At 52.1% G+C, this 57,671-nt stretch carries 41 protein-coding genes (2 of these 41 cut by a window edge); 20 read left to right on the top strand and 21 right to left on the bottom strand.

Features of this window, described 5'->3' with window-relative positions; all coding sequences use genetic code 11:
• A protein-coding gene (gene panC, locus ACTJIK_RS24275) for a pantoate--beta-alanine ligase (protein WP_440650140.1) crosses the window boundary here: on the bottom strand, window positions 1-657 show its 5' portion. It extends 192 nt beyond the left edge of the window; the window shows 657 of its 849 coding nt (coding positions 1-657); its start codon is at window positions 655-657; its stop codon lies beyond the left edge, outside the window.
• A 110-nt stretch (window positions 658-767) separates the two neighbouring features.
• Between panC and ACTJIK_RS24270 the strand changes: the two genes are divergently transcribed.
• The 5 genes from ACTJIK_RS24270 to ACTJIK_RS24250 all read left to right on the top strand — a co-directional run bounded on the left by ACTJIK_RS24270 (window position 768) and on the right by ACTJIK_RS24250 (window position 11,324).
• Window positions 768-1,589, top strand: a complete 822-nt coding sequence (locus ACTJIK_RS24270; protein ID WP_440650139.1) for a glycogen/starch synthase — start codon at window positions 768-770, stop codon at window positions 1,587-1,589.
• 114 nt (window positions 1,590-1,703) lie between these two features.
• Entirely contained in the window at window positions 1,704-3,080 is a 1,377-nt protein-coding gene (locus ACTJIK_RS24265) for a DUF4270 domain-containing protein (RefSeq protein WP_440650138.1), read from the top strand.
• A gap of 19 nt (window positions 3,081-3,099) precedes the next feature.
• Window positions 3,100-4,353: a methionine adenosyltransferase gene (metK, locus tag ACTJIK_RS24260; RefSeq protein WP_440650137.1), complete on the top strand. Its 1,254-nt coding sequence runs from the start codon at window positions 3,100-3,102 to the stop codon at window positions 4,351-4,353.
• 102 nt (window positions 4,354-4,455) lie between these two features.
• Window positions 4,456-5,475: a polysaccharide deacetylase family protein gene (locus ACTJIK_RS24255; RefSeq protein ID WP_440650136.1), complete on the top strand. Its 1,020-nt coding sequence runs from the start codon at window positions 4,456-4,458 to the stop codon at window positions 5,473-5,475.
• A gap of 236 nt (window positions 5,476-5,711) precedes the next feature.
• The gene (locus ACTJIK_RS24250) at window positions 5,712-11,324 is read left to right on the top strand and encodes a PKD domain-containing protein (RefSeq protein ID WP_440650135.1); all 5,613 of its coding nucleotides are present in this window, start codon (window positions 5,712-5,714) and stop codon (window positions 11,322-11,324) included.
• 82 nt (window positions 11,325-11,406) lie between these two features.
• Here ACTJIK_RS24250 and ACTJIK_RS24245 read toward each other — a convergent pair whose 3' ends face one another.
• The 11 genes from ACTJIK_RS24245 to ACTJIK_RS24195 form a co-directional block, all read right to left on the bottom strand.
• The gene (locus tag ACTJIK_RS24245; protein WP_440650134.1) at window positions 11,407-12,567 is read right to left on the bottom strand and encodes an acyltransferase family protein; all 1,161 of its coding nucleotides are present in this window, start codon (window positions 12,565-12,567) and stop codon (window positions 11,407-11,409) included.
• A gap of 11 nt (window positions 12,568-12,578) precedes the next feature.
• Entirely contained in the window at window positions 12,579-13,373 is a 795-nt protein-coding gene (locus ACTJIK_RS24240; RefSeq protein WP_440650133.1) for an alpha/beta hydrolase-fold protein, read from the bottom strand.
• Window positions 13,374-13,383: 10 nt separating this feature from the next.
• Window positions 13,384-14,076, bottom strand: coding sequence for a TolC family protein (locus ACTJIK_RS24235; RefSeq protein WP_440650132.1), 693 nt, complete (start codon window positions 14,074-14,076; stop codon window positions 13,384-13,386).
• Window positions 14,066-15,559: an O-antigen ligase family protein gene (locus ACTJIK_RS24230; protein ID WP_440650131.1), complete on the bottom strand. Its 1,494-nt coding sequence runs from the start codon at window positions 15,557-15,559 to the stop codon at window positions 14,066-14,068. Before ACTJIK_RS24230 ends, ACTJIK_RS24235 begins: the two co-directional genes overlap by 11 nt.
• Window positions 15,560-15,683: 124 nt before the next feature.
• A complete protein-coding gene (locus ACTJIK_RS24225) occupies window positions 15,684-16,889 on the bottom strand; it encodes a glycosyltransferase (protein WP_440650130.1) in 1,206 nt (401 codons plus the stop codon).
• Complete coding sequence (locus ACTJIK_RS24220) at window positions 16,886-18,235, bottom strand: flippase (protein WP_440650129.1); 1,350 nt, start codon at window positions 18,233-18,235, stop codon at window positions 16,886-16,888. The genes ACTJIK_RS24225 and ACTJIK_RS24220 overlap by 4 nt, the downstream gene beginning before the upstream one ends.
• Before the next feature lie 28 nt (window positions 18,236-18,263).
• The gene (locus tag ACTJIK_RS24215) at window positions 18,264-19,355 is read right to left on the bottom strand and encodes an acyltransferase family protein (protein ID WP_440650128.1); all 1,092 of its coding nucleotides are present in this window, start codon (window positions 19,353-19,355) and stop codon (window positions 18,264-18,266) included.
• Complete coding sequence (locus ACTJIK_RS24210) at window positions 19,355-21,538, bottom strand: GumC family protein (RefSeq protein WP_440650127.1); 2,184 nt, start codon at window positions 21,536-21,538, stop codon at window positions 19,355-19,357. Before ACTJIK_RS24210 ends, ACTJIK_RS24215 begins: the two co-directional genes overlap by 1 nt.
• Before the next feature lie 111 nt (window positions 21,539-21,649).
• Window positions 21,650-28,402, bottom strand: coding sequence for a fibronectin type III domain-containing protein (locus tag ACTJIK_RS24205; protein ID WP_440650126.1), 6,753 nt, complete (start codon window positions 28,400-28,402; stop codon window positions 21,650-21,652).
• A gap of 234 nt (window positions 28,403-28,636) precedes the next feature.
• Complete coding sequence (locus ACTJIK_RS24200) at window positions 28,637-29,824, bottom strand: acyltransferase family protein (protein WP_440650125.1); 1,188 nt, start codon at window positions 29,822-29,824, stop codon at window positions 28,637-28,639.
• Window positions 29,821-31,008 carry a glycosyltransferase family 2 protein gene (locus tag ACTJIK_RS24195; RefSeq protein WP_440650124.1) on the bottom strand — a complete coding sequence of 396 codons (1,188 nt, stop codon included), beginning with the start codon at window positions 31,006-31,008 and terminating at the stop codon, window positions 29,821-29,823. Before ACTJIK_RS24195 ends, ACTJIK_RS24200 begins: the two co-directional genes overlap by 4 nt.
• A 535-nt stretch (window positions 31,009-31,543) precedes the next feature.
• Between ACTJIK_RS24195 and ACTJIK_RS24190 the strand changes: the two genes are divergently transcribed.
• The 9 genes from ACTJIK_RS24190 to ACTJIK_RS24150 are packed head-to-tail and all read left to right on the top strand — an operon-like array spanning window position 31,544 to window position 40,134.
• On the top strand, window positions 31,544-31,927 hold the full coding sequence (locus tag ACTJIK_RS24190) for a response regulator (protein ID WP_440650123.1): 384 nt from the start codon (window positions 31,544-31,546) through the stop codon (window positions 31,925-31,927).
• A 45-nt stretch (window positions 31,928-31,972) separates the two neighbouring features.
• Window positions 31,973-33,100 (top strand): sugar transferase, encoded by a 1,128-nt coding sequence (locus ACTJIK_RS24185; RefSeq protein ID WP_440650122.1) that lies wholly within the window; start codon window positions 31,973-31,975, stop codon window positions 33,098-33,100.
• Between the two features lie 55 nt (window positions 33,101-33,155).
• Entirely contained in the window at window positions 33,156-34,076 is a 921-nt protein-coding gene (locus tag ACTJIK_RS24180) for a glycosyltransferase family 2 protein (RefSeq protein WP_440650121.1), read from the top strand.
• A gap of 19 nt (window positions 34,077-34,095) precedes the next feature.
• Window positions 34,096-35,127 (top strand): NAD-dependent epimerase/dehydratase family protein, encoded by a 1,032-nt coding sequence (locus ACTJIK_RS24175; protein WP_440650120.1) that lies wholly within the window; start codon window positions 34,096-34,098, stop codon window positions 35,125-35,127.
• Entirely contained in the window at window positions 35,127-36,290 is a 1,164-nt protein-coding gene (locus ACTJIK_RS24170; protein WP_440650119.1) for a glycosyltransferase family 4 protein, read from the top strand. Before ACTJIK_RS24175 ends, ACTJIK_RS24170 begins: the two co-directional genes overlap by 1 nt.
• Window positions 36,271-37,032, top strand: coding sequence for a class I SAM-dependent methyltransferase (locus ACTJIK_RS24165; protein WP_440650118.1), 762 nt, complete (start codon window positions 36,271-36,273; stop codon window positions 37,030-37,032). Before ACTJIK_RS24170 ends, ACTJIK_RS24165 begins: the two co-directional genes overlap by 20 nt.
• Before the next feature lie 3 nt (window positions 37,033-37,035).
• Window positions 37,036-38,256 (top strand): glycosyltransferase, encoded by a 1,221-nt coding sequence (locus ACTJIK_RS24160; protein WP_440650117.1) that lies wholly within the window; start codon window positions 37,036-37,038, stop codon window positions 38,254-38,256.
• A 51-nt stretch (window positions 38,257-38,307) separates the two neighbouring features.
• A complete protein-coding gene (locus ACTJIK_RS24155; protein ID WP_440650116.1) occupies window positions 38,308-39,831 on the top strand; it encodes a GNAT family N-acetyltransferase in 1,524 nt (507 codons plus the stop codon).
• Between the two features lie 3 nt (window positions 39,832-39,834).
• A complete protein-coding gene (locus tag ACTJIK_RS24150; RefSeq protein WP_440650115.1) occupies window positions 39,835-40,134 on the top strand; it encodes a thiamine-binding protein in 300 nt (99 codons plus the stop codon).
• A gap of 75 nt (window positions 40,135-40,209) precedes the next feature.
• Here the strand turns inward: ACTJIK_RS24150 and ACTJIK_RS24145 are convergent, their stop codons facing one another.
• Both ACTJIK_RS24145 and ACTJIK_RS24140 read right to left on the bottom strand, forming a co-directional pair.
• The gene (locus tag ACTJIK_RS24145; RefSeq protein ID WP_440650114.1) at window positions 40,210-41,466 is read right to left on the bottom strand and encodes a YeiH family protein; all 1,257 of its coding nucleotides are present in this window, start codon (window positions 41,464-41,466) and stop codon (window positions 40,210-40,212) included.
• Window positions 41,467-41,478: 12 nt separating this feature from the next.
• On the bottom strand, window positions 41,479-42,717 hold the full coding sequence (locus ACTJIK_RS24140; protein ID WP_440650113.1) for a nucleoside recognition domain-containing protein: 1,239 nt from the start codon (window positions 42,715-42,717) through the stop codon (window positions 41,479-41,481).
• Between the two features lie 150 nt (window positions 42,718-42,867).
• Here ACTJIK_RS24140 and ychF point away from each other — a divergent pair, with 150 nt between their 5' ends.
• Window positions 42,868-43,971, top strand: a complete 1,104-nt coding sequence (ychF, locus tag ACTJIK_RS24135; RefSeq protein WP_440650112.1) for a redox-regulated ATPase YchF — start codon at window positions 42,868-42,870, stop codon at window positions 43,969-43,971.
• A gap of 101 nt (window positions 43,972-44,072) precedes the next feature.
• On the opposite strand, the gene ACTJIK_RS24130 is transcribed toward ychF, so the two are convergent.
• Together ACTJIK_RS24130 and ACTJIK_RS24125 are read right to left on the bottom strand one after the other, a co-directional pair.
• Window positions 44,073-46,913 (bottom strand): TonB-dependent receptor, encoded by a 2,841-nt coding sequence (locus ACTJIK_RS24130; protein ID WP_440650111.1) that lies wholly within the window; start codon window positions 46,911-46,913, stop codon window positions 44,073-44,075.
• 253 nt (window positions 46,914-47,166) lie between these two features.
• Complete coding sequence (locus tag ACTJIK_RS24125) at window positions 47,167-48,276, bottom strand: homoserine O-acetyltransferase family protein (protein ID WP_440650110.1); 1,110 nt, start codon at window positions 48,274-48,276, stop codon at window positions 47,167-47,169.
• 162 nt (window positions 48,277-48,438) lie between these two features.
• On the opposite strand from ACTJIK_RS24125, the gene ACTJIK_RS24120 reads away from it, so the two are divergent.
• From ACTJIK_RS24120 to ACTJIK_RS24105, 4 genes are all read left to right on the top strand, one after another.
• The gene (locus ACTJIK_RS24120) at window positions 48,439-48,858 is read left to right on the top strand and encodes an OsmC family protein (RefSeq protein WP_440650109.1); all 420 of its coding nucleotides are present in this window, start codon (window positions 48,439-48,441) and stop codon (window positions 48,856-48,858) included.
• A 26-nt stretch (window positions 48,859-48,884) separates the two neighbouring features.
• The gene (locus ACTJIK_RS24115; RefSeq protein ID WP_440650108.1) at window positions 48,885-50,078 is read left to right on the top strand and encodes a trans-sulfuration enzyme family protein; all 1,194 of its coding nucleotides are present in this window, start codon (window positions 48,885-48,887) and stop codon (window positions 50,076-50,078) included.
• A gap of 128 nt (window positions 50,079-50,206) precedes the next feature.
• Window positions 50,207-50,560: a hypothetical protein gene (locus ACTJIK_RS24110; RefSeq protein WP_440650107.1), complete on the top strand. Its 354-nt coding sequence runs from the start codon at window positions 50,207-50,209 to the stop codon at window positions 50,558-50,560.
• A 74-nt stretch (window positions 50,561-50,634) separates the two neighbouring features.
• A complete protein-coding gene (locus tag ACTJIK_RS24105; protein WP_440650106.1) occupies window positions 50,635-53,130 on the top strand; it encodes a DUF5686 and carboxypeptidase regulatory-like domain-containing protein in 2,496 nt (831 codons plus the stop codon).
• A 70-nt stretch (window positions 53,131-53,200) separates the two neighbouring features.
• Here ACTJIK_RS24105 and trhO read toward each other — a convergent pair whose 3' ends face one another.
• On the bottom strand, window positions 53,201-54,235 hold the full coding sequence (trhO, locus tag ACTJIK_RS24100) for an oxygen-dependent tRNA uridine(34) hydroxylase TrhO (protein WP_440650105.1): 1,035 nt from the start codon (window positions 54,233-54,235) through the stop codon (window positions 53,201-53,203).
• A gap of 276 nt (window positions 54,236-54,511) precedes the next feature.
• Here trhO and ACTJIK_RS24095 point away from each other — a divergent pair, with 276 nt between their 5' ends.
• The gene (locus ACTJIK_RS24095) at window positions 54,512-54,655 is read left to right on the top strand and encodes a hypothetical protein (RefSeq protein WP_440650104.1); all 144 of its coding nucleotides are present in this window, start codon (window positions 54,512-54,514) and stop codon (window positions 54,653-54,655) included.
• A 67-nt stretch (window positions 54,656-54,722) separates the two neighbouring features.
• Here ACTJIK_RS24095 and ACTJIK_RS24090 read toward each other — a convergent pair whose 3' ends face one another.
• From ACTJIK_RS24090 to ACTJIK_RS24075, 4 genes are all read right to left on the bottom strand, one after another.
• A complete protein-coding gene (locus tag ACTJIK_RS24090) occupies window positions 54,723-55,415 on the bottom strand; it encodes a LytR/AlgR family response regulator transcription factor (RefSeq protein ID WP_440650103.1) in 693 nt (230 codons plus the stop codon).
• Between the two features lie 17 nt (window positions 55,416-55,432).
• Window positions 55,433-56,458 carry a sensor histidine kinase gene (locus ACTJIK_RS24085; RefSeq protein WP_440650102.1) on the bottom strand — a complete coding sequence of 342 codons (1,026 nt, stop codon included), beginning with the start codon at window positions 56,456-56,458 and terminating at the stop codon, window positions 55,433-55,435.
• A 152-nt stretch (window positions 56,459-56,610) separates the two neighbouring features.
• On the bottom strand, window positions 56,611-57,033 hold the full coding sequence (locus tag ACTJIK_RS24080) for a hypothetical protein (protein ID WP_440650101.1): 423 nt from the start codon (window positions 57,031-57,033) through the stop codon (window positions 56,611-56,613).
• 112 nt (window positions 57,034-57,145) lie between these two features.
• Window positions 57,146-57,671 carry the 3' portion of a response regulator gene (locus ACTJIK_RS24075; RefSeq protein WP_440650100.1) on the bottom strand. Its footprint extends 113 nt past the window's final position, so only the last 526 of its 639 coding nucleotides appear in the window; its start codon lies off the right edge, out of view; the stop codon is at window positions 57,146-57,148.

The following is a 57,671-nucleotide window of genomic DNA, read 5'->3' as shown; positions in this document are numbered from 1 at the left end:
GAGCTGTTTGATATTTTCCTTCATATAAAGAAGGGTGCGGCTGACCTGGACGGCTGTTTGCCTTTCTGAGGGGGACAGGCGCATATTTCGGCTGCTCATGGCCAAACCGTCTGTTTCGCGCAGGGTAGGGATTATGTGTAATTTTGCCGGAATTCCGGTTATTTCCAATAACCTCTTGATTATCATGCATTGCTGGAAATCTTTCTGCCCCATGAACAGGTCGTCCGGCTCTACGGCCTCCAGCAGCTTGTGAACGATGATGCCGACCCCCTGGAAATGGTTGGGGCGGTAGGCGCCCTCCAGCACAGTTTCGAGGTAACCGAAGCCATAGTGGCGATGTTCACCGTTAACACCGCCGGGGTACATCTCTTCCACGGATGGAAGAAAAAGTATATCTGTTCCCGCCGCGGTGAGGGCGAGGATGTCTTCTTTGATGGTGACGGGATACTTCTCGAAATCTTTCGGGTCATTGAATTGCGTAGGATTCACAAAAATGCTGCTGATCACAATGTCACACTGCGTTTTAGCCGCGTTGACGAGGGAAATGTGACCCTGGTGCAGGGCGCCCATAGTGGGTGCGAAACCGATCCTCTTTCCTGCCTTTTTTTCCTGCCTGAGCGCCTCCCTGAGATCCGCTACCCGTTTGAATAGATACATAAACCTTTGCTTAAAAGGATGTTAAAAGTGACAAATTGGCCCTTTTTACCTAAATTTTTCGTAGTTTTGCAAGCCAAATTAAAAATAACTGCATTAATAATCAGCAATAAATGTCCACAAAGAAAAGAATTCTTTTTATTGCCCAGGAAATGTCGCCCTATCTGGATCTGAGTGAATATGCGGCAATGGTCAATAAGATGGCGATCAAGTCTAATGAGGCCGGTCTTGAGGTGAGGGTTATCATGCCGAGGTTTGGGAACATTAATGAACGCAGGCACCGGCTGCATGAAGTGGTCAGGCTGTCCGGCATCAATATCGTGATCGACGGGGATGACTATCCTCTTATCATCAAGGTGGCGTCTCTGCCCAATGCAAGGCTCCAGGTCTACTTCCTGGATAACGAGGATTATTTCAAGCGGAAAGCTGTGTTTAATGACGACGACGGCACGTTTTACGACGATAACGCCGCCAGGATGGTATTTTTCTGCAAAGGAGCGCTGGAGACCGTTAAGAAATTCGGCTGGCCTCCGGACATTATTCATTGCAGCGGCTGGATGACCTCCCTCATCCCCGTTTACCTGAAAACCGCCTATAAAAAGGAACCGGTTTTCGCCCACTCCAAAACGGTGTTTTCCATGGAGCCCAACTCTTTCAAGGAGAAACTGGGCGCCACCTTCCTGAAAAAGGCCGTGATCAGCAACCAGATCAAGGAAAAAGACCTGGACCTTTACAAAGATGGAACCAACGCCGCCCTTAATAAAGGGGCTGCCAAATATGCCGATGCGGTAGTGCTTACCAGCGATAAAACAGATAAGAAGATCGTGGAAGAGCTGAAAGCTGAAAAAGGCAAGATCATTCTTCCTTATAAAAAGGATAATGAAGACCTGGCGGATTACATCCAGCTTTATCACCAGCTGTTAGGCGCAAAATAAGACTGAGAATCAAAAAATGAAAAGTTAAAACTGTAACGTGTATACCGTTTCCTGCGTTTAACTTTTTATTTTTAGTTTTTCTATTTAAGTCAACAAACCGTTCAATTCAATTACGTGAAGATCAATTTCAGGAACCTGGGCTTTGCCGCTGCTTTTTTGACCGCACTTTATGCTTTTTCCGGTTGTAATGAAGCCACTGTACTCGGTAAGGACCTCATACCCGGCGCTGACAAGGTGGTGGTAAAAGATACAACCATCAACAGCCTGATCACCCATAATATTGCCAACGTCGATTCCAGCATCTTCACCGGGCAGGATAATTTTGTAGGCGCGCTGGGCAGCTTCAGCGACCCGCTTTTCGGTAAAAGTCATGGCTTCCTGTACACCCAGGTGGGCCTTCCCAAAGCGGAATTCACTTTCGAAGGCACCGGCTGGACGCTCGATTCCGTGGTGCTTTACATCGGCTGCGATACCGCCTGGTATGGCGAGAACGCCCCGCAGACCATGCGTGTTTTCAGGATGAACGAGCCCAACTTCAAGATCGATTCCAACTACCGCTACAACCGTCCGCTTTCTTACGATCCGGGCAAGCAGCTGGCCAGCCAGCAGGTGTACCCGGTATACCCGAAAGACTCCATCAACATTTACGGCACCAAACAGGGGCCACAGCTGCGTATTAAGCTGAACAACTCCTTTGGTACCGAGCTGTTCCAGCAGCGGGCAGACGGTGCTTTCAAGTCAGACTCCGCTTTCAACAAATGGCTGGGAGGCCTGGCCATCGTGCCGGATACCGTGAATGGCAAAACCATGCTGTTCCCCAACCTGAACACCGGTGAAACACGCATCGCGGTATATTATAAGAACTCCGAAAAAGATTCCATCATTGCCAACTTCCCCTTCGTTCCCAACCCGGGCGTAGGCGGCAGCGCGCATGCGAACTACTTCGCCCGCAACTACACCGGCGCTGAAGTTGCGCAGCATATCAATACCAACAGGCCCGGCGGCGACAACCTGCTGTACCTCCAGGAAGCTCCCGGCATTTATGCCCAGCTCCAGCTGCCTGAGATCGAGAACATCCCGAAAGCCGTGATCAATAAAGCTGAGCTGGTGATCACCGAGATCAACAGCGGCAACACCGGCAGGGACGACCTGTTCTCCGAGCCGGACCGCCTCTTCCTGATGCGTTATATCACCCACGACAGCCTCGGGTTCATTATCGACTACGGCAACCCCCAGCAGCCCGATCTGACCTACTTCGGCGGTAATAAAACTGTCATTAGTGACCTCGGGCCCTTTAAAGTTGTTCAATATAAGTTTAATATTGCACGGCATTTACAGTTCATCCTGGACAACAAACTGGAGAACTCGGTGCTGAAACTGGAAGCTTTATCAAGCCGTTACCCGATGGACATGAGGAGATTGAAGGCAGGCGGTGGCAATGCAACACCTCCGGCTAATGTGAAGCTCAGGATCATATATACTCAACTATAATCATAGAATCCAAACTTTTATGCCTTATTTATTTACCTCAGAATCCGTATCTGAAGGGCATCCGGACAAGGTGGCCGACCAGATTTCAGACGCGCTTATCGATAATTTCCTTGCCTACGATCTTACTTCAAAAGTTGCCTGCGAAACGCTGGTAACCACCGGCCAGGTAGTGTTGGCAGGCGAAGTGAAATCTGACGCATACCTCGACGTACAGGATATTGCCCGTGATGTGATCCGCCGCATTGGTTACACCAAGAGCGAATACATGTTCGAAGCGAATTCCTGCGGCATCTTCTCCGCGATCCACGAACAGTCGCCCGACATCAACCAGGGCGTTGAACGTAAAAGCCCCGAAGAGCAGGGCGCCGGCGACCAGGGTATGATGTTCGGCTATGCCACCAAAGAAACAGACAACTATATGCCGCTCGCGCTGGACCTGGCTCACAAGCTCCTGATCGAGCTGGCTGCCCTCCGCCGCGAGAATAAAGACATAAAATATCTGCGCCCCGACGCCAAGTCGCAGGTGACCATCGAGTATTCAGACGACAACCAGCCGATCCGCATCGATACCATCGTGATCTCTACCCAGCACGACGATTTCGACGGCGAAGAAGCTATGCTGGCCAAGATCAAGAAAGACATGATCGAGATCCTGGTTCCCCGCGTAAAAGCAGGCCTGAAACCCGAATTACAGAAACTTTTCACCGACAAGATCACTTATCATATCAACCCGACCGGCAAGTTCGTGATCGGCGGCCCGCACGGCGATACAGGCCTCACCGGCCGCAAGATCATCGTGGACACCTACGGTGGTAAAGGCGCGCACGGCGGTGGCGCATTCTCCGGCAAAGATCCTTCCAAAGTAGACCGCTCAGCAGCATACGCTACCCGTCACATCGCCAAGAACCTGGTGGCTGCCGGCGTTGCGGATGAAGTGCTGGTGCAGGTTTCCTACGCCATCGGCGTGGCCAGGCCCTGCGGCGTGTTCGTAGACACTTACGGCACCGGCAAGGTAGGCCTGAAAGACGGTGAGATCGCCCGTAAAGTGGAAGAGATCTTCGATCTCCGCCCGTACGCTATCGAGCAGCGCCTGAAACTGCGCAACCCGATGTACGGTGAAACCGCCGCCTACGGCCACATGGGCCGCGAGAGCAAAACGGTGACCAAAGTATTCAACGCAGGTAAAAAGAACGAAAAGAAAGTGGACGTTGAGCTGTTTACCTGGGAGAAACTTGACTACGTTGATAAAGTAAAGCAGGCGTTCGGACTGTAATCCGCGCTGCGAAACCATATGTAAAGGGAGGCCTGCACAGGCCTCTCTTTTTTTATGCGAATAGATCCGTTTGATTAATTTTACCGGTATCAATCCCCCTTCATGCAATTAAAAAAGAAGATCTTTTATACCGTTTCCAACGCGTGCCCCATCAACCTGCTCCAGAAAGCGCCGGCGTCGAGACTGCTCCTGCCATACCATCACCTGGTGAGCGACAGGGAAGTTCCGCATATCCGTCATTTATATCCCTATAAAGGCACTAAAGCATTCGAGGCCGATCTCGATTACCTGTTGAAACATTTCAGGCCTGTGAGCCTGCCGGAAGTGATCCATGCGGTGAAAGAAAACAGGCCGTTAAGCGGCAATTCCTTTTTGCTGACGTTCGACGACGGTTTGCGTGAAGTAACAGAGGTGATTGCGCCGTTGCTGCAGCGTAAAGGCGTGCCCGGCGTATTTTTTCTGAATAATGCATTTCTTGATAACCGCTCGTTGTTCTACAAATTCAAGGTAAGCCTTGCAATAAACGCATTGCGCAGTCAGCCGCCGGGCACGGCCGTATCGGGTGAGCTGGCCCGGGCGTTGCAGGCGCTGCCGGGGGAAGACGCTGAAGCCGCGTTGCGGCGCATCACCTGGCGTAACCGGGAACTGGCGGACAGCGCGGGAGAGTTGCTGGGGCTCGACTTTGACGCTTATCTCCGGAACGAAAGGCCTTTTATGACGCTGGACGAAGTAGGAGGGCTGGTAAAGCAGGGGTTTTCGATCGGCGGGCATAGCATAGACCATCCATATTACAGGGAACTAAGCCTGGAACAGCAGCTGGAGCAAACCTTCGGGTCAGTGGATTTTTTGGTGGAACAGTTCGGCATTGATTACCGCGTGTTCGCTTTTCCGCATACCGATGCAGGCGTAAGCAGGGCGTTCTTTGAAACAGCATTAGGAGGCGAAAAACGGCTCGATCTCGTGTTTGGCACCGGCAACCAGCAGCGCGACATGCTGCCGGGCATATTGCACCGTTTTAACTGTGAACGTCCGCAAATCCCGATTGATGAGAGCGTAAAAGGGATCTTATTGCTGAATGGTTTGAAGACTTTTATGGGGCGCGACCGGATCAAAAGAGGGTAAGATTGATTAAGTAATTGTGAAGTCTAACTCATTTAAGGAGAGTTGACTATAAAAATGTTTGCTATTTAGCTGTTAATGTATTATATTTAATTATGAATTATAGGATTATTTATATTTGTTTTTAGGATGCCCTGAATGATTAATTATTATTTTTGCAAAGACGAATTTTGGAACAGTAGATAGAACAGTAGATAGATATTATGTTTTTTTGCTAATAGTGTCAAATTTTAACCGACTTGAAGAACCTGAACCTAAGTGCTGTATTGAAAAATGCAGTCATTGCTGTTATATCTATCCTTTTTCCCTATGCCACTGTGCTTGCACAGGGTAGCCAGGAGAAGATCACCGTAAACATCGCGCCGGGAAATACAACCGGAGCATGGCTGCATCTGCCGGGCGATTACGGGCAAACGTCAACCAAGTATCCTTTGCTGATCTTTCTTCATGGTGTTGGAGAGGGCGGTACAGATGTGAACAGGGTATTAACGCATGGAGTACCGAAAGAGATTGCCCAGGGCGCCAACATGGAATTTACAGTTGGCGGAAAACTTTTCAAATTTATCGTGGTATCACCCCAGATCCCCAATGGATGGGCCAGCGCCGGTATGGTGCAAAGCGTGCTGGACGACATTAAGAGCAGGTACCGCGTGGATGAGTCGCGCATATACCTCACCGGCCTGAGCGCGGGAGGTTATGGTGTGCTGAATTATGTGGCTTCAGGAAAAACCTACTCCGATAATCTTGCCGCTATCGTTCCCGTATCTACCGCTGCAATCGATGCCGCTAAGGTGGCCGGCCTGTGTAATGTTGCTGCCAGCAACGTGCCTGTGTGGATGTTGTGCGGTACTTCAGACGGATTCCTTTCCAACCAGGAAAAATATATCGCGGAAATTAACAGCTGCAACCCCGCGGTGAAAGCCAAAGGCACTACTTTCGCCGGCGGTCACGACGGCACATTCTGGTCTAAAGCATATAACTCGGCGCATACTTACCAGCCACAGAATATCTATGAATGGATGCTGCAATACCAGCGCGGAGCGGTCAATCCGGACCCAGACCCCGAGCCGGTACCTCCCGTGGTTACTTTCAGTTCATCAAACCTCTCGATCAAATTACCCGTTAACACCGCGTTGGGAGACGGATCGGGATCCACCGCCCCTGGAAGCACCATCAGCAGCTATGCCTGGGCGCAGGTATCCGGGCCCACCACTGCCGCTATTGAAAGTCCCGCGTCTTCCAAAACCAATTTCAAAAACCTTTCCGAGGGCACTTATAAATTTTCGCTGACCGTAAAAGGCGCCAATGGTCTCAGCACCAAAAGCGAGCTCACCGTTACCGTTCAGGCAGCCACACTGCCGCCTCCAGGCGGCGGTTCTGTAGCCTGTGCCAGCTGCAAGCTGGTGATAGAGCCGGGAGGGGACGGTGGCGCGTATATCAACGGCGAAGGCCGCAATATCGGGCCTGGCGATACCGTATGTATCAAAGCCGGCGAATTCACCTACATCCAGTTCTTCAACTTTACCGGCTCCGCCGATAAACCGATCGTATTCATCAACTGCGGCGGCCAGGTGAGAGCAGGCAACGGCGGCAACTACGGGATCATCTTCAACAACGTAAAATATTTCAAGCTGACCGGTTCCGGCAGCGGCGATAAATATGGGTTTCGTGTAGACGGTGTAAGCAAAAAGATCAATACCGGCGTTGCAGTAGGTAAAGGCTGTACGGATTACGAAATAGAAAGGGTTGAGATCACCGGCTCGGAAGCGGGCCTGATGGCCAAGGTGAACCCGGACTGTGACCCGGCTAACCAGTATCCGAACTTTTCCATCCGCAACGTTAAGCTGCATGACCTTTACATCCACGATGTGATAGGCGAGGGCATGTACGTTGGCAACACGGCACCCAACGGAACGCCTACCGATTGTAACGGCACGACCGTGGATCTGCTTCCCCCGCGCATCTACAACCTGAAGATCTATAACGTGATCACCGAGAATACGGGCTGGGACGGCATCCAGGTGGCTTCCGCACCCGAAAACGTGGAGATCTACAATAACAGCGTATATAACTACGGCACGGTCAATAAAGGCAGCCAGCAGGCCGGCATTATCCTGGGCGGTGAATCCAACGGCCGGGTATATAACAATAAAGTGGTCAAAGGTACCGGCAACGCGATAGAAGTATTCGGTGTGGGCCTTTGTTATGTGTACAACAATATCATCTCAGACGGAGGCTTTGACGGCACAACTGAAGGGCAGGATGCGTTTTTTGTGGATGACAGGCCTACCAAATACAACAACAAACCGCTGCAGGTCTATATCTTCAATAATACAGTGGTGAACTCCAAGAGAGATGCTATCCGCATTCTCAATTCCTTCGGCACCATCGGCACCGGCAACCTCCTGTATAATAACCTTGTGATAAACGCAGGTTCCGTAGCTAAATATGGAGACAGGGGATATATCAACATACAATCCGGCATCAGCTATACTTCCGCAAATAATATCACCGGCGCCAACATCAATGGTTATGGATTTGTGAATCCAACGTCCAAAGATTTCCACCTGGGCACAGGTTCTTCCGCCATCGATAAAGGCCGGGACCTCAGCGCTTATTTTACCGGGGATTATGATGGTGAGCCGAGGCCGCAGGGCACAACCTACGATGTGGGTGCAGACGAATTTACAGCAGGCGCGCCGGTGAATAAAATACCGGTAGCCAGCGCAGGCAACGACGTTACGATCACACTGCCCGCATCCACCACTACACTCGATGGGAGCGCTTCCCGGGATCCGGACGGCACGATCACTTCCTACGCCTGGACCCAGGTTTCAGGCCCTAAAACCGCAACGATTACCAACGGTACAACCAATAAGCCCGCTATTTCCAACCTGGACATGGCAGGGAGCTACGTGTTTAAACTCACTGTAAAAGACGATAAGAATGCCACGGCTTCGGACGAAGTGACCGTTACTGTAAGGGCGGCCGCCGCACCTCCAACCGCCAATGCAGGGCAGGATGCGGCGATCACACTGCCGGCCAGCACCGCCACACTAACGGGCACGGCTACTCCAGCATCCGGCAGCACGATCGATTCTTATGCCTGGACGCAGACCGCCGGGCCGGTTACCGCTACGATCGCCGCTCCCGGCAGTGCCAGCACCTCCGTGAGCGGCCTTACACAGGCCGGTACCTATACTTTCCGGCTGACGGTTACAGACGATAAGGGACTGACCGATACGGACGACAAAGTGGTGACCGTAAATGCCGCACCGAGTCAGCCGCCGGTAGCGAACGCAGGTAATAATATCACCGTCACCCTCCCCGCTACGCAGGCTACGCTTTCGGGCAGCGCCACGCCCGCAGCCGGCAGCACGATCGATTCTTATGCCTGGACGCAGACTGCGGGCCCGGTTACGGGCACTATCGCCGCCGCGGGCAGCGCAAGCACGTCCATCAGCGGTTTGACCCAGGCCGGCACATACACCTTTCGGCTAACAGTTAAAGACGATAAAGGCCTGACCGATACAGACGATGTGACCGTAACGGTGAATGCCGCTCCCAGCCAACCCCCGGTGGCGAGCGCGGGAAATAACATTACGATCACCCTGCCCGCAACCCAGGCCACGCTTACCGGCAGCGGCACCCCCGCATCCGGCAGCACGATCGATGCTTATGCCTGGACGCAGACTGCAGGCCCGGTTACAGGTACTATCGCCGCCGCGGGCAGCGCACGCACTTCCATCAGCGGTCTTACGCAGGCCGGCACTTATACTTTCAGACTAACGGTTACAGACGATAAAGGATTGACGGATACGGACGATGTGACCGTGACCGTGAATGCTGCACCCAACCAGCCGCCTGTGGCAAGCGCCGGGAATAACATTACCATCACCCTGCCCGCAACCCAGGCCACGCTTACCGGCAGCGGTACTCCCGCATCCGGCAGTACGATCGATGCTTATGCCTGGACGCAGACCAGCGGCCCCGTAACCGCTACGATCGCCACTCCCGGCAGCGCCGGTACCTCCGTAAGCGGTCTTACGCAGGCCGGCACTTATACTTTCAGACTAACGGTTACAGACGATAAAGGATTGACGGATACGGACGATATGGCCGTGACCGTTACAGCCGCCCCCATTCAGCCGCCAGTGGCGAACGCCGGGAATAATATTTCCATCACCCTGCCCGCAACCCAGGCCACGCTCTCCGGCAGCGGTACGCCCGCCTCCGGCAGCACGATCGAATCTTACGCATGGACGCAGACCAGCGGACCTGTAACTACTACGATCGCCGCTCCCGGCAGCGCCGCTACTTCTGTAAGCGGTCTTACGCAGGCAGGCACTTATATTTTCCGGATAACTGTCAAGGCCGATAACGGGCTGACAGATACGGACGATATGGTAGTGACCGTTAATGCCGCACCCAGCCAGCCGCCAGTGGCGAATGCAGGGAATAATATTTCCATCACCCTGCCCGCAACGCAGGCAACGCTCTCCGGCAGTGGCACGCCCGCATCCGGCAGTACGATAGAATCCTACGCATGGACTCAGACCAGCGGCCCGGTAACTACTACGATCGCCGCTCCCGGCAGCGCCAGTACCTCTGTAAGCGGTCTTACGCAGGCCGGCACTTATATTTTCCGGATAACAGTCAAGGCCGATAACGGGCTGACAGACACGGACGATATGGTAGTGACCGTTAATGCCGCACCGAGCCAGCCGCCGGTGGCGAACGCAGGGAATAACGTCACCGTTACCCTGCCCGCAACGCAGGCTACGCTTTCCGGCAGCGGCACGCCCGCGCAGGGAAGCACGATCGTGCGTTATGCATGGTCGCAGCTGAACGGTCCTGCTACGGCCAATATCCTCGACGCCGCGAAAGCGTCTACCGGTATCAGCCAGCTGACTGCAGCCGGTACCTACACTTTCAGGCTTACTGTTACAGACGATAAAGGATTGTCCGCTACCGACGATGTCGCGATCAATGTGCAGGCTGCTCCAAACCAGGCGCCTGAAGCAAATGCGGGCAGCGACAGGGAAGTGGTATTACCGGCTACCGTTGCCTCGCTGGACGGTTCGGCCTCGCGCGATACCGACGGTACTATTGCAACCTACCGATGGGCGCAGGTTTCCGGGCCTCTCAACGCTACAATAGTGAACGGCCAGGGTGTTACAACAAACATACAGGGGCTTACCGCCACCGGTACTTATATTTTTGAGCTGACGGTAACAGACAACGATGGAACCGCATCTTCAGACAGGGTATCGGTAGTCGTAAAACCAGCGTTGCCGGTGTATGTTACCGCCAATGCGGGTGCAGACAAAGTGCTGGTGCTTCCTGATTCAAGGATCACGCTGGATGGTTCCGGTTCTACCGCCACTAATACTACTATTACCAGCTACACCTGGACCCTGGTGGACGGGAACGCGAATGGTTACCTCATCACAGGCGCCGGCAATGCAAAGCCCTTGCTGACGTTTACCAGGCGCGGCAGGTATATTTTCAGGCTTACCGTGAAAGATGCCGAAGGCAGGGAATCGAGCGATGATGTGATCGTAGATGTGACCGATAACAGCAGCGATGATCACTCAGAAGTGATGCTGAATGTTTATCCGAACCCGGTAGTAAGTAAGCTGCGGGTGGAGATCAACCTGCCGTCGTCCACTTTTGTGACCATCCAGGTATTCAGCCTCAGCGGCCGCAAAGAAATGGAACTTTCGCTAGGCAATATACAGAACCACCAGCAGTTCATTGATGTGAGCAGCCTGGCAGACGGAATGTATATTATGTATGTAACAGATAATAAACTCCTGAAGGAATCGAGGAAATTTGTGAAAGCAAATTAACGATCCGGTTCCGGGAACAAAGAATACGGCCATGCAAGATTGCATGGCCGTATTCTTTATATAAACATACCCGCTTTAAAGCCTACAGGCGGGTTTGCACTACGGCAAACCTGGATTTGATCTTCAGGAAATGTTTTTCGAACAGCTCATATGACACATAAGCGATTGCGCAGGTAAGAACCAGGCAGGTAAGCGGGTATATGATCTCGTACAACAGGATGTTCGGGCTGCGCCCGAAGAATTTCATGAAGGCGATGAGCGCCAGCTGGCATACAGGCGTATGGAACAGGTATATGCCATACGACACCTTGCCGAGGGTTTTGAACAACGGCTGCTCCAGCCGGAGTATGCTGTTCGGGGATACGGCCATCAGCATCAGGTAGCCGAACAGGAAGGCGTGAATAAAATGGTCATAATAATTGTCACTGAGCGCCGGGATCCTGATCACTGAGAAAACAAACAGGAAGGTAAGCACCAGCATCACCACCTGTATTCCCTTATTCATTAATATTCCCAGCAGTTTTTCATAAGTTTCCTTGTGAAAAAGTATATACGCGGCAAACATGCCGGTGCCGAACAGTTCGAGCTTGTCGAACAGCAGCAGGTAGTTGATGCCGAAAAGCTCACGCGTGTTGAGCGCCGGGAAAAAATAAGGCAATACGATACAAAGTGTTTTGCTGAGAAATCCTATTCCAATCATCAGTATAAACAACGTTTTGAGCCTGTTCCTGAATGCGATCATGAGCAGGGGCCATACGAGGTAGAACTGTTCTTCGATACAGACAGACCACGAGATTTCCACGATGCCTTTGTTGTAGGGGAAAAATGCAAGCTGGATATTCACAGCAAACAGCAGCAGGAATATGAGGTTGGTTGCTACTGTAGAGCCATCGTACTCGGGGGCTGCATTGAAGAGGTGCAAAACATAGGGGGCAAGGAACACCATGGCAATACCGAAGGCCAGGTATAGCGGCCAGATCCTGAGTATCCTGCGGATATAAAAATTCCGGAGGCTTAGTTCACCTGTATCCTGGCGTTCTTTCATTAAAAGATAGCTGATCAGGAACCCGCTGAGCACAAAAAAGAGGTTCACACCCATGCGGCCGGTATCGGCCATGGCCGGGTTGAGGAATTTCCAGGTATCCAGCCCGTTCTCCTCCTTAAAGTACTGCGCATGATGCAATACAACCAGGAAGGCGGCTATAAACCGTATGGCGTCCAGGTTTTTGAAATATACTCTCATCGGTCTTTATCTTAGTCCCTTTGATATTGTAGCATCCATTCATAAATATTATGAACGCCGTCTGGTTTGGTTCTCGGATCGTACAGCGTTCTCCAGGAATGATGGGCGAAGCCGTCTATGATAGTCATTTTTGCGAGGTTGGGTTTATAGCGGTTGGTGCTGTCCGCATAACGCCTGGCATCTTCCATGAAACGGGCTTCCCTGGACCCTGCAATGTACCAGCAATGTGTATTGCTCCTGGCAACGTTGCCGAACTGGCCCAGGTTTTTCTTGTCTATTGCTGAAGGGGACATCGGCACGGCGGCGGCGATCCGCCCGGCAATGGCGGCTGATTCCGTTAAGGCCATCACCACGGCCCAGCCCCCGGCGCTATATCCGGTCAGGTAAATCCTGCTGCGGTCTACCCGGTAACGTTTCTCCAGGTCGTTAAGCACCGTTTCCACCTCGCTTGGTTTTAAGCCCCAGCTGGGCGCCTGCGGAGCTACTACTATAAACTTGTACATCTTCCCGTCAGCCGGGTTGCGGGCCTGTATCTTCAGCCCATTGTTTATCCAGTAGGGAATACCATCTATCAGCAGCCTTTGCAGATCGTTGCCGGATTTACTTTTCCCGTGCAAACAAACGATCAGCGGATATTTTTTTCCTGACTGCTGATAGTCGTCCGGCAGGTAGACCAGCGCTCCCAGTTTTGTACGCTGCGTGAGCGGGATCCGGATACTGTCCAAATGACGCTGGCCGGTTGCAAAAAGCGGCGCCAGCATGCTGCTCATAAAAAATATAAGCAGGATATTCTTTGATGTATTCATATAAGAATTACTACTTAATGTTAGTGACGTCTTCCAGTTTCACACCGATGATCTCTTCCACTTCCAGCTTGGAGACGGCGATATCTCTTTCCAGCGTAATGATCCTGGCCTGGCCCTCTTTATATCTTTTTGACGCAATATTGTATTCGTCGTAAGTGATACTGCTGGCGGAATATTTGGCTTCAGCCTGCTCAAACGCAGCCTGGTCTTCGTCGGTCGATTCCCGCTGTAATTCCAGCAGCGCTTTGTTTTTCGTGTAATCCCTGTATTTGGCGAGAACCATTGCCGTGATCTGGCGGCGTGCCATTTCCTGTTGTGCAGTGGCTATGTCCAGGTTCCGGCGTGCTATTTTCACATCGGCTCCTTTGCCTACGAGGGAGCCCAGGGGAACGTTGATGCCGACATTCCACAGCGGGTAATACAGCTGGGTGCCGAGCGCGTTCTGATCCACAAGCTTCAGGGTAACGGAGTTCAGGTTCGCGCTGGCCGTCACGTAATTCAGCCAGGAAGCGCCGGCTTTATTCAGTTCAGACACGGTCTTTGCCCTTTCATAATCCCTTACTTTTATGGCGGGGTTGGCCAATGCCAGCTCTATCAGCCGGGCTTCAATGGACGGAGTGCCTGCCGGCCCGGGAGCCTGGGTTTGTGCGAAAATAGGCAGGGAACATAACAAGAATGCAAGTACGATAATGCTATTTTTCATGAGTTGCTGTTTTTTCTGGTTGTAGTATGTATTGTTTGGTTTCAAAATTTCTCATGTTGATAATAATGGCCATGGCACTGTAGAAGAACAGGCTTCCGGGCATCTGCCCGATGGCTACCTGGGCATAGTTCGCCACTATATACGAATACAGGCTGGCCACAATGCCCAGGTAAAGCAGCCTGTAGTTATTGTTCGTGCTCCGGTAATAGTTCCTGACGCCCATAAACAATACTATAAAGTAGATCAGGCAGGTCAGCGCCAGTCCGGTATAGCCGGTTTCCACGGCCGTGCGCAGGTAACCGCTGTCCGGCGGAAAACCGGCCAGCGGATGGCCCGGGTTGTACTCAAGTCCAAGTACCCCGCTGGTGCATACGCCGCCCCCGATAGGATGGTCCAGGATGTAAGGTTGTATCCTTGCGCGGTTCTCATCCCGCACATTCAACGATTCGTCGTTTGAGAATTCGAATGTAGACCTGATCCTGTTGATGGTGCCGTTACCGTAAAAAGGCCCGAATATGAGGGTGCAGAACAGCATCAGGAAGGTTATGGCAAACAGCATCGTCCTTTTGTTGGTAATGGTCATCAGGACGTAAACCGATAAGCCGGAGGGGATCATAAAAAATGCTGTACGGGTTCCTGAATACGCCATGCCGAGGCTCATAAGGAGAACCCCGATGCCGAGCATCACGCGGTACCGTTTATTAGTTGTATTGAGCAGCAGGATAACACAGAACACAACGCCGTTGGCCATAAGAATGCCGTAGGCGGTGGGGTCGGAGAGGAAAGAGAATTTCCTGAAATCGCCGCCCTGGAAGTACAGCTTATACCTGATCGGATCCGACATTACCCAGTCACGTTCAAAGCCCAGCAAACCGTGCCATTGCTGGAAGCAGCCATATGCGCCTGCCAGCACCGATAATATCACCCAGAGCTTTATATAATCCAATATATCCTCTCTCGTTTTGAAAATATGGAGGCCGATAAAATAGATCATCAGGAAGTTGAAGAACTTGCGCATGGTAAAAATCCATCCCTGTACCGAATCCATGGAAGGGTTGAAGAGCTGTACGAGGAGAAACCCGACATACACCAGGTAAATGTATGTAATGGCGTTGCCGGAGTATAACCAAAGGCGTTCTTTGTAAACGGATTTTTTCAGGTAAATGCCGAGAAAAGTTACCCCGATCAGCACATCCACCGCAATGCCCATCGGTATTGCGTCGTTTGTGATCCTTTTAATGTAAAAAACAAAAAAGCCGATAACGGTGGTAAGGAAAAAACCGAGCTTGGTATTGAACAGGCAGATGCAGGCGGCCGTTAAGCCCAGCAGGCCGCCGATGATCCCGAAACCGATCAATTCATTGATGTTCACAAGAAACCCGATGGCACACGCGCTGATGATCATCAGCAGGAATATTACGGACCTGTTGAGGAATTTCGCGCCGGTGAAGGCATTGTCGTTAATGATTGTCAATCTGGCCATTTGTCGGAATTCAGAAGAATATTGTTTTAAGGAACAGGAAGATCATGGTGAACGCCAGGAAGACGGTCACCATGGCCGCCATGATCTTGTCATCTGAAAATTTATCGTTCTGTTTCATACGTTGTCAGTTTAATTTATTCAAAGCGGTGAATTTTTCCCCGAGTGCTGCGATGCAGTTTTCCCAGGTATGGGACAATGCGAATTGTTTTCTTTGCTCCGGCAGGCCGTTCGCGTCATTCTTTTCGCCCAGCGCTGCGTCGATCGCTTCTTCGTATGATCCCGGCCCGTTGCAGAGGTATACATAATCCCCGAACATGCGCATTGCCTCCGTATCAGTCGCCACCACCGGTTTGCCAAAGAAAAGGTATTCGTCGATCTTCCGCGGATAATTCCCGATGGTCATTTCATTGACGGCCTGGGGATTGAGGCATACATCAAACTGGCTGATGTAATCTCCGAGCATGCTTGCAGGTTTGCTGCCCAGGAAATGGACGTTCGGCAGCTGGTGGAGCCTGCTTGCGCTGAATGTTCCGTCTTCCGGGCCAACGAGCACAAAACTGTATGCGGGTTTGGCCAGCGCAATATGCTCGATCAGGCCAACATCCAGCCTGCTGGAGATCAAAGCGCCTACATAGCCGATCAGCGGGCGGGGGATCTGCCGGAGATCTTCCGGCAGTGCGGGCGGAGCGGCCGGAACAGTTCCAAATTCGCAGCCCTGGCCGATATCATATGAATGAACGTTGTATTCCCTGCCATACCTGGCAAGGTAGGCCGAGTTTGCAGCCACCATGGTCGCCTTAGCCATCAGCCGCCTTTCAAGCCTTGCTCCATGCCGCTTGAAATAAGGCTGGCTGGTGAGATTGTCCCTGATATAATAGATCGTTCCGTTAACGCCGTTCAATAATTCCGGCAGGTAAAAGGCCCTGAAAAAATCATTATCAATGAAAAGAAGCGGATCCTTAAAGCCAAGCCTGGCCGCTGCATTGTTGATCTCGCGCGCCAGCCGTTTGTTGTTCACGCGGTTCAGCAGGTCGAACAGGAAAGGAAAGGGTACCTTATTGATGGATTCCAGCACGGTCCGGGGGTCCAGCGTATACAGCGAGCCGTTTATCTCCTGGAGGTCTGTTGTTTCGCCTTTCAGGCTGCTTTTCCTTCTTTGCGTTTTCGCGTCGTTCCCTGCGCGCAGCGCGGTGATCCGGTCCAACGCCCTGTTCACATACAAGACCTTATTATGACGCGAAAGCTCCAGCGCCATGTTCTTGCAATTGCTGCCGATCTCGATATCCCATGGCTGCAGGCCGACAATAATTATATGACGGTCCCTGATCATTTTGCGTCGAGTTTAAGGGTTAAACGTTGTTTCACAATGAGGAACATCTCGGGATAGAACCGGAACATATATTTAAAGGAGTTCAGCGGGTTTATCTTCAATTTGCGGATCATTATCACCTGGGTGATAATGAGGCAGACGCCGTAAGACAGCATGCTGCCGTATGCTGCGCCCATTACACCGGTAAGGCGTGTGAGGGTAATGCAGCTTATGATATTAAAGGCCGCCGTAAAGGTGATCACGAAAAAGTTCACCCTGGGCATGCCGATAGAATCCATGATAGTGCCGAATTGTTTAATGAAGGGGAGGAAGAGGCCGTAAAAGATCGTGACCTGCAGGATGGCCGCGGCCTCCTGGTATCCTTTTCCCGCAATGATGGTGAGCATGAGCCTGGGAAGCAGCATGATCACGAGGCTGGCGGGCACAGCCATTGCCAGGATAACGCCCACCGCTTTTTCATAATAATATTTAATGCCTTCCAGGTTACCAGACTCCATCATCCTCGCGCTTTTGGGAAAAAGGATATCGCCCAGCACCTGGGAAGGCACATCCACCAGGTTGGAAATGCGTATGCAAACGCCATACAGCGCCACGGCGGAGGTAGAGACCATGGAGGCCACCACGATCTGGTCGGTGTTCCTGAAAATGCTGGAACTGATATTGGTGCCGAATACGTATTTGCCAAAATGCCAGAGTTTTTTTACCCAGGCCTTCGAAATATTGATACCGGCCTGAAGGAATTTGCGTGCAAAACCAAATGACAATATCGTTCCTCCGGCAATGCCTGCGTTATAATACCATACGAGGTTGATGAGGCTGATCTCGCGGGCAGCCAGCAGGTGCAGCACGATCAGTGAAAAAGATAAGCCCTGGCGAAGGCTGTATGCCCAGAAGATGCCCCTGAAATCCGCATGGGCATTTTGCAGCCATTCAAAATGGGAGAAGGGTATAAGCAGCAGCAGGCCTGGTAAAAAGATGTAAATGATCTGAGACAGCTCCGGTGCATTCAGCAAAGCGCTTACAGGATAAATGAACGCGGCCAGCAGCAGGGCGATTATGAGGGTGACGGCGATATTCAGGGCAAGAGCGGCAGACTGGATGCCGGCGTGTTCCGTGTGGTCGTGACTGTTGATGTATTTGATCACCGCGTTTTTGATCAGTGATTGCCTGATAATTTCGATGATCCCGGCAAACAGCAGGAAAAGATTCCAGACGCCCATTTCGGATTTGGTAAGGGTACGGGTGAGCACCAAAACGCTGCCGATGCCGAAAAGCAATACGGCCGCTTTCTGCAAGCCGCTGTAAACGCCGGATTTCAGCCAGTAGGTGTATTTTGGTTCACTCATTTTATTCGTTTCCATCTAAAATTTAAAATCAATTCGTTGCGGCTTTTACGTCGGGCCTTTCAAGGCTGTAAAGCCACCACAACCCTGCCCGCATAGCCAGCTGGTACATCAGCACCGGCACCGTTACGGCAAACAGCAGGCATACGATCAGCAGCGCAGGAAGATAAGTGACGCCGAGCACCTTCACCATCACCATGCGTACGGCGGACGCCACCAATACATGCGAAACATAGATGTAGAGGGAATGATATCCCGCCACCCTCAGCAGCTTCAGGCAGTCGTACCGCTGCAAAATGAAGGAGAGGCAGATCATAAAACCGCAGCCGCAGAGCGCAATAAGCCCGAAAAGAAGCGGCTGGTGCTCTTCCACATATAATGTGCTGTTGTGCCCGAGATTAGCGAACAGGAAGTACAATTGCCCGGCAACGAAGAAGGGCAGCAGCCCGAGCATAAGCCCCCAGGAGCTGAACAGTTTGAAATTTTTGCTGTCCAGTATCTTGTCTGCCACCAGTTCGCCGATCGCAAAGAATATATAATAATGCAGTATGTCGTAAATAAACCCCAGGTCGATGTGCCGTACTGCCACATAGCTGGAAGCCATGTACATGGCGCCTCCCAGTATCAGCTGGTGCCATACGCTGAACCGAAGCTTCTCCCGCATGATGATATACAGCACAGTGACGTTAAAAAGGGCGTACAGGTACCAGAACTGGTCTATCCGTCTCGGGAAGGCCAGGATATAGGCATAATCTGCCAGCCCCCGGTCTGCATTCACATAGCCGCTCAGCAGTATCTGTATGGTAATCTGTAATGCAGACCACAGGAGGTACGGATACAGCAGGATATTCACTTTGTTCAGGATCAGCCCCTTCATTTTTCTTTTAGCCAGGCTTTTGGCGATGAAAACGCCGGAAAGGATAAAGAACAGCGGCATCCTGAAGCTGTAGAAAATGATATTCGCATTTTCCAGCCACTGGAATTTAGCAGCATCCACGCCGGAACGCGAAATGCCTTCGAAGATATGACGGTACAGCACCAGAATGATGGCAATCCCCCGCGCGTAATCTATCCAGGCGAGCCGGTTATTCTGTACTGTTAATCCTGGCAGCTGCCTGCTCATCAGATGTCAATGTTTTCCTGTTCAACCATGTTCAGCACAGCGCCGCTGAATTTTCCGTTGAGGCTTGCAAGGAATTCAATGCTTTCCTTGTCTGTCTGCTTCACGCTCGATTTGGCAGATACCACAGCAATGATGGTTTCTGCGTATTTCATCAGTTCCTTGGTGTCGGAGCGTTTGTTGAGCGGGGCGCCTTCCATGATAATAAAGTCGTACCTGGCTTTGAGTATATCCATATGGTCCAGCAGGTTGCCTTGTTTCAGTATCTCATCCGGGGTATACTCTCCTCCCTGGCAGCCGATGATATCCACATTAGGAATGCCGGTTGCGCTTATCAGCGATTGCAGCTGGTTTTCCAGGTCGGCTGTCTTAACGGTGTGGAACTCCTCCAGCGTGGGTGCTGCTCCAAACTCCTGGGTGAGCGTGTTGTGCGGGAAATGTGTGTCGATGATCAGCACTTTTTTATGGCTGAGGCTCAGGCTGTGAGCCAGCGCTACGATGATGGCGGATTTGCCTTCGCCGGGCCTCGCGCTGGTGAACAGGAATACCTGTTTGCCGCTGTTGTCTATCTCATAACGGAGCTTGCGGAGCAGCTGGCGGAACACAGCATTGCCTGCTTTAGGACTTTCTTCCTGGAAGATGTTCTCAAAGGTGATCTTTTTCAGGTTGATGTTGTTCACTACGCCCAGCAGGCGCAGATCCGTCATTTTCTGGAACTGCGTCGGCGTTTTAATGGACAGGTCGATATATTCCATGAAGATGATCACGATACAGCAGAATACAAACATGGACATGCCGGAGAGCGCCAGTATGATCAGCCTCTTGGAAGGCTCGGGCTCTACGGCGGGCTGGCCATACAGCAGCTGGCGGAAGTTGTCCATCGGCGCGATCTTGTTATTCAGCGCGGCGTCGTAACGTGACTTCACGGCCTCGTATTCCTGCTGTGCGAGTTCCACCTCTTTCTGCAAGGCCAGGTTATTGGCATTCCGGGAAGCGGCTGCACCGATGCTGGAATTCAGCTGGCGGATCTTTTGCTCATAATCCTGGATATTCCTTTCCGCGCTTTTGATCTGCAGCTCCAGCTCGCTTTTTTTCTGGTTCAGGTCCGCCTGTGATGTGCCGGCCGAAACAGGGGAGGACGAAGCGAGGGACAGCAGCTTGTTCTTGTATTCTGTCTTTTTCTGCTGGTATTTATTATACAGCTCTGTGTTGTTGGAACCTTTGGATACATACTCATTGTATGCATCGTTCATCTGCGCTTTGGCGGTGCTCAGCTCGCTGTTCAGGGCCTTGGCGGCAGATGCGTTCTGGGTGGTTGTTTTTTCGATCTCGGTCAGTTTGCCGGAGAGCTGCTGCATGGCCAGCACGGCGCTGTTGTAGATGCTCTTTTCATCCGCCAGGCGGTTTTCAAAATTGCTCACCTGTTCCAGCTTGCTGGAGCTTTCAACGGACACATCCATGGTGCCCATTGTTTTAATATTGCCGATCTTGAGGTCCAGTTCCTCTCTCTTCTGGTCTACCAGTTTTTTCAGCGTTTCTATGTTGTGCACGGTCTGCTGGTTACGGGAAGATTCGTGGTTCCTGAAAAATTCGGTCACGATCTGGTTCACGATGTAGGCAGACAGCTCGGGATTTGTGGAACGGTAGGTAACGTCAATGAAATCCGTGCGCTGAACCCTGCCGGTGTACAGCACGTAACGGAGCGTTTCAATATCGTATTTAAAAAGCCTCAGCAGCTCCAGTATCTTCCTGTCTTCGGCATCGTAGGAGCTGAGCGGCTTTTCTTCGTTGTACTTTTTGGTAAGCACTTCAATGACCTTTGCACGGTTCATCATCCTGAAGGGCTCACTCCTTTTTTGTTCTTCGGTAAGGTGCCTGAATTCCTTTCCCGGGTTCTGCAGGTCGTGCAGCAGGAGGCTGTAGGAAGTCATGCTCAACACACGCGGAGATTTGAGCGATTCGATCACGTTACTGAACTTGGAATCTATTTCGTAGATGTTAAAGCTCTCGTCTTTTAACTTCACCTGTTCAGTGCTGGTAAATCCCGTGGCAATCTGCGCAGTGGATTTGTAAAGCATTTCCTGTTTCATGGTAAGCAGAAAAGCGACCGCTACGGCCATCAGTGTACCGACCAGGATCAGCCACTTTCTCTTCATCAATGCTTTAAACAAATAAATCAGATCCATATTCTCTCTTTCATTAAAGTGTAAAATAATCTAATCTGAGTAGTCCGAAAAAATCCGGTATTGAGCCGGATTTTTTCGGTAACAAACCTTAAATCTCGTCAGAAGGTTGCACTACTTGCTCTTAACTAGTTTTATGGTTTTGACCACTTTATTTCCGTCTACCAGGCTCAGTACACACAATCCGCCCGGGATGTTCTGTCCTCCGAGGTCGAGCGTAACCCTGTGGCTGCCTGCGGGCAGCTTGCCAAGCATCTTCGTATACAGCACCCTTCCGCTAACATCAGATACATTGATCAGGACGTTCTGGTTGGATTTGCCATTCGAGATCACATCCAGGTTCACCGTGCTCACGAACGGATTCGGATAAGCCCTGGTCAGTTCAAGATTGGTTGCGGCCGTTGTGGCGTTCTCCGTATTGAAGCTGCCTTTTGCCATTACCAGCGACGGATCGATCTCGCTTCCTTCCGGCGTGTAAGACTGGATCACCAGTGCGCCGATGTAACCGTAGATGGATGTTCCGCCAGAGGTTACAGAGATCACTACCTCGCCGTTCTGGTCGGGCGATATGTCGTTGATCTGCGCGGTCTGGTTAATATTGTAACCGGCATTCAGCGACACGGTGGTGTTCCCGATGCTGTAGTTGGATGTTCTGTCTCCGCTGCCATCGCGGCTTGCAAAGAATACGAAGTTGTATTTCTTGGAAAGGTTGAGCCCTTTGATCTTCAGTTCTGCGGTCTGGCCAATATCCACCCAATAGGTGCTGCTGATAACATTATCCGGGTAGATGCCGGAGTTGTTGCCGGTGTTCATGCCGAACGGATTATCGCCGGTGAAGGCTTTCTGGATAACCATGGTCATGCCGGTGTTATCGTTGTTGTCATCCTTCAGGTTCGGGAATTCCAGGCCCTGCGCAGGAGCGGAGTTGGTGTTATTCCAGGGTGCGCCTGCGGGGTTGAACACGTTCATGTTAATGTACACCGCATTGCGGAAAGTGGCGGCAGAAGCAACATTGCTGAAGTCTGACTGAACACCGCTCTTCAGCGCCCTTACTTTGTAGTAGTAGCGTGAATCTACTGCCAGGCCGTTGTCCGTATAGGTATTAACGTTGTTGCCTACACTGCCCAGCAGGCTGAAGCTGCTGTTATCGGTTGAACGCCATACTTCAAAACCGGTCTCGTTGTTCGAGTTGTCCATCCAGGTAAGCTGGATGCTGGTCTTGGATTTAGCCTGTGCTTTGGCATTGGCCGGCGCCAGCGGGGTGCCGTCGTCCAGGTAATATTGCAGCACGATGGCGTTGATGTAACCGTATTGCGCGCCGGTGGCTTTATGAACGGTGAACTCTATGTTACCGGAAGCGTCCGCGGCGATGCCGTTGATCTTAACCGTGTTGGTGCTGTTGTTGGCAGCGTTCAGTGTCACGGAAGATGCGCCTACAGTGAATACTGTGTTCTTGTTATCGTTGCCCTGGCGGCTGTTGAAGAATGTGATGTTGTAGCGGTAATTGGCCGGCAGGTTAGACAGCCTGATCCTTCTCGGTGTAGCTTCGCTGGTGTAGTAGTTCGTAGCTATCACGTTGTCCGGGTATACGCCGGAGTTGTTGCCGGTGGTGGCGCCTACGGCGTTGGTGCCAGTAAAGCCGTCCAGCAGCTGGATCCTGATGCCGCTCAGTGTACCGGTTTCATCTGCCAGATTGGCAATTGCTGCGTTGGCGCCGGGATAGCTGTTGAAGTTATTCCATGGTGCGTCTGCAGACGGTGACTGGTTGAAGTTCACATATACAGAGGTGACGTTCTTGTCACGGATCTGGATGGTAAACGTCCTGGTAGAGCTGCCGCCCTGGTTATCTGTAGCCACTACGTTGATGTTGGCGTATTTACCTACATCGCCTGCGGCAGGTGTGATGCTGATGCTGCCTGTACCGTCGCCGTTATCTGTCAGATGGGCGAAGGAGGGCAGGTTGGTGGATTTCAGGGTGAGAACATCGCCCGCATCGTCCTTAGCCAGCAGGCTGATCGTAAACGTTTCATTGTTTTTGATCAATACATTGGCAATGCTGTCCAGCTTCGGATTGTTGTTGCCGGTCTGGATGCCCAGGGTATCGGTGTACGCTGAAGCGCCGTGACCGTTGATGGCCCTTACAGCATAGAAGTATTGTTTGTTCGCTTTGGCCGCCGTATCCAGGTAACTTACCGCATTGGCATTACCCAGTGCGGGGTTCAGCAGGGTATACGGTCCGGCAGCTGTGGTGGCGGAACGGTACACTTCGTATGCCGTTTCGTTGAACGCTACGTCTTTCCAGGTCACGTTCACACCATTGCTGGTGGCTGCGAGCGCCAGGTTAGTCGGTTTGGCCGGGGCATTGCCGTCGTCGTAGCTCACCTGTATCACCAGCGCATTGAGGTAAGAATACACAGAACCGGTACCGTTCTTCAGGTTCACCACGATCTCGTTGTTGGCGTCGGGTGAAATGTTGTTGATAGATACGGTGTTCGTCTTGTTATTCGCAGTCTGGAGAGACACAGTGGTGGCGCCAACGGTGTAGTTGGTCATCCTGTTGTCGCTCACATCGCCGCGTGCGCCGAAGAAGGTAAGACTGTATTTGCTGGTGCTGTTGAGACCAACCAGCTTGAAGGTCTGCTGCGTGGTGTTGGACCAGTAGGCAGTTTTCATCACGTTGTCCGGGTACACGCCGGAGTTATTGCCGGTGGTGGTGCCGAAGTAGTTGGAACCGTTGCCCAGCGCCTGCCATGCGCTCACGATGCTGATGCCAACCGTGGTAGCCACATTATTATGGTCTTTCAGGTTCGCAAACAGGTCGTTCTGAACGGGCTGCTTGTTAGTATTATTCCACGGTGCGGCAGCGGGGTAGGAGCCATCTGTGAAGTTCACATAAATGGTGCGGCTCGGGTTCACATCATTCACGGTAATGGTGAATGTTTTGCTGTCGATGCCGCCGCGGCCGTCATTTGCTTCAACTGTTACATTATAGGTACCTGCATCAATGAAGGTCGGCGCTACGTTGATCTGGGCGCTGTTGCCGTTCGGGGTCAGCGTGGCGAAGCCAGGCAGGCCCTGCGCGCTCCAGGTTACGGTTTCACCGGCGTTATTGTCAGTAGCGGTGAGATTCACAGCCTGCGATGCGTTTTCGTTAACAGCTACGTTAGCCACTGCACCGATCACCGGGCTGTAGTTATCGTTCACGGTAAGGTTAAACGAGGTGGACGCGCTGCCGCCATGAAGGTCTGCCGCTGTAACGGTGATATTGTTATATACACCTTCATGCGCCATGGTCGGGTTGAAGGTGAGTGTGGCGGTGCCGGCTGCGGTGCTGAAGGTGCCGAATGCCGCAGGTACGTTGGCGGAAGTGATGGTAAGAGCTTCGCCGTCCGCATCAGTAGCGGTCAGGTTCAGCACCAGTTGTGAGCCATATCTTACTGAACGGCTCGCCAGCTGGGTGATCACCGGTATGTTGTTCAGGGTAGCGGTGCCGGCGGTGTTGCTGAATACGGAGCTACCGCCTTCGTTCTTAGCCAGTACTTTGTAGAAATACTGAACATTTGCAAACAACGCGGTATCGGTAAAGGTACCCTGTGCGGTTGCATTGGCGTCCACTGTTGTAAACAGCTTGAAGTTGCTGGCATCGTTCACTGAACGGTGGATCTCGAACTTGGTTTCGTTAGCAGCATTGTCTGCCCAGGTGAGCTTGATCTGGCTGGAGCTGAGCGCGGTTGCCACGAGGGTAGTAGGCGCTGCGGGAGCCGGAGGCATGGCCAGGGTAGTGGCAAACATTTTTTTGTTCGCAAAAACACTGTCCGGAATAACGCGTTTGCTGATGCCGGGGCCTGCATAACGGGTGGTCAGCGACTGGCTGCCATTCTTCGCAAAGAATGTTACATGGAACGGATACCTGCCCACAGCGAGCGTTTTGGTACCTGATCTTTCAGTCGCATTCTGTACGAAGTTATTGTTCACTACCAGGTTGGACTCGTTGAACTCGCCGATATACAGCTTGCTGCCGTCGTCAGACGTCGTATAGAACGTGTAGGAACCCGCAACAGAAATATTAATGTAGCCGGAGAATTTCAGCGCGAAATAATCATCCCTGTCCCTTACGCCCAGCGATACATTCGGTGTAAGGCCCGTTACTACCGGCGTAATGGTATTGAAGTCAGGCAGTGAATTCAGCGAAGTGGGAATGGCGTACACTCCGTAGTGCAGCGCGCCGCTTTCTGAAGGGCTGAAGCCGGAACCGCCATATTTGTTGATGGCCTGTATGCGGTAGTAGTAGGTGGTCTGCGCAGTCAGGTTGCTGTCCAGGTAAGATACCTTGTTGGCAGCAGTGGTAGCAATGATGGTGTACTCGCCGGACTGGCTGGTGGAACGGTAGATCTCAAAACCGCTTTCGTTATTGCTGCTGTCTGCCCAGGTGAGCTGGATCTTGTTATAAGACAGCGCAGTGGCCAGGATGTTGCCTGGAGCCTTCGGCACCGGGCCGGCAGGCGTAACAACGTCCCTGAAGTATTCGGCAGGTATCACCTGTGCGTTGGTTACACCGTGTGCGGTGTTTCTCCAGGACACGCTGCAGGCTTCGCCTCCGCCTTGTTCAAAGAACGCAATGGCGATCTTGTGCATACCGGCAGTCAGGGTGACTGTACCTTCGCGGCTCTGTGAACCGTGCAGCCCGTCGTTGTTTACCAGCGGGGTGGCGCCGGCGTTATAATCGGTGTCGATCCACAATTTGCTGCCGTCATCGGAAGTGGTGATGAAGGTATAGCTGCCGGTTACGGGGATGCGGACCATCCCTTCCCAAACGATACCGAAGTTGTCGTTCTGGTTCCTTACGCTAACGTCTACAGTGGGGGAATTACCGGTCTTAACAGGCGTGAGCGTGTTGAAGTCCGGCAGCGTTGACCATGTGCCGTTGTATACCCTGTAGTTAAGGCCATTGGCCTGGGCCTTGCTGCTTACCTGGTTACTTCTGGGAGAAATATTGCCGGCAAGGTCGCGGGCTTTCACTACGAAAGTATAAAGGGAATCTTTATTCAGGTTGAATACAGTAAAGTCTGCTTCATCCGGCTCTACCGTGTAAGACTTGATGCCGTTCACGAAAATGTCATATTTGAAGATGCCCACATCATCGAAGGAGGGGCCCCATGACAGTGATACGGAAGAAGCGCTGGTACCGGTGATCTTCAGGTTGGTGGGAGCAGAGGGCGCGTTTGCATCCACCTGGGTGGTAGCGGTCGCTTCATTGCTCAGGGTAGAAGCGGCTGTGTTGTTCACTGCCCTCAGTACGTAATAGTATTTGGTATTGGGAGCCAAACCTTCATTGGTGAAGGAAGTGGCATTGGGTGCGGTTATTTTCACCAGCTCATACGGGCCGCCTGCGGCGCCGGAACGGTAGATCTCGTAGCCGGTTTCATTATTAACGGCGTTCGGGTTATCCGTCCAGTCGAGCGTGATGGCAACTTTGGAAATAGCCGTTGCGGTAAGTCCTGATGCAGGAGCCGGCGCGTTCGGGCCATTTGCGGGAATTACAGTGAAAGGAGCGGAGAAGGCGCTTGAACAGCCGAACTGCTCGGTCACTTTCGCCTGGTACTGGCCGGTGGTGGAAGCAGTAAGCGTTCTGCCGGTGCCCAGGGTTTCGGTGGAGCCAACTTTCTGCCAGAGGTAAGAAGTATAACCTTCGGGCAGGCTCAGGGTAACATAATTTTTACCATCAGTCGCGGGCAATACTTTACTCATCAAACCTTCAATGCTGATAGGCGGTGTTTGCGTGGCGGCTTTAATTTTTACAACCACCGGTGTGGGAGACCAGGGGGACCATACGGTACCTCTTTTGATCCTCGCATCGTAGGTGCCAAATGAAGTTACCACCAGCTCATGGCCGTTGGCGCCGGGAATTACTACCCCGTCTTTCCTCCATTCATACCCGTCGAAGCCGGCGGTGAGGCCCAGCGTAACGTTTACCGTTTCACCAGGACAAAATTCGTTATGCCCGTTCTGGGGCCAGGGGTTAGCTTTATGTTGCCTGTTGAGGAAAGGCCAGAAATCGGCATTGTCCCAGGCGTTGTTCCAGATACCGTGGCCGCCGTTGGGATAGAGTGTCTGTTTTACATTCGAACCGATCGCCAGCGCCGCGTCTAGCACAGCCTGGGTGGTGTTGGGATGCGGGTTGTTGTCCAGCCCGCCCTGGAAGATCCACATGGGGATGTACTGGAAAACGTCTACCTGGTCGCGGTAAGCAATAGAGCAACCGCTGATAGGCAGGAAACCCGCAACCACTTTGGGGTAACGGAACATGAACTCCCATGTTTCGGTACCGCCTGCGGAAAGGCCGTTTACGAACACCCTGTTTTCGTCCAGCTTGTTGTTTTCAACCAGCTCGTCGAGGATCTGTTTGATAAAATCATACTGGGGATTGCCGAAGAAGCCTGTGGTGCTCTGCGGTACGAGGATAAACCCGTCGAATTTGCCATTGTCTACAGCTGCGCAGAATTTGCCGCCGCCATGGTAAAGGGAGTACTCGTTATCGTAGATGCCGCCGGATTCGCCGCGGCCATGCAGGAAGATCATGATGGGATATTTTTTTCCATCACTTACGCCTTGCTGATAGGTTTTAGGGAATTTCAAACGGAAAGGCATCCCGCTCAGGTAGTAAGCTTTGTAGGAGTCTTTGTTTGTAAAATTCACCGCGTTCCGTGGGGTTCTCACCCACTTTTCGATGGTGCCCCATGCTGGCGTGGCAGGGGGATTATTGGGGTCATAATTAATTACATTATCCCCTGAATTAAATACCTGCGCGAGGCCATCGTGGAAGCAGCCAAGGCAGAAAAGAAGGATAAGTGAGTAAAGTTTACGCATATGGTAAGTGTTTCAGTTATGAACTGTTTTGCTTACCCAGCATGGAGTTGAATAAATATTTAGATCCACTCAATGCTGAGTGGCTTTTCATGAGAGGATGGTCAAAAATAATTGGGCAGGTTTTAAATGAGGATAAGGTTGGGGTATATTTCAGGATGTAAAAGTATATATTTTTTTTTCGATCGCACAATTATTTTTAGGCAATTAACAAATAATTTAAATATATACCGTACGCTATGCTTGTTTTACCGCTGCTGTTGGGCTGCGTTTCCTTGGTCCATGGAGGTAATAGCCAATGAACGTATACCTTACCAGGTATTGGTAGCTCAAAAGCCCTGCCAGTAAGGTAATAGCAATACTGATAAAAAATTTTCCAGGCCCCCAGACCGGCGTTTTTCCTAACCATGGTTCTACTAAATTCAGGATACCCACATGCACCAGGTAGATCCAGTACGAGGAATCGGACAAATAACGCAGGAATGGTTTTTCAGCATTCACCCAGCGGAGGAATATGCCCATCACCCCGGTAACCAGCAGCACAGTGGTTATCGTGGCCAAAGCTTTTATCCATATTACCGGCATCTGGTTTTCCTTTCCTTCAGCCGTCAACCCAAGGTAAAGAGCCATAGCGGCGCCGGCAAGCGTAAGCGCCGGCGAATATTTTTTCAACGGCGGGAAAAAATCTTTCATACCCGCATGCAGCACCCAGCCTGCGTAGAAGAACCAGCCGTAATACAGCAGGTATTCGATGCGCGGCACCAGGCCGGGCGCATAGTGTATGAAGGGTGTCTTAAAAAGCAGCAGCGTCAGGAAAGATACAACCGCCAGCAGCAAAAGCGCTGCTGCGGGGCGCGCCCGGAACATGACGATCCGCTCCAGGCCTTTGTACCGGCTGATCAGTGGCCAGCACCACTTTATCATTGCAAGGCCGGCCAGGTACATCAGCATCAGGTAATACAGGAACCACAGGTGAAGCGGCCCTCGCCAGATAATAATATCCCGGAATATAGCAGCAGCATCGGCGCCGGTAAAGTGCGCCCCGCCTTCGGTTACACGGTCGTAAACGCCCGGCAGGTAAGTAAGCGGCAGAATAAAGATCAGCCCGGCTATAAAAGGAATGAGGATACGTTGTGCGCGGTGCTTCATGAAAGCGGAAGCCCCGATCTTCTGGTACAGCAGCCTGAAGAAAAAACCTGCGATCAGGTAAAACAGCTGCATCCTGAAAATATGGATAAGAAAATAAGTCAGGTCAAAAGCGATGTTGCTATACGCCGGGTCGTGATAAAACCCCGGGAAATCCTTTACTGTATAGGGCATAGCGGCATGCAGCGCAACGCCGAGGAACATGGCGAGCGCCCTGAGCGCGTCCATACTGTAAATGCGGGCCTGGTTGCCGCCGGTGCCTGTAGGTGTTTGTGTCATATACGCTGGGTGGCAGGGGCTCTTTCAGCTTTTACCCATACGGCGGACTGCCGTTTCCTGATAAAACGGGAAAAGCCATGGAACACTGCCAGGTTCATAAATAAAAAATAAAAAGGGATATAGAGCATCTTTACTTTTTTTTCCCGGAGCGCCTGGAGGTAGCCCAGTGCCGCCGCCGCATAGAAGCATACCTGCAGGGCCAGCAAAATGGTGTAGGCGCTGCCGGCCTGCTGCATAACAAGTACGATGTTCGCGGCCAGCGCCAGTGGCAGGCTCAGCGGCGCCAGCGTCCAGCGGAGCACGCGGTGGCCGATGTACTGGAAAGAAAGCAGCCCGTACCGGAAGATGTTCAGGAGGGGAGCCAGCATAATGATGGACTGGAAGCCGCCGGCCGCAATGCGGACCTTTCTTTTATATTCTTCCCGGATAGACGCGGACGGCGCTTCCATGGCATACGCTCCTGGTTCGTAGGCTATGCGGTACCCTTTCATATTGGCGCGGAGGGATATTATAAAATCATCCAGGATGACCTCCGGCTCTACCGGCCTGTAAAGTTCCCGCCGGACGGAAAAGAGTTCGCCGGCAGCGCCTACTACGGAATAGAGCGCCGCGTCCATCCTTTTCAGCGCGGATTCATATTTCCAGTAAACGCCTTCCGTACTTTCGGCGCCGTTGCCGTTGCCGGCGATTACTTTCTTTTCGCCGGCCACACCGCCGGTAAGCGGATCGCTGTAATGGCGGGTAATATTAATAACGGCGTCATTGTTCAAAAGGGTATTGGCGTCGCAGAAGATAACAACGGGGGCGGTTACCTGCTCCATGGCACGGTTAAGCGCGGCCGTTTTGCCAAGGCGGGCCGGCTCATGCATCAGCCGTACAGCCGGGTATTCCCGGACAATATCCGGGGTGCCGTCTGTAGATCCGTCTGTAATAAATATAATATCCAGCAGTCCGGGGGGATAGTTCAGCGCCAGGGTATTCTCGATCTTCTGACGGATAAAGGCGGCCTCGTTGTAGGCGGCGATCACCAGCGCAACGGGCGGTGTGAAAGGAGGTAAGGGCTTTGCCGGTCCCGAAAATATCCGTTTGATCTTTATCAGCATCCACAAAAGGATACCGTATCCTATATAGCTGAAAAAGAGGATAAATAGTCCTGAAAACAATATCATTTTGGTAATGCTCATGCGAGGCGGGGTAAATCAGGCGGCAAGTTATAAAACAATTTTGAATTCATTTTAAAACTACAGGCATTCCGGGATCGTTTCCAGGCCGTTTACGAATGATATTACGCCATTCACCGGGTAAATATGCTCACTTGCCAAAATCCAGGTATTAGAAATAAATATTTATTATACTTTTACGCTCGGTTACAAACAAAAAGGGGTTTATACCTGAATTTGATACCGGGATATGTACTGAAAAATTATTTTTCTTGTCCCATTCCGAAAAATTCGATTAAATTTACCTCGTTTTTAACCAACACTACAACTTAGCCATCTCCTCTGGAATTCTTCATTAACTATTAGTATGGTTTGCTGACTGCCTGACTTCTTGCGATAGAATCGCGCGCCGGATGGCAACAACCCATATTACCGTTTCGACCTATCCCCTGGAAAATCAAAGATGACCGTTAACCGCATGCGCATCTGTAAAATCAAGCAAGATGTTCACGGCAATGGTTTAAAAGTTAGTCTTTAATTTTCTAAACATAAGAGAACGATGAAGAAATTAGTACTTGTAGTAGATGATAGTCCCGCATTGAGGTTGTTACTGGAAGCGATGCTGAAACAGAAATACAGAGTTGTTGTTGCGGGAGATGGTTTGAGTGCTCTGATGTGGTTGAATAATGGTAATACGCCAGACCTGATCATCACAGATATACAAATGCCCCAAATGGATGGCTGGGAACTGACCGGCATCCTGAACGAGAATCTTCTTTACAACGACATACCGGTAATGGTATTGACCGGCACCAGGGTAGACGAGATGAAGCTGGTTCCATCCAACGTTGTAAAGATCCTTCAGAAACCGTTTGACCCGATGAATTTTGTGAGTTTGGTAGATATGCATTTGAATACAGTACCTATTGAAGCCGTTTCATAATCCATTGTGACGGCATATTTATAGCACCTATTAAATCGAATCGGCATGATGTCAATTTTAACAGTACCTGTACCAGATTCGCTTAAAACCGAACCCCGAATCATTAACCTCTCAAGAAGCGCTACACAATCCTACATCCTTTGCATCGGCAGCAATGCTTTCCTGCACGAAGTTGCCGGCAAATGTGAAGAAAGGATGCTGGTGGCGCAAAATCATCAGGCTGCCCGTATCATTTTGATGGAGCAGCTGATGCTGGATCTGAAGCCCGCTTTTGTGATCTGCAATCTCAGCGCAGGCACGGATCCGCGTAGTTACCTGTCGCTTGTCCGCTCGTTCAGCGAGTTGCAGGATACGCCGTTCTTTGTATACGTAGACACTCTCGATGCAAAGAAAAAACAGGAATTGAGAAGCATGGGTGGGATAGACCAGGTGTTTACCGCCGGGTTTGACGCTGAAGCTTTTTTAAGCAGCGTAAAGGCAGCTAAAAGGATAAAGGAACTGGCAAAAAGCTCCAGGCAGAAGGAAGTACATTCCGTTAACCTGGGCAGAATGCTCAATTATTGTTTAAAAAGGACTTTGGATATTTCTATAGCCGCTACGGGATTGCTGGTTGCCAGCCCCGTGCTGCTGACCATTGCCGCGCTCATCAAACTGGAGAGTCGCGGCCCGGTTTTTTATATATCAAAACGGGCCGGCCAGGGCTACCGGATCTTTAAATTCTATAAGTTCCGCACAATGGTGGCCGAGGCAGACAAACAGGTGAGCCAGATGAGCCACCTGAACCAGTATGACGCCAACGGCACGGGCCCTGTTTTCTTTAAAGTAAGCAACGATCCGAGGGTGACCCGGCTTGGCGCTATACTTCGTAATACCAGTCTCGACGAGATCCCCCAGTTGCTGAACGTGATCCTGGGCGATATGTCGCTGGTAGGTAACCGGCCGCTTCCTTTATACGAAGCCGCATCGCTCACCACGGATTCTTATGCGGGCCGCTTCCTGGCGCCGGCGGGCCTCACCGGCCTCTGGCAGATCAAGAAGAGGGGCAGCAAGGAAATGAGCGTGGACGAGCGTATCAGGCTGGATATAGAATATGCGGAAAAACATTCCGTGATGTATGACATGTGGATACTGGCGAATACGCCTACAGCCCTGTTGCAAAAAGATAATGTATAGTCGTATTGATGATTGTTAGCCGCCAAGAAGAGATTTAATATACAACCGAGTACAAATGAATAACAAGCTAGAAAAGCAGGCCGCCCCGCTGGTTTCAATCATTGCATTGAATTATAACCAGACGGCAGTAACCTGCGAATTCCTGGAAACTACTAAAAACCTCACTTACCGGAATTTTGAGACCATTGTTGTGGATAACGGTTCTGCAACAGATCCCAGCGCACAGATCAAAGCCGGGAACTACCCTAACCTTAAACTGATTCTTAGCCCTGTAAACCTTGGGTTTACGGGCGGCAATAACCTGGGCATGCAGCATGCCGCGGGCGATTTTGTTTTTATCGTCAACAATGATACGGAAATGACGCCCGATCTGCTGGAACAGTTGCTGGCGCCTTTTGAAGAAGACGCTTCCATCGGTGTGGTTTGCCCGAAGATCAGGTTCTATCATCATCCCAATGTGATACAGTACGCAGGCTTTCACCCGATGAACCTGCTTACCGGCCGTACATGGGCAGTGGGCAGCAAGGAAGAGGATAAAGGCCAGCACAATGTGTCCGGCCCTACATCGTGCGCGCACGGCGCAGCCATGATGGTAAAACGGGAAGTGATCGACAAGGTCGGCCGCTTCGCGGATAAATTTTTTATTTATTATGAAGAGTCCGATTGGTCTGCCAGGATACTGAAAGCCGGGTACAAAATATATTATGCCGCGCAGGGATTGATATATCATAAGGAATCCATTACAATGGGAAAGGAAAGCCCGCTGAAAGTGTACTTCCATACCCGTAACCGGATCCTGTATATGCGCAGGAATACCAACAAGCGGCAGCTCACGGTATTTCTGCTCTTTTTCAGTTTCCTGACGCTGCCCAAAGCTGTGGCTTCCTATACGCTGAAGGGTCAGTTCAAACACCTGAAGTCTTTCCTGAGAGGCACATTCTGGAACCTGACCAATTCGAGCTATTCACCTGTTTAAAAAAAATAAAATTATCAGTATGACTAAAATAGTTTCCCTTGTTACCGGTGGCGCCGGGTTTATCGGCTCCCATGTAGTAAAACACTGCCTTGCTTTAGGGCACGAAGTAGTAGTGCTCGACGATCTCAGCGGCGGCTTTGAAGACCATATTCCTGAAGGCGCCATTTTTGTACAGGGCTCCGTTTCAGACGAAGTGATGGTTACCCAGCTGTTCGAGCAATACCGTTTCACGTACGTTTATCATCTCGCGGCTTATGCGGCAGAAGGGCTTTCCCATTTCATCCGCCGCTTCAACTATAACAACAACCTGATCGGCAGCATCAACCTTATCAACGAATCCGTGAAGCATAAGGTGAAATGTTTCGTGTTCACTTCTTCCATCGCGGTATACGGCGCAGGCCAGCTGCCTATGCGTGAAGAGATGGTGCCCATGCCTGAAGATCCTTACGGTGTTTCCAAATACGCTGTGGAGCTTGATCTGAAAGCTGCGCACGAAATGTTCGGCCTCAACTATATCGTGTTCCGCCCGCACAACGTGTACGGCGAAAACCAGAATATCGGCGACAAATACCGCAACGTGATCGGCATTTTTATGAACCAGATCATGCAGGGCCTGCCCCTCACTATTTTTGGAGATGGCGAGCAAACCCGCGCGTTCAGCTATATAGACGATGTGGCCATTCCCATTGCGCACAGCGTGAATACGCCCGCGGCTTACAATGAAGTGTTCAATATCGGTGCGGACAAGCCTTATACGGTTAACGAGCTGGCAAAAGTAGTAGGCGGCATCTTCGGCGTAACACCGGATATCACGTACCTGGCGGCCCGCAACGAGGTAATGCATGCTTATTCAGACCATACCAAAGCGCACCGCGTTTTTGGCGAAGGTACCGGTATCAGCCTCCAGGAGGGCATTGAGAGGATGGGCACCTGGGCGAAAAAAGTCGGCGCACGCAAGAGCAAAGAATTTGGCGAGATTGAAATTTATGAGAAGCTGCCACAGGGCTGGGAAAGAAAGATTGATCAACCCGTAGCGGAAACAGCAGGCTAATGGCAGCATTCCGGAAAATAAGGGTATTGCAGGCTATCCGGCAGGGCCAGATAGGCGGTGGCGAGTCTCACGTGCTGAGCCTCGTTTCCGCGCTGGATAAGGAACGCTTCGAACCAGTGGTGCTTTCTTTCACAGATGGTCCGATGATAGACCGGCTGAACGAAATGAAAATACCCAATCACGTGATCAGCTCCGCCAAACCGTTCGATCCCGCCTGTATCAGCAAGGTGAACGCCCTGCTGAAAAATGAGCGTATCGATATGGTGCATGCGCATGGAACGAGGGCGGCCAGCAATCTTTTCCTGCCTGCCCGGCTGAATGGCAGCCCGATGATATATACCATTCACGGGTGGTCTTTCCACGAAGACCAGCCTTTTTTCAGGAAACATCTCCGGATATTGTCCGAGCGGATGCTCACCGGCCTTGCGAAGAAGAACATCTCCGTATCCGCCAGTAACCGGGAAACCGGTATGAAGCATTTCTCCGGTTTCCGTTCCATAGTGATCAACAACGGCATCAACCTGGATCATTTCAACCCCGGCAGGGAAATGAAAGATCTGCGGGCTGAATTGGAAATACCGGCGTCCCATACAGTAGTGGGGTACATCGCACGGATAACCCTGCAGAAAGATCCCGTTACGCTCATACAGGCTTTCAGCAAAGTGTTGCAGCACAACAGCGATATTACCCTGCTGGTGGTGGGAGACGGGGATATGAAACAGGAAGCCGTTGACCTCGCCGGATCGCTTGGTATTTCGCAGCACATCCGTTTCCTGCCTTTCAGGACAGATGTGCCGGAGATGCTGAAAGCGATCGATATCTTCTGCCTGCCTTCCCTCTGGGAAGGAATGCCTATCGGCCTGCTGGAAGCAATGGCCATGGCAAAGGCAGTGATCGTGACCGCGGTAGACGGGTCGCGCGAGATCGTTCAGCACAGGCAGAACGGTTTGATCGTGCCGGTAAGGGACGCTGAATCACTGGCTGCCGCCATCACGCAACTGCACCGCGACACAGCCTTCCGGGGCCGTTTGCAGGTTGCCGCAACGGCTACCGTAAGCCGCGAATACTGTATGAAAAAAATGGCCCGGCAGGTGGAAGGAGTCTACGAAGGAATTATACAAACTCAACAACGCTTTAGCATTCATGAACCGAATCACATATGAATATAACCGCCTGGCAGACCGCAAGCGGCTCGACTTTATTGCCGGAGCCGTGCAACACAGGTTTTCCGACAAGGCCCGCATTTTGGATGTGGGCTGCGGCAACGGCGTGATCAGCCGCCACCTCGGCAGGATGGGCTACAATGTGCTGGGAATAGACGTCAGCGCCGACGCCATAGAAAAGGCCCGGCAGCTGAACGATATGGAGAATGTAAAATTTGAAGTGCTCAGCGCGGAGCAACTGGTGGCTGATGGTAAAACGTTCGACGCCGTGATCTGCAGCGAGGTGCTGGAACATTTATCCTATCCCTCAGCCCTGCTGAAGGTATTGTATCAGTCCATCAAACCGGATGGCATCCTGATCGTAACCGTGCCCAACGGCGCCGGCCCCCGCGAATTGCTCGTTACCAGACCGGTACTTAAAATGCGTGAAAGAAACGGTTTCATATGGAAACTGGTGCAGAAAATGAAAAGCGGCCTGGGATACAATGGCACCACCGTTCAGTCTGCCGCCAGCAACCTGGACCATATTCAATTCTTCAAAAAAAGCGACCTCCGCCGGCTGTCTGAAGAGAACAACTTCAGGATAACGGGATTCGGCAAGGCGAATTTTATTGAAGACGTATTCCCTTTCTCTTTTGTGACCAAAAGAGTACCAGCGCTGCAATGGCTGGATTGCAAAATAGCCGACCTGCTGCCATACCAGTTCACCGGCGGCTTCTTTACCGTTTGGGAAAAAAAATAGACAATGTATACAGCGCTCCTCGTCATATTGATCATTGTGCAGGTAATCGTTGCCTTTTACCTCCTGCAACCTACGCTGCTGCTGCTGGTGTATGCCATTAAGAAAGCACTCGGGATGAGCAGGCCGGAAATCAAGGCAGATGCCCCGCAAACAGCTTCCCGCAGTTTTGCGGCTATCATCACTGCGCATAAAAGCCTCGCATTGGTACCGCCTCTGGTCGATTCGCTGCTGAAACAGCACTATGATAATTTCGTGATCTATGTGGTGGCGGATGCCTGCGAAGACGACCCACTGACCTACGACCACCCCAAGGTAAAGCTGCTGCGGCCCGCTACCCGGCTGAACGCCAAGATCAGGTCCATCGACTATGCCATCAATCATTTCGTGCAGCCGCATGATGTGCTGGTGATATTTGATTCGGATAACCTGGCGCATCCGGATTACCTTTCCGTGCTCAATCATTACTTCAACCAGGGGCACAGGGCGGTGCAAACCAACCTTCAGCCTAAAAATACAGACACGCTCTATGCCCGCCTGGATGCGGCCGGCAACCTGTACAACAACTTCTCGGACCGTCTCATGCGCAGCGAGCTGGGCCTTTCTTCGAATATCTGGGGCCTTGGCATTGCCATGGAAACCAGCCTGTACCGGGAGATCATCTACCAGCACTTCCTCGGCGGGTTCGATAAAAAGATACAGGCGGATATTGTGAAGAAGATACCGCTGCTGGCCTATGCGCCGGAAGCCATGGTGTACGACGAAAAGATCGACAATGGCGCGGCGCTGGAAAAGCAACGCACCCGCTGGATCAACGCTTATTTCAAATACTTCAAATACGGCTGGGATGTGTTCGCGACCGGGCTAGGGAGAGGCAGCTTCAACCTGGTTTATTTTGGCATCAACCTGCTGCGCCCGCCTTTATTCATCCTGCTGGCTGCCGCCTTTTTCCTCGGTGCGGTCAATATCTTCGTTTCCCCCGCCATGGCAGGCTTCTGGCTGGGAGTGGTAGCGGTGTTCGTGGCGTCTTTCTTTTTGATCGTGCTGGTGATGCAGCAGGAAAAAAAGATATTCACTTCCCTGTTCTACATGCCGTTCTTTGTATTAAGACAGGTAAAGGCCCTGCTGAAGATCAAAGCGGCGAACAAATCTTTCCTCCAAACGGACAATAACAAAGTGCTCTACATCGAAGACGTGCTCAAAAAACAACCCCTGCCCAAGATTTAATAGGACAATTTTGCATTTTTAGTTAACTTTTGCTGAATGTAAAACATTACTATGGCAGAAGAAACAGTAGAAGTGCGCCTGCTCACGGCGGAAGATTACCTGGACCTGAAAGAATCCATGGTGTCCGCCTACCAGGACATGCAGGGGAGTTACTGGCGCGAAGGCACCATCCAGCGGCTGATCAGCCTGTTTCCCGAGGGGCAGATAGCCGTGACCGTAAACGGGAAAGTAGTGGGCTGCGCCCTTGCGATCATCGTGGATTACGAGAAGTTTGGCGACGACCACACGTATGAGCAGATCACCGGGTATTATAACTTCAACACCCACAATCCAAAAGGCGATACCCTTTACGGCATAGAAGTGTTCGTGAACCCGGAATACCGCGGCAAGCGGCTTGCCCGCAGGCTTTACGACGCCCGCAAGGCGCTCTGCGAGAACCTTAACCTGGAAGGCATCGTGGCCGGCGGCCGCATTCCCAATTACGAAAAATATGCGGAACAGATGAGCCCGCGTATTTACATCGAAAAAGTGCGGGACAAGGAGATCTACGATCCCACGCTTACTTTCCAGTTCAGCAACGACTTCATCGTTAAAAAGATCCTCCGCAATTATCTCCCCAACGACGCCGCATCCAAAGGTTTTGCCACGCTGCTCCAGTGGTTCAATATCTATTACGAAAAAGACCGCGATACCATCCGTTACAACAAATCCACCGTACGGATAGGGCTCGTGCAATGGCAGATGCGCACCTACAGCGGCATGGAAGGGCTGCTGCAGCAGGTGGAGTTTTTCGTGGACGCTGTGAGCGATTACGAAGCGGATTTCGTGGTGTTCCCCGAATTTTTCAATGCGCCCATCATGATGGAGTTCAACGAGCTGCTGCCGGGCGCGGCCATCAGGGGGCTGGCGAAATATACCGAACAGCTGCGGGAAGAATTCTCCCGTTTCGCAGTGAGCTATAATGTGAACATTATCACCGGCAGCATGCCCATCGTGGTGGATGAACAGCTGTACAACATTTCGTACCTCTGCCGCAGGGACGGCACCTGGGAATCGTATAAGAAGATACATCCCACGCCCAGCGAGGTGTACGCCTGGGGCATGAAAGGAGGCAATGAAGTGAAAGTGTTCGATACGGACTGCGGAAAAATAGGCATACAGATCTGCTACGACATCGAGTTTCCCGAGCTGGGCCGCATCATGGCGCAGCAGGGCGTTCAGATCATTTTCGTGCCTTTCCTCACGGATACGCAGAACGGCTACAACCGCGTGCGTTTCTGCGCGCAGGCAAGGGCCGTGGAGAACGAGTGTTACGTGGCCATTGCAGGCTGCGTGGGCAATCTTCCCCGCGTAACGAACATGGACCTTCAGTATGCGCAGAGCGCTGTGCTCACGCCTTCCGACTTTGCGTTTCCTGTAACCGGCATCAAGGCAGACGCTACGCCCAACACTGAAATGATCGTGGTCGCGGATGTGGACCTTGTGCTGCTGAAAGAGCTGCATGCATTTGGAAGTGTGCAGAACCTGAAGGACCTTCGCACGGATTTATATGAAGTAAAGTCAAAGAAAAAATAGACCATGCATCAACACAACATTAACCTGGCATTGCAGATACTGCCGCAGGTGCCGTCTGAACAGGTGTACGCGGTGGTAGACGAAGCGATCGCCGTTATCCAGCAATCAGGCGTGAAATACCGTGTGTGCCCCTTCGAAACAGTGATGGAAGGCCCGTACGACCAGCTGATGGATATCGTGAAACGTACGCAGGAAGTATGTTTCAAGGCAGGAGCGGGGCAATTGCTCGTGTATATCAAAATCCAGAACAACTCCGCCGGCCCGGTGACGATCGAGGATAAGACGGGGAAGTATGACGGGTGAGGAACACATTATTTAAAAGCAAAGGCTGTCCCGCAAGAGACAGCCTTTTTGTATGTATATCTTTTACGAGTTTCCTCAGAACAGCCCGCCAAACACCAGGTACGCCATACCCAGCGTCACCAGTATATTAAACGCCTGCGCGACAATAAACGCCATCGCGGGGCGGCCGTTCTCCATTTTGAAAATGTCTGTGAACTTCGTTTCCAGCCCGATGCAGGCGAAAGCCACGGCAAAGAAACAGGTTTGCAGGTCCTTGATATTTCCTTTCACTTCCTTTACTAACGCCGGCGACAGTACGAATGAGAATAGCAGCGACACCACGATAAAGCCCAGCACGAACTTGGGGAAACGGTCCCAGATGGTGCGGATGCCGGGTTTGGGCTGGTTCGTTTCTTTTTTGGAATACGTCCACCAAACGGAGATCAGGAAAGCCGCGATACCCAATAGTACATTCTGCGAGAACTTCACCAGCGTGGCGTATTTAAGCGATTCTTCGCCGAGCATGGTGCCCGCGGCCACCACGGCCCCGGAAGTGTCTATCGTGCCGCCCAGCCATGCGCCTGCCACTTCAGGCGGCATATCCATCCATCTGGCGATGTAAGGCATAAAGATCATCATGGGGATGGCCACGATCAACACCAGCGAAATAACGTGCGAGAGCTTTTTATTGTCGCCTTCGATGGCGCCGGAAGTGGCTATGGCAGCGGATACGCCGCAGATAGACACTGCGCTGGAGATCATCATTCTGAACTCATCGTCCAGCCTGAACTGTTTGCAAAGCCAGAAAGTGAAATACCAAACGGTGAACACGACCACCACAGACTGCAAAACGCCCAGCCCGCCGCCTTTCACCAGTTCCTGGAATATAATGCCCGAACCCAGCAGTACCAGGCCGGTCTTGATGAATAATTCCGTCTGCAACACCGGCTTCATCCAGGCGGGCACGCCCAGCACGTTGCTGATGAAAAGCCCCAGCAGCAGGCTGAACAGCACGATCTCAATACCCAGGTCTTTCACCCGGGCATTGCCCGTGATCACCTGCGCGAACATGGAAATGGCCATGATGGCCAGCAGGCCGGTGGCCAGGTGAACGGTGATCTTTTTGCCTCCCAGCAGGAAAGCCGCGACCAGGCTGCCCAGTACCCAAAGGTAGAGCACGCCTATCTTCCCAAGGCTGGCGCCGTCTGTAAGCTTGGCCACGAGCGACTCGCCGCTGTTCCATTCGAACTTCGGCATGGAGGGGCGCAGGCCCAGGCAGATCAGTAAAATAGCGGCAAACGCGAGGATCACGGCGATCCAGTCTTCATGCAGTGGTTTTCTTTGAGCAGTCATCTGTTTTAATGGTTAATGAAAGAAAATATACCCGATGATGATCGCGGCAACGATGCCTACAAAGTCCGCGATCAGCCCGCAGGTAAGGGCATAACGTGTTTTTTTGATATTCACGGAACCGAAATATACGGCAAGGATATAAAATGTTGTTTCGGTGGAGCCCTGCAGGATGCAGGCCAGGCGGCCCACAAAGGAGTCGGGGCCGTAGTTCTCCGGCAGCATCAGCTCAGCCATAATGGCCCTTGCGCCGCCGCCGCTGAATATTTTCATGATGCCCACGGGCAGGGCAGGCACAAAATCCGTGTTAAAGCCAAGCCAGCCGAAGAAAGCGCCGATGCCATTGTTGATAAAATCCATGCAGCCGGTGGCGCGGAACACGGCGATACCCACGATAATGGCCACCAGGTATGGAATGATCATCACTACGGTGGTGAAACCTTCTTTTGCCCCGTCAATGAACGCTTCATACACATTGATCTTCTTTTTCATACCCAGCAGCAGGAACGATACGATAACAGTGAAGATCAGTAAACCGCCTACCATCGCGGTGTTGGTGGCAATCTGCTGGGGCGGCATGTCTTTCATCCAGCTGTAAAAACCGAATAAAATAAGGAGAAAACCACCCACGAACACGAATACCGGCAGCCTGAACAGGTTGATGCGCTGGTAAAGGGCCACGGCGATCATGCCGGATATAAATGATATAAAAGTGCCGATCATGGTGGGGATGAAGATATCCGCCGGGTTGGCGGAGCCGGCGGAGAGGCGCAGGGCCATCACCGAGGTGGGTATGATGGTGATGCCGGCGGTGTTCAGCACCAGGAACATGATCTGGGCATTGGTGGCGGTGTCTTTCTGGGGGTTCAGGTCCTGCAGCTCTTTCATGGCTTTGAGGCCCATGGGTGTGGCCGCATTGTCAAGCCCGAGGGCGTTGGCGGAGAAGTTCAGCACGATGCTGCCCATGGCCGGGTCTTTTTTCGGGATGCCGGGAAACAGTTTGGAGAACAGCGGGTTCACGAAACGGGCAAATGCCTCGATCATACCGGCCCTTTCGCCCACTTTCATGATACCCAGCCAGAAGGTCATGGTGCCGGTGAGGCCTATGGCCAGCTCGGCGCTGCTTTTACCGCTTTCGAACAGGCTGGTGATCATCTTCCCGAAGATCTCCGTGTTCCCGAAAAAGATCAGCTGCCCCAGGGCTACAATGAACGAGATCACAAAGAAGCCGATCCAGACGTAGTTTAAAGCCATAATGTGTTGTGATTGAAATAATGAGCCAAAATACGCAATTCGTAATATCAATATTGAAAAATTATTACCTGTAATTCATTCTAAACATTCATGATCTGTCATTCCTGTTTTCGCTATACTTTCACTATCTTTGCGCAAATTTTTGAGAAAATGGCTTTGCAAGCAGGAATTGTAGGATTACCGAACGTAGGAAAGTCCACTTTGTTTAATGCGGTTTCCAACAGCGCAAAGGCGGAAGCCAGCAACTACCGCTTTTGTACGATAGAACCGAACATCGGGCTGGTAGACGTGCCGGACGAGCGTATCGCCAAGCTGGAAGAGCTGGTGAAGCCCAATCGCACCGTGCCTACTACGATCGAGTTCGTTGATATTGCCGGCCTCGTAAAAGGCGCCAGCAAGGGAGACGGGCTGGGTAACAAATTCCTCGGCAACATCCGCGAGGTGGACGCCATCGTGCATGTGATCCGCTGTTTTGAAGACGAGAACATCCTCCGCGACGAAGGGGCCATCAACCCAGTGGGCGACAAGGAGATCATTGATACCGAGCTGCAGCTGAAGGACCTGGAAAGTGTTGAAAAGAAGATCGCCCGTACCGAAAAAATGGCTAAAACCGGTGGCGACCCCAAGGCTAAAGCTGAATTTGAAGTGCTGAAACGCTGCAAGGAACACCTCGAGAAAGGCAAGAACATCCGTGAGCTGGCCCTGGGGAAAGAAGAAGAAACTGCTATAGCAGACCTCTTCCTGCTTACCGCCAAACCCGTGCTGTATGTAGCGAATGTGGACGAAGCCTCCCTGCACACCGGTAACAAATATTCCAAAGCGCTGGAAGAAGCCGTGAAAGCCGAAAGAGCCGAGGTGATCGTGATGAACAACTCCATTGAAGCGCAGATATCCGAGCTGGAAGACCCGGCAGACAAAGAGCTGTTCTTCTCTGAATACGGCCTTACGGAGCCCGGCCTGAACCGCCTGATCCGCTCCGCCTACAAGCTGCTTGACCTGATCACCTACTTCACGGCAGGGGTACAGGAAGTGCGTGCCTGGACCATCCACAAAGGCTGGAAAGCCCCGCAGGCTGCCAGCGTGATCCACACTGATTTTGAAAAAGGTTTCATCAAAGCGGAAGTGATCGCTTATGAAGACTATGTAAAATATGGCTCCGAAGCAGCAGCCCGCGACAATGGCCGCCTGCGCATCGAAGGCAAGGAATACGTTGTGAACGACGGCGATGTTATGCATTTCCGCTTCAACGTATAAGCCAAAGATACCCATGAGCAATCATGAGGGTTACAACAAAATAGAAGGCCCCGGTGTAAAACCGGGGCCTTCGCTATTATATATTATGGCAAAGAAAATGACTACCGTAAAAGCTCGTCGAAGGTCAGGCCGATATAATAAATACCGCCGATCATCGGGTTGCCGTAAGAGGTGTTGTAATAGTGGTTCAGCAGGTTAGAGCCGCCCAGCTTGATGGTGGCTTTGGCCGTCGGGATCCTGTAGCTGATCTGCGCGTCCAGCGTGCTGAAAGCGGGGATGTCGCCTACCGCGAAGGTGGAGTTCCAGAGATAGGTATCCTGCCAGCGATAGCTGATGTTGAACCCGAGGTTCTTGTACACGTTCCGGTTGCCGAAGCCAAGGTTGGCGCGGTATTTCGGGGTGTTGAAGTCGTTGTACAGGCTCACGGGTTTTTTCGTCATGTCGTTGTAGGAAATATTACCGCTGATGTTCCAGGTGCCCACCACGTAATCCAGGCCCAGCGCCCATCCCTGGGTCACTACTGTTTCGGGATTATTGTTCACGGTGGAGAAGATCCGCGGCGCGGCAAGGCCTGCCGGGGTTCCGTCGGCACTTTGTATCAGCACGATGGTATTGATGAAATCCTTGTAGCTGTTGTAATAATAATAAGCGTCGATCAGCAGCCGGTTCTTGATCAGGCCGCGGTAACCCACTTCGTAGGCCTGCACCCGTTCCGGTTTAAATTCGGTAGGCGTGTATTGCTGAAGGTCTGCCGGGTTGCCGGTTTGCTGGAAACGCTGGAAGCTTTCCTGCGTATAACCTTTGTTGGTGTTCAGGTTGTATTTGTTGAGCAGTTCCGGCAGGCCGCCTATCTGGCGGGTATTGGCCCTCACTTCCAGGTCGATGTACTGGTTTTGCGTGGTGGGGTTGCGGAAACCGGTCTGGTAGGAGAGGCGGATGTTATTGTCTTTCGCCACGGTGAACACGCCTGTAAACCTTGGCGTGAAGCGGCCTTCGAAGTTCTCATTTTTATCGTAGCGCATGGAGGCGGTCAGCTTGATGCGGTCGTTCACCAGTTTTTTACCCACCTGGAGGAATGCGCCGTATTCATCTATTTTGATATCGCGGTTGGCATCGTCAAAGATGGTGCCGCCTGAGTTCAGGTCGTAGCGGCGGTAGGAAGCGCCGGCCTGCAGTTCGAATATTTTAACCAGGTGGCTGAAATTGTACATGCCCTCGTAGTGGTAAAGATTGGTCTTATCATCGAACCGCGCACCGTTCTTACCCGGCCCTACGCCAATGTATTTATTGGAAATGGTATCCTTCGCGGTCTGGAACTGCGGGGAGCCCGGCGTAAATCGCCCCTGGTCCGCCGCTGCCCTGGCTGCAGCATGTGCGGCCGCATCGCTGGCGCCCGCGCCCCTTGCGCCTACATAGTTGCCCACATACTGCGGGAACCAGGCGGTGCTGGGCTTCCAGCCCTCGTTGATCAGCGAGGCCAGCGCGGTAGCATTGTAGGCTTCACCGGAACGTTCCTGGGTAGTGTAGCCGCGCAGGAAGAAGTTCTTGCCTTTCAACTCCAGCTTATACTGCCCGAGGTTGAAGTTGCGCAGCGAATATCGGTCTGTACCTGTATAAACGCTGGTACCCTGGCCCCAGTTGCCCTGTACGATGGCTTCCAGCTCCGAATTGAAGCGGTAATGGAAAGCAGCGCCGGTACGGAGGCTTTTGGTATCATAGTCTACAAGCTCCTGCTCGCGGTACCCAGTGCGGCTTACGCTTTGGTTGGGAATAACGCCGCCCTGGAGGCCAAGGAAGAAGGGCCTTACATTCGGGTTGGTGGTCTGGAAGTTGAGGATCTCCTGCGCGGTAGGCGCCCTGCCTGCCTGCGCGGTGAATTGCTGGATGAAGGCGTTGGTACCTACAGCCACGGCAGACTGCGCCACGCTGCGCATATTGGCGTTGATCTCGTCGCCATACACGTTCACACCGTCGTAGTTCGGGTCCGAGCTATGGTTGAAGCCTGCTTTTTTATTAAGGTTCAGGCGGTCGAAGTTGGTGGAATCCGCTGCCCACCAGTCGTTGGCCTGCAGGTAACCCACGGTTACCTTGAAAGCGAACTTACCGAAGGCTTTGGCATACCGGGCGTTGATCTCCGGGATGAAACCCGCGGATCCCCTGGCGGAAGGGCCTACATTATTCATGGCGGCTTTCAGCTGGAGGCTGAGGCCCTGGTAGTCATAAGGATTTTTGCTGGTCATCAGCAGCGTACCGTTGATGCCGCCTGCGCCGTAAAGGGCGGAAGCCGCACCGGGCAGCAGTTCCACGCTTTCAACGTCGAGATCGGAGATGCCCACGATGTTGCCCACGGAGAAGTTGAGGCCGGGGGCCTGGTTGTCCATCCCGTCTATGAACTGGTTGAAGCGGGTATTACCGTTGGCATTGAAGCCGCGGGTGGTGATGGAGCGGAAAGTGAGGCTCTGTACGCTGCTTTCCACGCCTTTGAAATTCGTGATGGCATCGTAGAAGCTAAGGGTTGGAGTTTCTTTAATGGCCCTGGTGCTCAGTTTTTCGATGGATACAGGAGATTCCATGATGCTTTCCGCCACGCGGCTGGCGGACACCACTACTTCCTGGCCCAGGATCTCGGTGGAGGCCAGCTGTACGTTCACGCTGGCGGAGGCGTCCTGCACGGTGATCTCCTGCGTTTTGAAGCCCACGTAGGTGAACACGAGCGTCAGTGGCAGGGAACGGGTGGTTTTGACGGTGAATTCCCCGTTGTTGTTGGTGACTGCCCCTGTAGAAGCGCCTTTCACGGACACGGTTACGCCCGGCATAGCCTGGCTGGTGGATGAATTAACAACTGTTCCGGAGATAGTATGCTGGGTTTGGCCAAGGGTTAATTGCGCAAGCAGCAGGAACAACGCCATGAGCCACCCATGCTTTTGTCGAGTTAATTTCATAAAGTGAGAATTTGATGAAAGGATCGGCAGTCTTTTGGATTGAATGAATGTTGATTTCTACGGATTAAACGTGTACAGGTTTTGGTTGTTGATCAGTTGTATTATAAGGAGAAGTTAAGGAATTTTTAGAATACCAACAATTTTTCCATTAAAGAATAGGCTAATACTTGATGCATTGGCACCGGGCGCAATAAGCGTATTCCGCACGCTCAGGGAATAGCGGCTGCAGGGGTATTTTCCGCCATGAAAAGATTTAAGCCTGTTCCAGGAATGCGGCAAGTATCCGCCCGATCTTTTCGAATTCGATCAGGAAGCCGTCGTGCCCGTAGGGGGAGTCGATCTCGTGGTATACCGTGTTGTGCATATGCTCTGCCAGCAGGAGCTGTTCTTCGGGCGGGCAGAGTATGTCGCTGGTGATGCCGATCAGCAGGGTTTTCTGCTCTATCTGGCGCAGGGTGGTGGCTACGTCCGCATGCCGCCCCCGGGCGATGTTGTGGCTGTCCATCGCTTTGGTGAGCAGCCAGTAGCTCTGGGCATTGAAGCGTTTCACCAGCTTTTCGCCCTGGTATTCGATATAGGATGACGCCCTGAAATGATCCGTTTTTTCCTTGTCGGGATCGGTTTGGGTGGCCATGAAGGTCTTGTAGTTCCGGTAGGTGAGCATACCAATGGCCCTTGCAGCCTTCAGTCCCGCCGCCCCCGCGTCTTTGCGGGGCAGTTCCCAGGTACTGTCTGCTTCGATGGCCAGCCGCTGCGAGGTATGCACGGCAATGCCCCAGGCGCTTTCGGCAGCCCCGGTGCACAGCAGGAACAGCCGGCCGATGCGCTCAGGCTCCATCAGCGTCCATTCCAGCACCTGGTAGCCGCCCATGGAACCGCCTACCAGCAGGTGGATATGATCTATATTAAGGTGTTTGCGGAGCAGGATGTGCGCATGCACGATGTCGCGGATGGTGACCTGCGGGAAATCGCGGTACCAGCGCTGGCCGTCGTAGGCGTCACCTTCGTCGTTCAGCTCCATGGTACTGTATTCAGGAAGTAATTCCTGCAGCACGGCGCCTTTTTTTCTTTTAGGATAACCGGCGGAGCGGTTCACGGAAAGCGGCCCCGAGCTTCCATAGCAGGAGCCCAGGATGTTGGCGCAGACAATAAAGTACCTGGAAGGGTCTATTACCCGGCCCTCGCCGACGAGGCCCTGCCACCAGTCCGCCACATCGGAATTGGCGGTAAGCGCGTGGCAGATCCACACGACATTATCGGCATGTTTGTTCAGGGTGCCGTAGGTATGAAAAGCTATATCTATGCCGGGTAAAACCTCCCCGGACTCCAATGTAAACGGCTGGTTGCTATGATAGGTCTGCACTGACAACGCTATTCAAAAAATTTCCCAAACTTACAAAACCCTTCGCGGTTTTCCTATCCGCTTTTACGAATGCCATTTGTCACTTCACTGTTATTACGTGTAAAGAATTATCTTTGTTAATCGGGTTTACTCCTAATTTTGTATAAAATATCAGCACCAAATATGAAGATCGCTTTAAAACGTATAGACGACGGGTTTAACATGGAAGCGGTGGACGAACAGGGCCACAAGGTATTAATGGATTCCTCCGTAGAGAACGGCGGCAAGAATAACGGCGTGCGCCCCATGCAGATGTTGATGATGGGCCTCGGCGGCTGTTCCGCCATAGACGTGGTGATGATCCTGAAAAAACAGCGCCAGGAGATCACAGACCTCCGTATCGAAATAGAAGCCGAACGCGAAAAAGGCAAAGAACCTTCCCTCTGGGAAAAAGCGCACATCATTTTTCATCTCAGCGGCAATATTGATGCAGACAAAGCGGCCCGCGCCGTGGAGCTCTCCATGAACAAATATTGCTCCGTTGCGGAAACGCTCCGCCAGGGTAAAACCAACCTTACCTGGGAAGTAAAACTTAACGCCTGACCCAAGGCCTGATCTCAAGCAATACAATGAACAAGAGAGAGAATAAAACTACCTGGCATGCGGAAACGCAGGCCATCCGGATACAATCTGAAAGAACATCGCACATGGAGCACAGCGGCCCGCTGTACCTCACTTCCAGCTTTTGTTACGACGATGCCGAAGCCATGCGCGCCGCTTTTGCGGACGAAACGGACGCATTTATCTACACCCGTTTCAGCAATCCTACCGTAGAAGAGTTTATCAACCGTATGCGCGCGCTGGAAGGCGCTGAGGCCGGCTTTGCCACCGCTTCGGGCATGAGCGCCGTGTTCGCCAGCTTCATGGCTTTCCTCAAAACGGGAGACCACCTGGTAAGCTCGTCGTCCATCTTCGGATCCACACATACGGTGATCACTAAACTACTCCCGAAATGGGGGATCGGGCATTCCTATTTCGATCTCACCAAACCGGAGACCGTTGAAGCGCTCATACAACCCAATACAAAAATGATCTTCGTGGAAACGCCTTCCAATCCCGGGCTGGACCTGGTGGACCTGGAAACGCTGGTGCAGATCGCGAAAAAACATAAAGTGCTCCTGAACGTGGACAACTGTTTTGCCACGCCCGCCCTGCAAAAGCCTATTGCGCTCGGTGTGGACCTGGTAACGCATTCCGCCACCAAGTGGATCGACGGGCAGGGCAGGGTATTGGGCGGTATCGTGCTGGGCCGCAAAGAGCTGGTAGACGAGGTGTATACCTTCTGCCGCAGCACAGGCCCCAGCCTGAGCCCGTTCAATGCCTGGGTACTGAGCCGCAGCCTCGAAACCCTGCATGTGCGCATGGAACGCCATTCAGCCAGCGCGCTGAAGCTGGCGCAGGCCCTGGAAACCAATGAGCACCTGGAATGGGTGAAATACCCGTTCCTGCCCAGCCATCCGCAGTACGCCATCGCGAAGAAACAAATGACAGCAGGCGGCGGTATTGTTTGTTTTGAGCTGAAAGGCGGGCTGGAAAGAGGCCGCCGTTTCCTGGATGAGCTGGAACTGCTGAGCCTTACGGCCAACCTGGGCGACAGCCGCAGCATCGCTTCCCACCCGGCCAGCACCACCCACGCCAAGCTGAGCGAGGCGGAAAGGCAGAACGTGGGCATCACGCCCGGCCTGATCCGTATTTCCGTGGGGCTGGAACATGTAGGCGACATTATTCATGATATAGAACAGGCGCTGGAAAACAGCAAATAGCACAACAACCGTGCGTTACAGCCGGTGCACATAATTTCCGTTCCGTGGAAAAGTGATGCGGGTTAATTGCGAAGAATACCTTAATTTTCTTCCTGATTACCCTGCATCACTTTTTTTAATTTGCGCATATGCGTTTTGTACTTGCTCTGATCCTCACTGTCATACTTGGTTACATCCTCGGGCTCTTCCTGGACTGGTGGAGCATCGCCCTGGCGGCGTTCATCGTAGCGCTTTTCTGGCAGCAATCCCCCGGCCGCGCCTTCGGCAGCGGTTTCCTGGCGGTATTCCTGCTCTGGGGCATATTGGCCCTGGTGATAGACGTGCGGAACGAACATATCCTTTCCACCCGCATGAGCGAGCTGATCCTCAAAACCAGCCTGCCCGTGGCCATGATCCTGATCACCAGCGTGATCGGCGGGCTTGTGGGCGGAGTGAGCGCCCTGTCTGCGAGCGTTTTAAGGCCCCTGAAACGATCCAAATAATCTACTCTGTTAAAATTGACCTAAAACATCCGTTAATCCATATAACGTTTATTTGTATCTGTTACTTTTGATGCATGACGAGATATCTACCTTTATCCCTTTTATTCCTGTTTGCCATACCCGCCCATGCCACTTTGATCCGCGGTAAAATCGCCAACGGAAAAGGTGAGTTCCTGCCTTTTGCCACCGTGATGATCAAAGGCACCACGCAGGGCACTACCGCCAACGCCGAAGGCCTGTACCAGCTGGACGTTCCGCAGGGGAGCCACGTGATCGTTTGCCAGTACATGGGCTACCGCAAGGAAGAAAAAACCATTCAGGCCGGCAGCGCCACACTGGAACTGAATTTTGTGCTTCAGCCCCTGAGCATGCAGATAAAGGAAGTGGTAGTCAGATCCGGCGGGGAAGACCCTGCCTACGCCATCATCCGCCAGGCGATCAAAAAACGTTCTTTTTACCAGTCGCAGGTAAAGAACTACAGCGTGGAATCTTATATTAAAATGCTGGCCAGGCTCCGCAAAACGCCCAAACGCGTATTCGGGCAAAAGATCGATACCGAAGAGATCGGCGTCGATTCCACCGGAAAAGGCATCGTATCCCTTTCCGAATCCGTTACCAGGATCGCCTACCGTGCGCCGGATACCAAGCTGGAAGTGATTTCCAGCCGGCAGAGCGGGGGAGGGCTGGGCTTCAGCATTCCCACCATCATCAGTTTTTACGACAACAACGTGGAAGCCGTAGCCTCCGAGCTGGGGCCGCGCGGCTTCATTTCCCCCATTTCAGAGAACGCGCTGTTTTATTACAAATACAGGCTGGAAGGCACTTTTATGGACGACGATAAGCTGGTCAACAAAATAAAGGTGATCCCGCGCCGCAAATATGAACCGGTATTCTCAGGTTATATCTTCATCACGGAAGACGACTGGCGCATTCACAGCACCGATCTGATGCTTACCAAGGAATACCAGCTGGAACTGCTGGACACGCTGGTGATCAGGCAAACGCATGTGCCGGTGAATGCTACGGTCTGGCGCACCAAAGACCAGGTGGTGTACGTGGCCACGAAACTCTTCGGCTTCGATATAGTGGCCAACTCGGTGAATGTTTATTCCAACTATAACCTGGACCCCGTTTTCCCGAAAGGATACTTCAACAAAGTGATCATGAAATATGAGAAGGATGCGGAGTTCAGGGGGATGAACTACTGGGACAGCATCCGCCCCGTGCCGCTGGAAGAAGAGGAACAGAAGGACTATCGCGTGAAAGACAGCACAGCCCGCGCACGCCGCGATTCCGCAAGGTCCGGCCGCCACCTGGATTCGCTCCGGCGCAAACCGCAGCGGGTTGAGCTAAATAACATATTCCTCACTGGCTGGGGGCATACCTGGTATTTCAGGCGCGACACGGCCATCGCAGCGCACCGCTTCAATATGGGCTCGCTCATTAAAGGGCTGAGTTATAACACCGTGGAGGGCGCTTCTTTGTATATCACGCCAGGCGTCACTTTCAGCCTGCCGAAGAACAAAGCGCTGATATGGCAGAACAATATCCGCTACGGATTTACGAATACTCACCTGAACGCATACACGTCGCTGACATACGCGGGCAGCGGGCAGGGCGAATACGGTACCGGCAACTCATGGACCATTTCCGGGGGCAAGCGCATCAGCCAGTTCAACCGAGGTGAGCCTATCGGCCCGATTATGAATTCCTTATACACGCTGCTGCTGAAAGAGAATTACATGAAACTGTATGAGAGCTGGTTCGGTGGTATTAACTTCTACCGCAATTTCCAGCGTACCGTTTCCTTCAGCCTCAACGCCAATTACGAGAACCGCATCCCGCTGGAGAATACGGAAGACTACGTGCTGTTCAAGAACAGTGAAAAGGTCTTCACGCCCAACCACCCGCAGGAACTGGCACATATTCCATTCAACCGCGAAGAGGTGATCACCGTGGGCGGCAGCATCAGCTTCCAGCCGGGGCAGCGTTTTATCGAATACCCGAACCGCAGGGTAGGCATGGGCAGCAAGTACCCCACCTTCACCGCCAGCTACCGCAAAGGCTTCCTGGATGCGGATTTCGACAAGTGGAACATCGGTGTGAGCGACAACATGAATTTCAAGCTGTTGGGCGAGCTGCGTTACCATTTCACGGGAGGCGGCTTCCTGAACAACAGCAAAGTGAGCATCCCCGATATGCAGCACTTCAACGGCAACCAGACCTTCCTGAACATCCGCTACGTGAACAGTTTCCAGCTGGCGCCGTATTACCAGTACAGCACCACCGCCAAACTGTACGGCACCGCGAATGTGGAGCATCACTTCAATGGTTTGCTCACCAACCGCATCCCGCTGTTCAACCGCCTGAAATGGCACCTGGTAGCGGGTTCTAACGCCTTTTACGTGAACAGGGACAATAACTATGTGGAAGTGTTCGCGGGGCTGGAGAATATTTTCAAAGTGCTCAGGGTGGATGTGGTGGCCGGCTACCAGAGCCAGGCGGATACGCGCATCGGCATCAGGGTAGGTTTTGGAGGGATACTCGGCAGCGCGTTCAAATTTGAATAGATATTAAAACAGGAATGCCGGAGGGATTGTACATCAGCCTCCGGCATTTTTATTTTCTTATATGGATATTTCATTCTTTCTTCGAAGCGGAATCCCTTCTGCGCCTGCGTTTGTTGAACAGCATCAATCCCTTGTCGATCCCTTTCCGCAGTTCGGCCTGCATTTCTTCAGGCAACGCCAGCACCTCTTTACATTCAGCGCTGCAGCAGCCATTGTATTCCGCCGCGCATTTTTCGCACTGGATAAATAACAGGTGGCAGCCTTCGTTGGCGCAATTGGTATGCGTATCGCAAGGCCCGCCGCATTGGTGGCACTGGCTGATGATCTCGTTGGAGATACGCTCGCCCAGGCGGTCGTCGAACACGAAATTTTTTCCCTTGAACTTGTTGGGAAGCCCTTGCTCGCGAGCTTTGTTCGCATATTCGATGATCCCGCCTTCGAGATGGAATACGTTCCTGAAACCGTTGTGCAGCATGTATGCCGAAGCTTTTTCGCAACGGATGCCGCCGGTGCAGTACATGATGATGTTCTTGTCTTTCTGGTCCTTCATCATATCCACCGCCATGGGCAGCTGCTCCCGGAAGGTGTCCGAAGGTACTTCCAGCGCTTTATCGAAGTGGCCAACCTCGTATTCGTAGTGGTTGCGCATGTCAATCACCACGGTGTCCGGGTCGTCCGTCAGGCGGTTGAACTCCTCGGCGTTCACGTAACGGCCGCGGTTGTCCATGTCGAAGGTGGGGTCGGTGATGCCGTCTGCCACGATCTTGTCCCGCACTTTGATCTTTAAAACCCAGAAAGATTTGCCGTTGTCGTCCACGGCAATGTTCAGGCGAATGCCCTTCAGGAAGGGGATAGTGTCCAGGTGTTGACGGAACGCCTCAAAATGTTGTTCGGGAATGCTGACCTGTGCATTTATACCCTCATGGGCAACGTATATCCGGCCGAAAACCAGGAGCTGGTCGAGGGCCAGGTAAAGACCGTCCCGGAACGCCCGGGGGTCTGCAATTTTGGCGTACTGGTAAAAGGAAACAGTGACGCGCTTGAATGTTTCTTCCGCCAGCTTTTTTTTCAGCTCTGTGGCGGACAACCTGTTATGTAAAACCATGCTTGAATTTTAAGGACCAACGCCGGTGGAACAAAATTCCTGTCATAGCACATCCGTGTTATAACGCCGCAAAGTTACGATAATTTTTTTTGAGCCGTTTTACCCGGAAGGGAAAAGTATTGGGAATCAAAACACATAAATCAATTAATTCATTTATAGTTGTTCCTTGCACGGACCCTCATTAACAAAAATGGCACGCTTTTGGAAAATAGGGTATCAGAGCAGAGAAACGACCGCCGTGAGGACAGTAAAACAATAACCCTAAATATAGCCTATATGAATATGTATACGTATTATGTGATCGCCGCCATTGTTGCCCTTTGGTTGTACCGCCTGGCAGCTTATCATTTCGGAGCGAACGAAAATGAAAAAGCCAAAAGTTCAGAAGCAAGAAGCAGGAGAAGAAGCAGCCGGTATTGACGGAATATTATTATGTCTCTGGCAAGCAAAAGATAAGAAGCTGTCCGGCAAAGCGCCGGGCGGCTTTTTATCTTTTCAGGAACCGGTTGTGCAGTATTTTTTCCATCACCTCGTCTTTGAGGTTGCGGCTGATCGGGATGTGATGGCCGGCCATGAGCACCTCGTTCCCTTCGATGCTTTCAATTTTATCCAGCGCCACGATAAACGATTTATGCACTTTCAGGAAGCGGTCTGCCGGGAGGTATTCTTCCACCCCTTTAAAGGTCAGGTAGGTAATGTATTTCCGCGCCTGGGTATGAATGGCCACGTAGTTCTGCAAAGCCTCGGCAAACAGCACGTCCGCCAGGGCGATCTTTTCCAGCTTGTTATCGCATTTGATAAAGAAATACTCCGCTGTTTCCTTTTTCAGCGCCGCTTTGGCCTTGTTCACGGCTTTCAGGAAACGTTCGAAAGAAACGGGTTTCAGGAGGTAGTCGAACACGTCCAGCTCAAAGCCTTCCACGGCATAATCCGCATAGGCGGTGGTCAGTATCACCAGCGGGCGGCTGGGCAGGGTGCGCAGCAGTTCCAGCCCGGTCATGCGCGGCATCTGGATATCCAGGAACAGGATGTCTACCTGCCCGCTGTGCAGCATATCCGCGGCTTTCACGGCGGAATCGCATTCCCCGGCCAGTTCCAGGAAACTGACGTCGGCTATATACTCCTTCAGCCCTTTGCGGGCCAGCGGCTCATCGTCCACCACCAGGCAACGGAGGTTCATATGCGGTATTTAAAGGTTCATGATACCTGGAGCGTTAAGGTCACTGAATAGGTGTCCGGCTCCGTGCGGACCACCAGTGAATGTTTGCCGTTGTACAACAGTTCCAGCCTGCGTTTCACATTGCTCAGCCCAATGCCGCCATTGCCGGCGGCGGGTTTCGGCTCGCGGGTATTATGCACCCGGAAGCGGAACTCCCCGTTTTCCCGCTCCATTTTTATATGGATGGAATTGGCCGGCCGGTGTGAAACATGCTTGAAGGCATTTTCCACGAAAGGGATCAGCAGCAGCGGCGCAATGGTAAAGTCCTTCACCGCCGGGCTGTGCTCAAACACAATGTCGTACTGCTCTCCATGCCGCAGCTGCTGGATGGCCACATAGCTGCGGAGGTACTGTATCTCCCGCCCGATGTCCACCCGTTCGGTATTGCATTCGTACAGCTGGTAGCGCAGCAGCTCGGAGAACTGCATGAGCGTGTCCCGCGCGGTACGGTTGTCTTTATCTATCAGGAAATAAATAGTATTCAGCGAATTGAACAGCGAATGCGGGTTGATCTGCGAACGGAGGAACTGCAGTTCCTGCTCTGCTCCCGCGCGCAGGGCGCTTTGCAGCCGGTGCAGCGTCCTGATCTGGTCTATATAGAATTTGATGCCCGCCGCGGCGCCCACCATAAAAAACAGGGGGATGTACACGTCGTACAGCTGTGCGTTGAGCGTGGCATTGGGCCAATGGGTGATGGTGGAGGCGTAGGGGAGCAGTATGAGATTCAGCACTTTGATGACGGCAAAGCCGGTAACCGCCACCAGAGCGGTAAAGCTGAGAAAAAAAGCGATGTATTTTTTGGTGTAGAGGTATTTCGGGATCAGCACGTAATTGGTGAAATAGACGGCCCCCGCCAGCGACAGCACCTTCAGCAGCCCGGCCAGCACAGTGGGCGTGAGGTCCGGGTAATCGTCTATCCGCAATGTGATCCACACCACAAAGAAAGCAACCCAGAACAGGATATGGTGGAGCCGCCAGTTGTAGATCTTTTTCAAAAGGTTCATACCGTAAATTAAATGTACGGCATTTGCGGGATACCTGGATTACATGAAAAGCGGGTTTGGCTTGACGAATGGGGCTATCCACAAAATAAAGAGGGCGGTCCAAAGTAACCGTTTACTTTACGGACCGCCCTATTCATATGTTTAACGGCTGCCTACGGGAAAATATACTTCAACGTACCCGCGAAGGTCCCGGTGCCGGAGAATGTCTGTGTTTCCACCACATCGTCGCCTACCAGTATCTCCAGCTTCAGGCTCCCGGGAGTGGTGCTGGCAACGCTGAATGTTACCCAGTCGTATTGTTTCACGGTCCTCTTAAAGCTCCTGGTGATGGGCAGCGCTGCGTTCTGCTCTGTCGTCATGCCGCCGGTGGCATTGAACCAATCGATGCGGCAGCTGGTAATATTGCCGGATACTTTGGTCACTTTGTAGGTAACGTTCACTTCTTTGGGATACCCGCCGCCGCCGGGAGGTGTGGGATCGTCGTTTTTATCTTTGCTGCAGGAAACAAACAAACCGGCAGCTAATAATAATACCGCAAGGCTCCACCGCTGCTTTTTAATTACTGAAAAGTTCATATAACTGTGTTTTGTTTAAACGCTTGGTTTCGTTCAACAAAACTATGCCCGGCCGTGCCATGCGACAATACCATAACAACGGTATGCCGGCATACCATATTCAGGGTATATTTCAGATCAGCGCGTAATCCATGGCTGCTTTGATGAGGGCGGCGGCGTTGTTCACTTTCAGCTTTTGCATAATGTTTTTCCGGTGGGTTTCTGCCGTGAGGGTGCTGATGCCGAGCTGGACCGCTATTTCAGGATTAGTGAAGCCCCTGGCGATCAGTTGCAGCACATCTTTTTCCCGGCGCGTGATGCGGGGAAGCTCCGCCAGGCTATGCGCACCGGAGGCGATAACCTGCTGCACATCCGGCCCCAGCACAATCTGGTGGTCCAGCACCCGGTGTATAGCATCCATCAGTTCGCGGGAAGACGTATTTTTTAAGATATAGCCATTGGCGCCGTTCTGCAACATCTGGAGAATAAAAGTGCGATCGCTGAATGCGCTCAGGGCAAGGATCTTCACAGTTTTATCCAGCTTCCGGATACGGCTGCAAAGTTCTACGCCGCTGATGTCAGGCAGGTTGATGTCCAGCAGTACTACATCCACGCTGTTTTCTTCAAGGAAAGCCAGCGCTTCCAGCCCGAGGGAATAG

The organism is Chitinophaga sp. 22620 (genome assembly GCF_052044405.1).
In the GTDB taxonomy this organism is placed as follows: Bacteria; Bacteroidota; Bacteroidia; order Chitinophagales; family Chitinophagaceae; genus Chitinophaga.
Note: the sequence above shows the minus strand (reverse complement) of the source record. Positions and strands in the feature narration are given on the sequence as shown.

Bases quoted from the DNA above. Each gene is read 5' to 3' on its own strand.
- ACTJIK_RS24145 (WP_440650114.1), bottom strand. From the start codon at position 41,466: ATGACTGCTCAAAGAAAACCACTGCATGAAGACTGGATCGCCGTGATC.
- ACTJIK_RS24245 (WP_440650134.1), bottom strand. From the start codon at position 12,567: ATGAGAGTATATTTCAAAAACCTGGACGCCATACGGTTTATAGCCGCC.
- ACTJIK_RS24225 (WP_440650130.1), bottom strand. From the start codon at position 16,889: ATGATCAGGGACCGTCATATAATTATTGTCGGCCTGCAGCCATGGGAT.
- ACTJIK_RS24240 (WP_440650133.1), bottom strand. From the start codon at position 13,373: ATGAATACATCAAAGAATATCCTGCTTATATTTTTTATGAGCAGCATG.
- ACTJIK_RS24140 (WP_440650113.1), bottom strand. From the start codon at position 42,717: ATGGCTTTAAACTACGTCTGGATCGGCTTCTTTGTGATCTCGTTCATT.
- ACTJIK_RS24080 (WP_440650101.1), bottom strand. From the start codon at position 57,033: ATGAACTTTTCAGTAATTAAAAAGCAGCGGTGGAGCCTTGCGGTATTA.
- ACTJIK_RS24155 (WP_440650116.1), top strand. From the start codon at position 38,308: ATGGCAGAAGAAACAGTAGAAGTGCGCCTGCTCACGGCGGAAGATTAC.
- ACTJIK_RS24175 (WP_440650120.1), top strand. From the start codon at position 34,096: ATGACTAAAATAGTTTCCCTTGTTACCGGTGGCGCCGGGTTTATCGGC.
- ACTJIK_RS24255 (WP_440650136.1), top strand. From the start codon at position 4,456: ATGCAATTAAAAAAGAAGATCTTTTATACCGTTTCCAACGCGTGCCCC.
- ychF (WP_440650112.1), top strand. From the start codon at position 42,868: ATGGCTTTGCAAGCAGGAATTGTAGGATTACCGAACGTAGGAAAGTCC.
- ACTJIK_RS24105 (WP_440650106.1), top strand. From the start codon at position 50,635: ATGACGAGATATCTACCTTTATCCCTTTTATTCCTGTTTGCCATACCC.
- metK (WP_440650137.1), top strand. From the start codon at position 3,100: ATGCCTTATTTATTTACCTCAGAATCCGTATCTGAAGGGCATCCGGAC.
- ACTJIK_RS24170 (WP_440650119.1), top strand. From the start codon at position 35,127: ATGGCAGCATTCCGGAAAATAAGGGTATTGCAGGCTATCCGGCAGGGC.
- ACTJIK_RS24270 (WP_440650139.1), top strand. From the start codon at position 768: ATGTCCACAAAGAAAAGAATTCTTTTTATTGCCCAGGAAATGTCGCCC.
- ACTJIK_RS24085 (WP_440650102.1), bottom strand. From the start codon at position 56,458: ATGAACCTTTTGAAAAAGATCTACAACTGGCGGCTCCACCATATCCTG.
- ACTJIK_RS24090 (WP_440650103.1), bottom strand. From the start codon at position 55,415: ATGAACCTCCGTTGCCTGGTGGTGGACGATGAGCCGCTGGCCCGCAAA.
- ACTJIK_RS24095 (WP_440650104.1), top strand. From the start codon at position 54,512: ATGAATATGTATACGTATTATGTGATCGCCGCCATTGTTGCCCTTTGG.
- ACTJIK_RS24110 (WP_440650107.1), top strand. From the start codon at position 50,207: ATGCGTTTTGTACTTGCTCTGATCCTCACTGTCATACTTGGTTACATC.
- ACTJIK_RS24235 (WP_440650132.1), bottom strand. From the start codon at position 14,076: ATGAAAAATAGCATTATCGTACTTGCATTCTTGTTATGTTCCCTGCCT.
- ACTJIK_RS24115 (WP_440650108.1), top strand. From the start codon at position 48,885: ATGAACAAGAGAGAGAATAAAACTACCTGGCATGCGGAAACGCAGGCC.
- ACTJIK_RS24130 (WP_440650111.1), bottom strand. From the start codon at position 46,913: ATGAAATTAACTCGACAAAAGCATGGGTGGCTCATGGCGTTGTTCCTG.
- ACTJIK_RS24120 (WP_440650109.1), top strand. From the start codon at position 48,439: ATGAAGATCGCTTTAAAACGTATAGACGACGGGTTTAACATGGAAGCG.
- trhO (WP_440650105.1), bottom strand. From the start codon at position 54,235: ATGGTTTTACATAACAGGTTGTCCGCCACAGAGCTGAAAAAAAAGCTG.
- ACTJIK_RS24205 (WP_440650126.1), bottom strand. From the start codon at position 28,402: ATGCGTAAACTTTACTCACTTATCCTTCTTTTCTGCCTTGGCTGCTTC.
- ACTJIK_RS24220 (WP_440650129.1), bottom strand. From the start codon at position 18,235: ATGAGTGAACCAAAATACACCTACTGGCTGAAATCCGGCGTTTACAGC.
- ACTJIK_RS24190 (WP_440650123.1), top strand. From the start codon at position 31,544: ATGAAGAAATTAGTACTTGTAGTAGATGATAGTCCCGCATTGAGGTTG.
- ACTJIK_RS24200 (WP_440650125.1), bottom strand. From the start codon at position 29,824: ATGACACAAACACCTACAGGCACCGGCGGCAACCAGGCCCGCATTTAC.
- ACTJIK_RS24165 (WP_440650118.1), top strand. From the start codon at position 36,271: ATGAACCGAATCACATATGAATATAACCGCCTGGCAGACCGCAAGCGG.
- ACTJIK_RS24185 (WP_440650122.1), top strand. From the start codon at position 31,973: ATGATGTCAATTTTAACAGTACCTGTACCAGATTCGCTTAAAACCGAA.
- ACTJIK_RS24195 (WP_440650124.1), bottom strand. From the start codon at position 31,008: ATGAGCATTACCAAAATGATATTGTTTTCAGGACTATTTATCCTCTTT.
- ACTJIK_RS24180 (WP_440650121.1), top strand. From the start codon at position 33,156: ATGAATAACAAGCTAGAAAAGCAGGCCGCCCCGCTGGTTTCAATCATT.
- ACTJIK_RS24230 (WP_440650131.1), bottom strand. From the start codon at position 15,559: ATGGCCAGATTGACAATCATTAACGACAATGCCTTCACCGGCGCGAAA.
- ACTJIK_RS24215 (WP_440650128.1), bottom strand. From the start codon at position 19,355: ATGAGCAGGCAGCTGCCAGGATTAACAGTACAGAATAACCGGCTCGCC.
- ACTJIK_RS24160 (WP_440650117.1), top strand. From the start codon at position 37,036: ATGTATACAGCGCTCCTCGTCATATTGATCATTGTGCAGGTAATCGTT.
- ACTJIK_RS24210 (WP_440650127.1), bottom strand. From the start codon at position 21,538: ATGGATCTGATTTATTTGTTTAAAGCATTGATGAAGAGAAAGTGGCTG.
- ACTJIK_RS24150 (WP_440650115.1), top strand. From the start codon at position 39,835: ATGCATCAACACAACATTAACCTGGCATTGCAGATACTGCCGCAGGTG.